Genomic DNA, 55,000 nt, shown 5'->3' with positions numbered 1-55,000 from the left:
GGGCTGATCGGGTTCCTTGGCGCGCGGGCGGGGCTTGCGGGTTTTCTGGGGGGCGGCGGCCATGGCAAGGCGGGCGGCACCCCGGTCGCCGATGCGGGAACCCTGCTGGGCGAGGAGGTGCCCGACCATGCGCAGGTCAGCCGCGCCGGGGCGATCCGCGTCGCCACGCTGTTCGGGGCGCTGTGGCTGGTGCCGGTGGCGGCGCTGTTCGGGGTGGCGGGTCCGGGCAACGTGTTCTCGCAGATCGCGGGGTTCTTCAGCGTCATGGCGGTGGTCACCTTTGGCGGCGCCTATGCGGTGCTGGCCTATGTCGCCCAGCAGGCGGTCGAGACCTATGGCTGGCTTGCCCCGGGCGAAATGCTGGACGGCCTGGGCATGGCCGAGACGACGCCGGGCCCGCTGATCATGGTCACGCAATTCGTGGGCTTCATGGGCGCGTTCCGCGATCCGGGCGCGATGCCGCCGCTGCTGGCGGGCACGCTGGGCGGGCTTCTGACGACCTGGGTGACCTTTGTGCCCTGCTTCCTGTGGATCTTCCTGGGCGCGCCCTTCATCGAGCGGTTGCGCGACAACCCTGCCCTGTCGGCGGCGCTGAGCGCGATCACGGCCGCCGCGGTCGGGGTGATCGGGAACCTGGCGGTCTGGTTCGGGCTGCATGTGCTGTTCGGGCAGGTGCAGGTGCTGCAGGCCTGGGGGCTGTCGCTGGACTGGCCCGTCTGGCGCACGCTGGATCCAGCGGCCTTGGCTCTGGTCGTGGCGGCGATGGTCGCGGTGTTCCGCTTCCGCCTGGGGCCGGTCGCGGTGCTGGCGGGCTGCGCCGGGGCGGGGCTGGCCCTGCGGCTGGCGGGGATCGCCTGAAGGCCGCAGCGCAATTCGTGACCTGCTTTTTCCCCTGAACGCCTCACCTTGCGGTCGCTGCATGATCGGCGACGCCACCCTGCCCCTGCGCGCAAGCGCGGTGCTGCCGCACCTTGCGGCATGGCTGGCGGGCGATCCGCTGACGGCCCTTATGGCGTGATCAGGTATTTTGCCCCGGTGGACTTGCGGACAAAGGCGGCGACGGTCTCCGGGTCCAGCACCCCCTCCAGCGGGATGCGCGCGGTATAATGGCTGGCGAAGGTCGTCGTTCTTTCCTCGACCACCCGCTCGCGCATCCGCGCGACCGTGGCGGGATCAAGGCGTTGCAGGGCGCGGAACAGCAGCCAGCCCCCCACGCTCCAGCTGAAGCCGAAGCCGCGCCGCAGGATCGTCGGGCCGGTGTCCAGCGCGCCATAGATATAGCCCTGCTTCGCCACGCCCGAGCCGTAAAGGCCGTAGCTGGCGGCATCGCGCGCCGCCACCGCCTCCATGGCGTTCAGGACGATGCTGGTCGTCTCGCCCCCGCCGATGGCGTCAAAGGACAGCGTGGCGCCGGTCGCGGCGATGGCCTCGGTCAGCTCGGCCCGGAAACCGGCGGCGCTGCTGTCCACCACATGCGCCGCGCCAAGGCCGCGCAGCAGGGCGACTTGTTCAGGGCTGCGCACGATGTTGACCAGGCCTACGCCGTCGGTCTGGCAGATCCGCACCAGCATCTGCCCCAGGTTGGATGCGGCAGGGGCATGGACGATGGCCTTGTGCCCCTCGGCCCGCATGGTCTCGACAAAGCCGAGGGCGGTCAGCGGGTTGACGAACAGTGCCGCCCCTTCCTCGGCCCCGGCGCCCTCGGGCAGGACCAGGCAATCCCCGGCCCCGATCAGGCGCAGGCGCGCAAACATCGCCCCGCCCAGCATCGCCACCCGCCTGCCGACCATCTGCTGCTGGTCGGGGCCCGCCGCGACCACGGTCCCCGCCCCTTCGTTGCCGATGGGCAGGGACTGGCCGATGCGGGATCGCAGGGCGGGCATGGCCGCATCGGGGATGCGCGCGGTCAGCGCGTCACCATCCCGCGCCAGGGTGGCCATGTCGGCGGGGCCGAACATCAGCCCCAGGTCGGACGGGTTGATGGGCGCGGCCTCAACCCGCACCAGCAGCTGCCCCGGGCCGGGTTCGGGCAGGCTGACGGGTTCCAGGTGCAGGCGCAGCGTGCCGTCCGCCTGCACGGTCGATCTCAGTTCCAGGCTGTCGCGGTCCATGTTTTCTCCGGTGCTGTCTGGCCATCTTTTCCGCCGGGATCAATTCCGCGGCGAATCCCCGTGGTGTTCGCGCATCCGCTCGATGTCGCCCAGGCTGCCCGGATGGGGCCTGTGGCGCAGCGCCCTGTTCCAGATCCAGGTCGCGGCCCACAGCCCGATGCCGATGGCCAGCAGCCAGGCGGCAATGCGGTACTGGTCCATCTGCGCCGCGCTGCGCGCCCAGGGCCCGGCCAGAAAGGCGCAGGTCGCGGCGCCGATCCAGGGCAGAAAGGCGGGCGCGCGGAAATGCTCGTGCCCGACCGGCTGACGCCGCAGCACGATCAGCGAGACGTTGACCACCGTGAACACGCACAACAGCAGCAGCGAGGTGGTGCCCCCCAGCAGGCTGACCGCCGGAAGATCGGACCGCGTGACCACGAACCAGATCAGCCCGAAGGCCAGCGCGGTGGTGAACAGGATCGCCACCCAGGGCGTGCGGCGGGTGTGGTGGACCAGCCCCAACCCGTGCGGCAGCACCCCCTGGCGGGCCAGGCCATAGATCAGGCGGCTGGCCATCAGCATGTTGATCAGCGCCGAATTGGCGACCGCGAACATGCCGATGAAGGGGAAAATCTTGTCGAAGGGCAGGTTCGGCGCGCCCGCGCGCACCACCTGCGTCAGGGCCGATCCCTTGTCGGGGTTCGACAGATCCCCCACCGGCACCAGCGCCACCGCGCAGATCGACACCAGCACATAGATCACCCCCGTGATCGCCAGCCCGGTCAGCATGATGCGCGGGAAGATGCGGACGGGATCCTTGACCTCCTCGGCCATGTTGACCGAATCCTCGAAGCCCACCATGGCAAAGAAGGCCAGCGCGGTCGCGGCGGTGAGCGACAGGAAGGCGCCCTTTTCCTCGGATGACCGGAAGACCATCACCTCGGAAAAATCGGCCCGGCCCTGGGCCATGGCGTAGAAGCCCACGAAGATGATCATCAGAAGGCCGGTCAGTTCCACGCAGGTCAGCACGACGTTCGCCTTGACGCTTTCGCCCACGCCGCGCAGGTTGACGGCCGCGACCAGCGCCATGAAGCCAAGCGCCAGGGCCAGGATGCCGGTGCTGCCCTTGGCCAGGCCCAGGCCGAAGCCGTCGTTCAGGAACCCCGCAAAGGCGTTCGATGCGGTCGAGGCCGAGGTGATCCCCGAACACATCACCGTGAATGCCACCAGGAAGGTCAGGAAGTGGATGCCGAAGGCGCGGTGCGCATAAAGCGCCGCCCCCGCCGCCTGCGGATAGCGCGTGACCAGTTCCAGGTAGGATATGGCGGTGATCGTGGCCACCAGGAAGGCGATCAGGAAGGGCGCCCAGGCGGCACCCCCCACCTCGGCCGCGACGGTGCCGGTCAGGGCATAGACGCCCGTGCCCAGGATGTCGCCGACGATGAACAAGAGCAGCAGCTTCGGACCCATGACGCGGTGCAGTTCGGGCTGGTGCGCCGCCCCGGCAGGATGTGCTTGTGACATGTCGCCCCCCTGAGGTGTCAGCGTCAAGACTGGCCCCCAAGTTGCAATCGGGCAAGAAAAATCACCGAGCGGTGTCGTGGGCGCCACAGCGGCGCGCGCAAAGGCGCTGGACGATCCCGCCCCGCGCCGCTAGGGTCGCGCCCGACACTATCCGTTGGGGCGTCCCGTCGCGGGGCTGAGAGGTGCAATGCGCGCCGACCCATCGAACCTGATCCGGGTCATGCCGGCGGAGGGAACGGATAGGCAGACGCGCCGCCCGTCGCCGCATCCCGTCTGCCGCCGCCGCCCCCCTGTCATGCCCCATGCCGAAGGAGGGGCAGATGACACCAACGGTCTTGACCATCGCGGGGTCGGACAGCGGCGGGGGCGCCGGGATCCAGGCGGACCTGAAGACCGTGTCGGCGCTCGGCTGCTATGGCGCCAGCGTCATCACGGCGGTGACGGCGCAGAACACCCGGGGCGTCGCCGCCGTCCACCTGATGCCGCCGGACCTGATCGGGGCGCAGATCGACGCGGTGCTGGACGACATCGCCGTCCACGCGATCAAGATCGGCATGGCGGGATCCCCCGCCGCCATCGCCGCCGTTGCCGCCGCGCTGCGCGATTGCCCGATCCCCGTGGTGCTGGACCCGGTGATGATCGCCAAGTCTGGCGACGTGCTGATGGGGGACGAGGCCATCCCCGCCCTGCTGCGCGAGTTGCTGCCCCTGGCCCATGTGCTGACGCCGAACCTGCCCGAGGCCGCCCGCCTGCTGGGCGTGCCCCCCGCCGACACCGAATCCGCGGCCCTTGCGCAAGGCCGGGCCCTGCGCGCCCTTGGCCCCGGCCATGTGCTGATGAAGGGCGGCCATGCCGCAGACGCGCAATGCACCGACCTGCTGGTGGGCCCCGACGGCACGGCGCGCTTTTCCTCGCCCCGCATCCGCACGCGCAACACCCATGGCACGGGATGCGCGCTGTCGGCGGCCATCGCGGCGGGGCTGGCGCAGGGGCTTGCGGTGGCCGATGCCGTGGGCCGCGCGCATGACTGGCTGCATGACGCGATCCGGGCCGCCGATGCGTTGCATGTGGGCGGCGGCAACGGCCCGGTGCATCATTTCCACGCCCTCTGGCCGCGCCGGGCCGAGGCTGCGGCATGAGCGTGACGATCCTCGGCGGCGGCGTGATGGGGCTTTGCATCGCCACCGAACTGAACGGGCGCGGCATCCCCGCCGCGATCCTTGGCGAAGCCCCCGGCCCCCGGGCCTGTTCCTGGTGGGCGGGCGGGATGCTCGCGCCCCATTGCGAAGGGGAAAGCGCCGATCCGGCGGTGACGCGCCACGGGCTGACCGCCGCCGACTGGTGGCAGGACCAGGGCGTCCCGGTCGCGCGCAACGGCACGCTGGTCGTCAGCCTGGCGCGCGACGCGGGCGCGCTGTCGCGCTTTGCCCGGCGCAGCGCGGGCCACCGGATGCTGGACGCCCCCGGCATTGCCGCGCTGGAGCCCGACCTAGCAGGCCGCTTCGCCCGCGCCCTGTTCTTCGCGGACGAGGCGCATCTGGCCCCCCGCCAGGCCCTGTCGATCCTGTCCGGATGCCTGGCCCGCACCGAAACCCCCACGGGCACCGTCATCGACTGCCGGGGCCTTTCGGCCCGCGACGCCCTGCGCGACCTGCGCGGCGTCCGGGGCGAGATGGCCGTGATCCGCTGCCCCGAGATCCGCCTCGCCCGCCCCGTCCGCCTGCTGCATCCCCGGATGCCGCTTTACGTCGTGCCGCGCGGCGACGGCGTCTTCATGCTGGGCGCCACGATGGTTGAAAGCGACCGGCGCGGCCCCCCCACCGCGCGCGCCGTGCTGGAACTGCTGTCGGCGGCCTTCGCCCTGCACCCCGCACTCGCCGAAGCCGAGGTGCTGGAACTGGGCGCCGACGCCCGCCCGGCATTCCCCGACAACCTGCCGCGCATCCGCCGCGTGGGGGGCGTCATCCACGCCAACGGCCTTTACCGCCACGGCTTCCTGCTGGCCCCCGCCGTCGCGCGCATGGTGGCCGACCACCTTCAACACCAGACTAGACCGGAGTTCATGGATGCGGATCACCCTTAACGGCACCCCGCGCGATACCGCCGCCGCCACGCTGGCCGAAGCCCTGGCCGAGGCCCGCCTGACCGGCCGCATCGCCACCGCGCTGAACGGCCGCTTCGTGCCCGCCGCGCTGCGCGAGACGACGCCCCTTGGCGACGGCGACGCCATCGAGGCGCTGGCCCCCATGCAGGGGGGCTGAACGATGCCGGTCTTCTATGGCACCGAGATCGACAGCCCGCTGATGCTGGGCACGGCGGGCTATCCCTCGCCCAGGATCCTTGCCGATGCCTTCGCCCGGTCGGGCGCGGGCATCGCCACCGTGTCCCTGCGCAGGGAAGCGGGCGGCGGGCAGGACTTCTGGGCGCTGGTCCGATCCCTTGGCGTGGCCCTTTTGCCCAACACCGCAGGCTGCCACGGCGCGCGCGAGGCCGTCACCACCGCGCAGATGGCGCGAGAGGTCTTCGGCACCGACTGGATCAAGCTGGAAGTGATCGGCCACGCCGACACGCTGCAACCCGATGTCTTCGGCCTGGTCGAGGCCGCGCGCATCCTGGCCGGCGACGGCTTCAAGGTCTTTCCCTATTGCACCGAGGATCTGGTGGTCTGCGAACGCCTGCTGGACGCGGGCTGCCAGGTGCTGATGCCCTGGGGCGCGCCTATCGGGTCGGGATTGGGGCTGAACAACCCGCACGGGTTGCGGGCGCTGCGGGCGGCCTTTCCCGACGTGGCCCTGGTCGTGGATGCGGGCATCGGCCTGCCCAGCCACGCGGCGGCGGCGATGGAGATGGGCTTTGACGCGGTCCTGATGAACAGCGCCGTGGCCCGCGCGGGCGATCCCGCCGCGATGGCGGGCGCGATGGCCGACGCCATCCGCGCCGGGCGCGCCGCATACCTGGCCGACCCGATGGAGCGGACCGACATGGCCATCCCCTCGACCCCCGTGATCGGGCGGGCCTTCCTGTGAGGCTGCCGCGTTTCTATCCGATCCTCGACAGCGCCGACTGGATTGCCCGCGCCCTGCCCTTGGGCGTGCGGCTGGTGCAGTTGCGCATCAAGGACCGGCCCGACGACGCCCTGCGGGTTGAAATCGCCCGCGCCCGCGACCTTTGCCGCCAGTTTGGGGCGACCCTTGTGGTGAACGATCACTGGCGGCTGGCGATCGACCTGGGCTGCGGCTTCGTGCATCTGGGGCAAGAGGATCTGGACCATGCCGACCTGCCCGCGATCCGCGCGGCGGGGCTGCGGCTTGGAATCTCGACCCATGACAAGGCGGAACTGGACCGGGCGCTGGCCTGCGCGCCCGATTACGTCGCGCTCGGCCCGGTCTGGCCGACGATCCTGAAGCCGATGAAATGGCGTGAGCAAGGCGTCGCAAGGCTGGCCGCCTGGAAGGCGCGCGTCGGGAACATCCCCCTCTGTGCCATCGGCGGGCTGACGCCGGACCGGGCGCGGCAGGCCCTTGCGGCGGGCGCGGACATGGCGGCGGCCGTGACCGACATCACCCTGAACCCCGACCCTGCGGCGCGCATTCGCGAATGGCTGGACATCACATGAGATATGCGCGCCAGACCGTCCTGCCCCAGATCGGCGAGGCGGGCCAGGCCCGACTTGCGGCGTCCCATGTGCTGGTGATCGGCGCGGGCGCCCTGGGGGTTCCCGTGCTGCAATACCTGACCGGCGCGGGGGTGGGCCGCATCACCCTGGCCGATCCCGACCGGGTCGAAGCCTCGAACCTGCACCGCCAGCCGATCTATGGCCGCCATCTGGGCGAACCCAAGGCCCTGGCCGCCGCCCTGGAGATGGGGGCGCTGAACCCCGACACCACCGTCACCCCGCTGGTCACGCGGCTGGACCCGGCCAATGCGCCCGAACTGGTGGCGGGGGCGGACCTGGTGCTGGACTGCGCCGACAGCTTTGCCGCGACCTATGCGCTGTCGGACGCCTGCCTTGCCGGGGGCCGCCCTCTGGTCGCAGCCTCGGTCCTGGGCAGCGAAGGCTTCGCGGGCGGCTTCTGCGGCGGCGCGCCGTCCTTTCGGGCGGTGTTCCCGGACCTGCCCGCGCAGGCGGGCACCTGTGCCACAGCGGGCGTGATGGGACCGATGGCGGGCCTGATCGGGGCCTTGCAGGCGCAGATGGCGATGGCGGTGCTGCTGGGGCTGCGGCCCCCGCCCCTGGGCCAGATGATCCGCTTCGACGGGCTGCGCCCGGCCAGCTTCCGCTTTAACGGCGCGCCTGAACCCGCGACCGGCCACCGCTTCATCGCCCCCAGCCAGATGCGCCCGGGCGACCTTGCGGTCGAGTTGCGCGGCCCGGACGAGGCCCCCATCCCCTTCGTGCCCCACGCCCTGCGCCAGCCGGACCGCCTGCGCCCGGCCGAAGGCCAGCGCGTCGTCCTGGCCTGCCGCTCGGGCCTGCGAGCCTGGGCCGCCGCCGACCGCCTGCGCCGCGACTGGCCGGGCGAGATTGCCCTGATCGCCCTTGGAGATCCCCCATGAAGCCCCTTGCCCTGGCCCTTGCGCTATCCGCCACCCCCGCCGCCGCGCAGGATCTGTCCCTGATGCTGGACTGGTTCGTGAACCCCGACCACGCGCCGATCATCGTCGCGCAGGAGATGGGCTTCTTTGCCGATGCCGGGCTGACGGTCGCGATCACCGCCCCCGCCGACCCCTCGGACCCGCCGCGAATGCTGGCCTCGGGGCAGGTGGATCTGGCCGTGGGATATCAGCCGCAACTGCATCTTCAGGTCCATGAAGGCCTGCCGCTGACCCGCATCGCCACCCTGGTCGCCACGCCGCTGAACTGCGTGACGGTCCTGGCCGACGGCCCGGTGCAATCCATCGCGGACCTGAAGGGCCGCACCGTCGGCTATTCGGTGCCGGGGATGGAAACCGCGCTGATGGGCGCGATGCTGGACCGGGCGGGCCTGTCGCTGGACGACGTGGACCTGGTCAACGTGGGCTGGTCGCTGTCGCCCGCGCTGATGACGGGCCAGGTCGATGCCACCCTTGGCGGCTTTCGCAACTTCGAGCTGACGCAGATGCGCCTGGAAGGCGCCGAGGGCCGCTGCCTGTTCGTCGAGGAACAGGGCATCCCCGCCTATGACGAACTGATCCTGCTGGCCAATCCCCGGACCATGGACTCTGATGCCACCGCCCGCTTCGTCGCCGCCATGGAACACGGCGCGCATTACATCCTCAACCACCCGGACGAGGCATGGGAACTGTTCCGCGACACCTACCCCGACCTGGACGACGAACTGAACCGCCAGGCCTGGACCGCGACCCTGCCGCGCTTCTCGCAAAGCCCGGGCGCGGTGGACCACGCCCGCTATGCGCGCTTTGAAACCTTTCTGCGCGATGCCGGGCTGACCGACAAGGTGCTGCCGGTCAGCGCCCTGGCGACGGATCCCGGCGCATGAGCCATGGCACCTGCTTTCCCTTGTGGCGGGCGGGCGCGCCGGATAGGGACGCCTATGTCCGCGTGCCGTTCCTGCGCGCGCTGGCCGATGGCAGCCTGCCGCGCCTGGTCGCTGGCCGTCGCCAAGGCCGCATCCCTGGCCGAGATGCGCGCCTGCTCGGCCACCGTCCACGCGCTGCTGGAAACGGAAACGCGGCTGCATGTGGAACTCTGCGCCCGGGCCGGGATCACCGGGGCGGACCTGACAGCCACCGTCGAGCCCCCGCAGAACCCGGCCCATACCCGCATGTGCTGGAGGCGGGATACAGCGGCGACTTCCTGGACCTGCTGGCGGCGCTGGCCCCCTGCGTCCTGGGCTATGGAGAGATCGGCGCGCGCCTGCTGTCCGAACCCCACGATCCGGCCTATGCCGAATGGATCGAAACCTATGGCGGGGCCGATTACCAGGCGCTGTGCCGCGACACCGCCGCCCTGATCGACGGCGCAGTGGCGGACAGGCTGGGGCCGCAGGCCCATGCCCTGCCCCGCTGGCAACAGTTGCAGGACCGCTTTCTCACCGCGACGCGCCTGGAGGCCGCCTTCTGGACGCTGGCCGGGTGATCCGCCTTGCCGTGATCTTCGTGCTGCTGTGGCAGGGTGCCGTCACGGCCTTGCAGATCCCGCGCTTTCTGCTGCCCGGGCCGCTGGCGGTCGCGCGGGCCGTGATCGACGGGCGGGCGGCGCTGGCCCGCGCGGCCCTGGTCACCGGGGCCGAGATCGGCGCGGGCTTTGCCATCGGCGCGTCCCTGGGCGTCCTGATGGCGCTGGCCATGGGCCTGCTGGCGCCGCTGCGCCGCGCGCTGATGCCGCTGATCACGCTCAGCCAGACGGTGCCGGTCTTTGCCTTCGCGCCGCTGCTGACGCTGTGGTTGGGCTATGGCGTCGCGCCCAAGATCGCCGTCGTGGCGCTGACGGTGTTCTTTCCGGTCGCCTCGGCCTTCGGGGACGGGTTGTCGCGCACGCCCCGGGTGTTTCGCGACCTGGCCGACAGCCTGGGCGCCACGCCCGTGCAGGCCATGCGGATCGTCCGCATCCCCGCCGCCCTGCCCGGCCTTGCCAGCGGGCTGAGGATCGCCGCCGTCCATGCCCCGGCGGCGGCCATCGCGGGCGAATGGGTGGGCGGATCGCGCGGCCTGGGCGCACTGATGATCCAGTCGGTCGGGCGCATGAAGATCGACGCGATGTTCGCGGCACTGGCCGCGACCGTCCTGGTAGCGGTCGCCTTCAAGGCCGCCGTGTCGCGGCTGGCCCTACGGCTGGACCGTCACGCCGCCGGTTCCCCCGCTCAGGCAAAGCGCAGCCGATAGGCCGAGGGCGTCTCGCCCGTCGCGACCCGAAACCGGCGTGAGAAGTACGGGGGGTCGTCGAAGCCGAGCCTGTGGCCGATCTCGGCGACGGGCAGGCGGGTGAAGGCCAGCAGGCGGCGGGCCTCGGTCATCAGGACGGTCTCGATGTGGCGGGTGGCGCCCTGGCCGGTGGCCATCCGGCAGATGCGGCTCAGATGCCCCGGCGTGATCGCCAGGGCCGAGGCATAGTCGGCCGCCCCCCAGCCGTCGCCCATGTGCTGCACGATCAGCCGCTCGAACGCCTCCATCCGGCGGCGCGGCAGGGGCGCGACCCTTTGCCCGCGCCGCGCCGCGATTTCCGCGACCGAGATCAGCAGGGCCTGCGACAGGCTGACCAGAAGGCTCGCGCGCAACGGGCCGGTGTCGCGGAAGGCGTGGTGGATCTGGCGCGCCAGCTCGGCGATGCGCCCCCCGGCCGGGTGGCGCAGCGGCCGCGACAACAGCCGCGCCAGATCGGCCGGGGCCGCCCCCGACAGGATGGCCAGCGGAAAGGACAAGACCAGCCCCTCGGCGCCCTGGGCGAAGGTGAAGCCGTGCACGGATTTCGCCGGAAGAAACAGGAACTCCCCGTCCGCCAGCGCCTCGTCCTGCCCGTCGATGCGCACCGCGGCGCAGCCCCGGTCCATGACAAAGACCTGCGCCATGTCGGTGTGGCGGTGGGGCGCGATGACCCAGGCGTGCCGGCCCGCGCGGTCGCGGATCGGCTCGCAATGCACCACGTCGGGAAAGGCGCCGGTTTCGCCGAACAGGCTGAACATGGGGATCTGCGAGGCGGTCGTCATGCCCGGAAAGTACCATCCGCGGCCCTGCCTGTCCATTCGCGCCCGGCCCGCGCGCGGCTAGAAGACCGCAAACAAGGGGAAGGAACGCGAACATGGACACCCAGGTCGTCATCATCGGCGGCGGGCCCTCGGGGCTGCTTTTGTCGCAACTGCTGAACCGGGCGGGGGTCGCCACGGTGATCCTGGAACGCGGCACGCGCGATCACGTGCTGTCGCGCATCCGGGCGGGCATCCTGGAATGGGGCAGCGTCGAGATGCTGCGCGAGGCGGGCGTGGGCGCGCGCATGGACGCGGAAGGGATCCCCCATGACGGCACGCTGATCACCGATGCGGACATGGTGGTCCATATCGACTTCAAGGCGCTGACCGGCAGGCGGGTGATGGTTTATGGCCAGACCGAGGTGACGCGCGATCTTTATGCCGCGCAGGACGCCATGGGCACGACCATCGTCCACGGCGTCGGCGACGTGCGCATCCTTGACCTGGACGGGCCGCAGGCAGCGGTCGAATACACGGTCGACGGCAAGCCGCACCGCCTGACCTGCGCCTATGTCGCGGGCTGCGACGGCTTTCACGGGGTGTCCCGCAAGACCATCCCCGAAGCCAGGCGGCAGGAGTTCGAGCGCGTCTATCCCTTCGGCTGGCTGGGCATCCTGTCGCGCACGCCGCCGGTGGCGGACGAGCTGATCTATGCCAACTCGCCCCACGGCTTCGCCTTGGCCTCCATGCGCAGCGAAAGCCTGGTGCGCTACTATGTGCAGGTGCCGCTGACCGACACGGTGGACGACTGGCCGGACGACCGCTTCTGGGCCGAGTTCCGCCGCCGCATCCCCTCCGAGGCCGCCGCCCGCCTGGTCACCGGCCCCTCCATCGAGAAGTCCATCGCCCCCCTGCGCAGCTTCGTCAGCGAACCCCTGCGGTGGGGCCGGCTGTTCCTGGTGGGCGACGCCGCCCATATCGTGCCGCCGACCGGGGCCAAGGGGCTGAACCTGGCGGTGTCGGATGTCTTCTACCTGCACGGCGCGCTGATCGACGCGCTGCGCGGGAACACGGCGGGCATCGACGCCTATTCGGCCCGGGCGCTGGCCCGCATCTGGAAGGCCATGCGCTTTTCCTGGCAGATGACCACCATGCTGCACCGCTTCGAGGGCGAGGACAGCTTCGCCGCCCAGATGCGCCGCGCCACCCTGGCCCATCTGGCCGCGTCCGAGGCCGCGCAGCGCGACCTGGCCGAGAACTACGTGGGCCTGCCCTACTGAGCGGCGGCCTCCAGCGCCGCCACCAGCGCCTGCGCCTCGGGCCGCAATTCGCCCCCCTCGCGCAGGCTGATGCCCACCGGCCCGCCCAGCAGCTCGTTGCGGATCGGCAGAACCACCAGCGCGCCCGCCTCGATCTCGGGGCGGACCACCCCTTCGGAAATGAACCACACGGCGTCCGACCGCGTCACCACCTCGCGCCCAAAGGCAAGGGAGACAGGAAAACGGCCAGAAACCGCCTCCCGCCCATTCCCGCCCCGGCACGCCATTCGCTTCCGCGCCAAGGCTTCGTCTGGACCGCTGCCGCGACAGGCGGCGCGAGTCTCCCTGCCTTTGCCGTCAACCCCCCCTTAGCCTTGAAGGAACTCGTGCCAGCGCCGGACCAGGTAGTTGTGTTCGGGCATGATCGTGCTCCAGACGGTGACCTTGGACAGGCGCTGCCGATAGCCGCCTCCGGCGCGGCGCTCGCCCTTTTGCACGATGATCGCCCCGGACTGGCCGGGCAGATCGGCGGCAGCCGGAAGGCCGCCATACCAATAGTCCCATTCGGGATCCGTCAGCGTGCCGCCAAGCCGCGACGGCACCGAGATATAGTATCCCTGCCGCGCCATGATCGCCCCCGGCACGCCGTCAAGCCACCAGTTCAGATAGCGATAGGCCCTGTCCAGGCGGTCGCCGTGAAGGGCGGCGGACAGGCACATGCCGGAATGCCAGCCCCGATATCCTTCGGTCGGGGCGGCATAGGTCAGCTCAAGGCCCAGGCTTCTCAGCCCGTAATAGGCGGGCGACCACAGCGAGGACAGGACGCAGCCGGACGTTGACAGCAGGCGGATCGAATCCTCGGCCGAATTCCAGAAGCGGGTGAAATGGCCGCTGCGCTTGCGCGCCATCAGGTGCCCGAACATCTCGTCGATTTCCTCGACCGTCAGATCGCCGGGGTCGCCGATCGTCATCAGCCCGGCGGCCTGGACGGCCAGCGCAAGCTCCACGGCGCTGGCGGCCGGATCCAGGCTCAGCGCGCAGCGGCCATGCCAGCGGCCGTCCAGAAGCCAGGCCCAGCTTTCCGGCTCGGCCGGGTGGCGGCGCAGCGCCAGGTCCGGGGCATAGGCGAAGCTGTCCATGTTGTACGAGGTCGGCAGCATCGAGATGGCCGGGGCGGGCGTGGCGGCAAGCGAACGGTCGGGCTGGACGAACAGCACGTCGGCGGGGCGTGTCCCGAAGCCCCGCGCGGGCCCCGCGAGGACATCCGACGACCGCACGGCGTCCCAATGCGCGATCCGGGCCGTGTCGATGGGCTGGATCGACCCTGCGGTCCAGAGCAGGTCGACCGAATGGAACCACTGGTCATAAACGTCATAGCTTTCGGGCGACAGCACGCCCCGGCTTTGGCAGGACAGCCCGTCCAGAACCTCGAAGGCGACCGGGAAATCCAGATCGGCATGGGCCTGCCGGCGCAGGGCCTCGGTCAGGGTGGCGGATGTGCCGATGACCCGCAGCGCCTCAGCCATCCTGGCCCCGATAGACGGGCGTCATGTAGGGGGTCATGTCGGGCGCCTCCAGCAGCGAAAGGACGCGCAGCCGCGCCAGCGCCAGCGCCTCGATGCGGGACAGGTGGTCATGCAGCACGGCCTGGGCCTGGCGGATCTGCCCCTGCCCCAGGTGCCGCAGGATCCGCGCATATTCCCGCAAGGCGGCCCCGTCGTCGATGATGGGAAAGCGGCGCCTGAACAGGCGCGCCACCAGAAGGGACAACTGGTTGCGCCGGATCGACCCCAGCAGGCGCGAATTGCGCAGGCCCCCGAACATATCCACGAACATCGCCTCCTCCAGCCGGTCGACCGCCGCGCCGCCGCAGGCGGGAAAGCTGTCGATGGCTACCTCGATATCCCGCAGAAGCCCGTCGAAGCCGCCCAAGCTGCGGTCCGCCGCGACCATGGCCAGGGCCTCGGGTTCCAGAAGACGGCGCATCTGCAGCGTGTCGCGCAGGTCGCGCGCGGTCAGCTGGCCGACGATCCAGTGCGACTTGCGGTTCTTTTCCACCAGCCGCCGATCCATCAGGCGCCACAGCACCTCGCGCGCGACGGTGCGGCTGACGTTGTAGTGATCGCCAAGCTCGGCTTCCTGGATGCGGAAGCTGCCGAAGGGCATGCAGCTTGTGACGGCATCGGCCACCTGGGAAAAGATCCGCTCCCACGACGCGGTGCGGTCCAGGTCGCCCGTGTCGGCCGTCAGGATTTCGTGCAGGCGCCGGGGCGACAGGCGCAGCGGCAGGTCCGACCGCCCGACGACATAGCCCTGGCCCGCCGCCGGCGTGACCAGGCCGTCCTGGGCCAACAGCGCCAGCGCCCGGCGCACGGGGGCGCGGCTGATCCCGAGTTGGCTGGAAATCGGCGCTTCCTTCAGCAGGGCGCCGGGGGGAAGCTGGTCCTGGCGGATCCGGGCCGCCAGCAGGTCGCGCACCGACGCATACAGAAAGGCACCGCCCGCGTCCCGGTCGCGGCCCGTCCCCCCTGCGCCGTCCGATGCCATGCCGTTCCCCCGAAGGCCCCCCCCTTGGCCTATCCTAACGGATATGTTCGCGCGCCACAGCCAAAAATGTGCATTGCATCCCAAAGACAGTTTGCTACCGTGATCCTGTCGCCGCCGAGTCTCAGAAGGCCGCAGAACCGGCCCGGACCGGCGTCCTCCGTGGCGCCAGCCACGGCAACCAACCGGGAGAGATGGCATGACACACGGCAAAGACAGGGGCAGCGCGGGGCTGACGCGCCGCGGCTTTCTGAAGACCTCGGCCGCGACGGCCGGGGTGGCGGCGGGATCGGGCGTCCTTGGCGCGCCGATGATCTGGGCGCAGACCATCAAGGACATCACCCTGAACCAGGTGGGCCCGTCCTATTCGGTGATCGCCGACATCGCGGAAAAGGCCAGCGCGGACCTGGGCTTCACCATTGTCCCGCAGACGGCGGACAGCACGTCGCTGATGACCAAGGTGGTCAGCCAGCCCGAGACCATCGACATCGCCGACCTGGAATTCTGGGCCATGCAGAAGGTCTGGCGGTCGGGCAAGCTGCAACCCGTGGAAATCGCGCGCATCGCCAACTGGTCGAAGATGACGCCCCTGATGAAGGACGGCAAGAACTTCGACGGGTCCGACCTGTCGCGCCAGGGCACCATGCCTCTGGAGGTGATGTATACCGGCGGCCCGGGCGACACGTCCTTCGCGGCAGGGGCCACCGACTACGCCACCACCATGCCCACGATCTACAACGCCGACACGGTGGGGATCCGGTCCGACCTGATCGGGCGGCCGGTCGAAAGCTGGGCCGAGCTGTTCAACCCCGAGTTCAAGGGCAAGACCGCGCTGGTGAACATCCCGCAGATCGGCATCATGGACGCCGCCATGGCGCTGGAGGCCATGGGCGAGATCACCTATGCCGACAAGGGCAACATGACCCGGGACGAGATCGACCACACCATCACCCGGCTGATCGAGCTGAAACGGGATGGCCAGTTCCGCGCCTTCTGGTCCACCTTCGACGAATCAGTGAACCTGATGGCCGCGGGCGAGGTGGTGATCCAGTCGATGTGGTCGCCCGCCGTCACCGCCGTGAAGTCGCGCGGCATCGAATGCGTGTATCAGGGCCTCAAGGAAGGCTATCGCGGATGGGGCCTCGGGATGGGCCTGATGGGCCATCTTGAGGGGATGAAGCTGGATGCGGCCTATGATTACCTGAACTGGTATCTGTCGGGCTGGCAGGGCGCCTTCATCGCGCGGCAGGGGTATTATTCGTCCGTGCCGGAAACTGCCAAGGCCAACCTGACGCTCAACGAAGTGGGCTACTGGTACGAAGGCAAGCCCGCGACCGAGGATATCCTGGACCCTTACGGCGCGGTGATGGACAAGGCGGGCGCGGTGCGCGACGGCGGATCGTTCGAACAGCGCATGGGCAACGTGGCCTGCTGGAACACGGTGATGGACGAGGAACGCTACATGGTCCAGCGCTGGAACGAGTTCATCTCGGCCTGATAGCGCGCTCGACCGCGCCTGACCACGGGGGGCGGCGCGCCCGCCCCTTTCCAGAACGGCATCCGGCCCAAGGAACCCCCCTCATGTCCGCGCAATCACCCGGCGGCGGGTCGCGCCTGACCCCCTATCTGCAGGTCGCGCCCCTGGCCCTCATCATGCTGGCCATGGTCGGCATTCCCATCGGCACGGTGGTGCTGCTCAGCTTCTGGGAATCGGACGGGATTTCCGTCTATCCCGCCTTCACCTGGCAGAACTACCGCGACGTGCTGTCCACGGGCGTCACGCTGACGCTGTTCGCCAACACGCTGAAATACGCGGCGATCGTGCTGGTGGCCACGGTGCTGATCGGCTTCACCTGTTCCTATTTCCTGGTCTTTCACGTCCGCAACCTGAAATGGCAGATCGGGCTGTTCCTTTTGTGCACGATCCCGTTCTGGACCTCGAACGTGATCCGCATGGTCAGCTGGATCCCCTTCCTGGGGCGAGAGGGGCTGTTCAACCGGATGCTGATGCAGTCGGGGCTGACCGACCGGCCGCTGGACATCCTGCTGTATTCCGATTTCGCGGTGGTGCTGACCTATATCCACCTGTTCACGCTGTTCATGATCGTGCCGATCTTCAACAGCATGGCCAAGATCAACCCCAACCTGATCGAGGCCGCGCGCGACGCGGGCGCCAGTTCCTGGCAGATCCTGACCGGCGTCATCATCCCCCTGTCCCGCACCGGGATCGCCCTGGGGTCGATCTTCGTGGTCACGCTGGTGATGGGCGATTTCTTCGTCGTCCGGGTGATGAGCGGGGGGCAAAGCGCATCGGTCGTGTCGGCCATGAAGAACCAGATCGACCAGTTGTTCTATCCCCAGGCCGCGGCCCTGGCGGTGCTGCTGGTTCTGGTGGTGGTGCTGATGGTCTCGGCCATCCTGCGGGTGGTGGACATCCGCGCGGAACTGGCGCGGTAGGGGGCGGTCATGTCGCAATCATCCACGCGCCGGGGAATGGGCTTCTACCTTCTGGCGGCGTTCTTCGGGCTGTTCGTGCTGTTTCTTTACGGGCCGATGCTGATGATCTTCATCCTCAGCTTCCAGGGACCGACGGGCGGGCTGACCTTCCCGATGCGAGGGGTCTCGACCCACTGGTTCAACGACCTCTGGACCTCCAGCCGCTATGGCGACCTGGGCGGGGCGTTCCGCCGCTCGCTGCTCCTTGGCGTCATGGCCATGGCGATCACAGCGGTTGTCTGCCTGTTCGCGGCCCTTGGCTTCCGCCGCCGGTTCTGGGGCGCGGGGCCGATCTTCTATCTGTCGATCATCAGCCTGATCGTGCCGGGGATCCTGCTGGGCCTCGGCATCAGCCAGCTGTTCCAGCTTCTGGGCCTGCGGCTGGCCTGGTGGCTGTCGGCGCTTGGCGCGCATCTGAGCTGGACCCTGCCCTTCGGCCTGCTGATCATGTTCGCCGTCCTGAACCGCTTTGATGGGTCGTGGGAGGAAGCGGCGCGGGACGCCGGCGCCCGGCCCTGGCAGGTGCTGGGCCTTGTCACCGTGCCGATCCTGTTTCCCGGCCTGATCGCGGTGGCCCTGTTCGGATTCACCCTGTCCTATGACGAGATGCCGCGGTCCCTGCTGACCGTGGGGGGCAGGAACACCCTGCCCATCGAGATTTCCAACATGACCACCAACGTCACCACGCCCGCGCTTTACGCCATCGGGACGGTGACATCCGCCGTCAGCTTCCTGGTGATCGCCCTGGCCTTCGTGGCCATCGCCGTCATCCAGAAACAGCGGTCGCGCGCCAGGGGAAGGACCGAATGACCGAACAAAGCCGCATCGACATCCGCCACGTGACCAAGCTTTACGGGCGGACCAAGGCCGTCAACAACGTCGATCTGACCATCGACGGCGGCGCCTATTGCTGCATGATCGGGCCGTCCGGCTGCGGCAAGACCACGCTTCTGCGCATGATCGCGGGGCACGAGACGCCGACTTCGGGGTCCATCCTGATCGGCGGGACGGACGTGACCACGGCCCGCACCGGCAGCCGGGGCACGGCGCTGATGTTCCAGAACTATGCCCTGTTCCCGCATCTGTCGCTGACCGACAACGTGGCCTTCAGCCTGCGCGTCAAGGGCGTGCGCGCCGACGACCGCCGCCAGGCCGCGCGGGACATGCTGGACCGGGTGCAGCTTCTGCATCTGGCCGACCGGGTGCCCTCCGAACTGTCGGGCGGTCAGCAGCAGCGCGTGGCGCTGGCCCGGGCGCTGATCAACAAGCCCCGGGTGCTGCTGCTGGACGAACCCTTGTCGGCCCTGGACGAATTCCTGCGGCTGAAGATGCGGGTGGAGCTGAAGCGGCTCCAGAACGACCTGGGCATCACCTTCATCCACGTCACCCATACCCAACCCGAGGCCATTGCCCTGGCCGACCAGGTGGTGGTGATGGACCACGGGCTGATCGAACAGGCGGCATCCCCGCGCGAAATCTACAACCGCCCGCACAGCCCCTATGTCGCGCGCTTCATGGGCGGGCAGAACGTGCTGGCGGGCCGGGTGGACCGCATCGACGGGACCACGGCGGTGGTCGCGGGGCGGAACGGGGTTTCCTATGACCTGACCGCCGCGCGGGGGGTGGAACCGGGCCAAAACCTGCGCTTTTCCGTGCGCCGCGACCGGATCGCGGTCCGGCCGGAGGCTGCGGCAAGGAACGGCCTGACCGGCAGGGTGGTCAACATCGAATACCAGGGCACCTATGTGAAGGTCGCGCTGGAGACGGGGTTGGGAGAGGAGTTCATGATCTACATGGACGATGAGGATTACTTCGCCCATCCCCACCGTGTCGGCGATACCGTCCACGCCGCCTGGGATGCGTCGATGAACCATCACCTGCCCGGCACGAACGATTCCACCGGCACCCCGCACGAGGATTAGATGAACCCCCGGGTCGAGATCATCGCCCTTGGCGGCACCATCGCCTGCGCCCCGGATGCGGGCGCTGCGGGCGTGGCCCCCGGCCTGACCGGCGCGGATCTGGTGGCGGCGGTGCCGCAACTGGACGCGCTGGCCCGGATCGGCGCGCGGAACCTGTCGAACCTGCCCTCGACCGAGATCGGCCTGCCGCTGGTCTTCGACCTGGCGGCCGCGATCCGCGCGCAGGAAGACGGGGGCGCGGCGGGCGTCGTGGTCACGCAGGGCACCGACACCATCGAGGAAACGGCCTTCGTCCTGAACCTGCTGCACCGGGGCCCCATGCCGGTGGTGGTGACGGGGGCGATGCGCAACCCCTTTCTGCCCGGGGCGGACGGCCCGGCCAACCTGTTGGCCGCCGTGGCCTGCGCGGCGGCGCCGCAATGCCGCGACCTGGGCGTGATCGTCGCCTTCGACGACGTGATCCATCCGGCCGCCTGGGTGCAGAAACGCGATACGGCATCGACCGGGGCCTTCTGGTCCCCCGCCCCCCTGGGCTGGATGGCCGAAGGGCGCCCCGCCCTTTACGCCCGCCCGCCGCGCGGGGCCACGTTCGATGTGCCGCAGGACACCGCGCTCCCCTTCGTGCCGATCCTGAAGCCCGGCCTGTCGGACCCGCCGCTGCTGGTGGATGCCTGCCTGGACGCGGGCGCGGCAGGGCTGGTGCTGGATCTGGCGGGCGGCGGGCATGTGCATTCGTCCTGGCTGGACCCGCTGGCGGCGGCGGCAAGACGCGTCCCGGTCGTGTTTTCCAGCCGCACGCGCGGCGGGCGCGTCCTGTCGCGCACCTATGGCCAGGTGGGCGGGGAAATCGACCTGCTGGACCGGGGCCTGCAGGGCAGCGGCGATCTGGACGCGCTGAAGGCGCGGCTGGTGCTGATGCTGGCGCTGATGACCGGCGCCCCGGACCGGCTCGGTGACTTCACCGACCTGTCCTGCCCCGATCCCGAAACCACCCCACCACGGAGACCATGATGACCAAGAAAATCTACTGCGCCTTCGGCACCGACATCGATTCCGTCGCGGGCTGGATCGGATCCTATGGCGGCGGCGACAGCCCGTCCGACATCCAGCGCGGCATCTTCGCGACCGAGGTCGGCATCCCCCGCCTTTTGCGCCTGTTCAGGAAATACGACCTGCGCACCAGCTTCTTCATTCCCGGTCATTCGCTGGAAACCTTCCCGGACCAGATGAAGATGATCGTGGACGCGGGCCACGAGGTCGGCGCGCATGGCTATCTGCACGAAAACCCCATCGCCATGACCCCGCAGCAGGAAGAAGACGTGCTGGTCAAGTCCATCGAGCTGATCGAGGGCCTGACCGGCCGCGCCCCCCGCGGCTATGTCGCCCCCTGGTGGGAGATGTCGAATTCCACCGCCGCGCTTCTGCAGAAATACGGCTTCAGCTATGACCATTCGCAGGGCTATCGCGACTTCCAGCCCTTCTATGCCCGGGTGGGCGACGAATGGAACACCATCGACTATACCAAGCAGGCGAAGGAGTGGATGCACCCGCTGAAGCATGGCCGAGAAATCGACCTCGTGGACATCGCCGCCAACTGGTATGTGGACGACCTGCCGCCGATGATGTTCATGAAGAAGGCCCCGAACAGCCACGGCTTCGTCAACCCCCGCCATATCGAGGACATGTGGCGCGACCAGTTCGACTGGGTTTACCGCGAAATGGACTACGGCGTCTTCGCCTTCACCATCCATCCCGACGTGGCGGGCCGTCCGCAGGTGCTGCTGATGCTGGAACGGCTGATCGAACACATCAACGGCCATGAGGGCGTGGAATGGGCCACGTTCGAGGACATCGCCGACGATTTCCGCAAGCGTTATCCCTTCGATTCGGGCAAGCGGCCCGAGGTGATCTGAGGAGGCATCATGTGCAGCGCCTGCGGCTTTCCCGCCGCGCCGGGACACTGGACGGATGCGGGCGCGCAGACGCCCGGTGACCGCCTGCGCCTGCGCTTTGCCCGGCTGGATGCGGTCAACCGCCTGCTGGCCCCTTACGGGCTGAAGGCCTGGGACGACGGCGCGACGCCGGGCCTGCAACTCTTCGCGCCGGGCGGGCAGCGGGAACTGGTGCCCGATCTGGCCGCGCTGTTGGACGCAGCCGGACGGATGGCGGGCCAGCCCATCGACCCGCTGTCCGACCGGGCCCTGGCCGATGGCTGAGCCCCGTTCGGACGGCCGCCTGCCGCTGACGATCCTGGGCGGCTTCCTGGGTGCGGGCAAAAGCACCTGGCTGCGCCACCAGCTGCACGACGGGCGCTTCGTCCGCCATCATGTGCTGGTGAACGAGGCCGCGGAAACCCCGGTGGACAATCTGCTGCTGGCCGGGGTGGGCCGGATCACCGTGCTGGCGGGGGGCTGTGCCTGCTGCACGGGTCTGCCCGCGCTGCTGGCCGCGCTGCGGGGCATCTGCGACGAGGCCAGCGGCAGGGACGCGGGCCGGGTCGCGGGCATCCTTCTGGAAACCAGCGGACTGGCCGATCCGGGCCGGATCGCGGCGGCCATTGCGGGCGATCCCGTCCTGACCCGCCGCCTGGCCGTGGCGCAGGTGCTGGTCCTGGTGGACAGCCTCCACGGTGCCAGCCAACTGACCACCGAACCCCTGGCCCGCGCGCAGATCGAGGCGGCGGATGCGCTGGTCCTGACCAAGCCGGTGCAGGCCGATCCCGAAACGCTGGCGCGGCTGGCACTGACGCTGCGCCAGATCAATCCCGCAGCCGCGCTGTCTGCGGCGGAACAGGGGGTGCCGGGGCCGCTGCCGCCGCAGGACGGGCTGCGCCCCTTAGACCTGCCGCCGCTGGCCGCCCGCGAACCGATCCTGCCCCATCGCCTTGAGGTCGGCAATGGCGGGTGGGTGGCGCTCTCCACCTGGTTGTCGGCGCTGATCCAGGCGCGGGGCGACGACATCGTGCGCATCAAGGGCGTGGTGCGCACGCCCGCCGGGCGGCTGCTGCTGCAATCGGTGCGCCGGGTGGTCCAGCCGCCCGAGATCCTGCCCGATGACAACACCGCCCTGGCCGGACCCCCGCCCGAGGAAGGCGTGATCGTGCTGATCGGCCGGTTCATGGACGCGGACCGGCTGGCCCGGTCCTGGCGCCGCTTCGGGGCCTGAGGGTCAGTCCATCGGCGCGCCCGCGCCCCGACTGGCCATGGGCGACAAGGCGCGGGGCAGGAAGCGGCCCCTGTCCTTCGTCCCCAAAATCTCGCCCTCCTGCATCACCACCTCGCCGCGCAGGATCGTCGCATGGGGCCAGCCCGTGACCTCATACCCCTCCCACGGGGTGTAATCCGCGCCGTGATGCATCAGCGACTGGCTGATCGTCACGCGGCGCGCGGGATCCCACAGCACGATGTCGGCGTCATAGCCCGGCGCGATGGACCCCTTGCCCGTCAGCCCATAGATCCGCGCGTGGTTGGTCGATGTCAGGGCCACGAACTGGTTTTCGGTGATGCGCCCCTTGACCACGCCTTCAGACCACAGGATCGGCATCCGCACCTCGACCCCCGGGATGCCGTTCGGCACCCATTTGAAGGCGGTGCGGGCCTTGGGGTTCTTCTTGCCCATCTCGCCCTCGAAATAGAAGGGGCAATGGTCCGACGAGAAGGTCTGGAACACCCCCGTCTGGATGCCGTTCCAGATCGCGTCCCAGCTTTCGCGGTCGCGCGGCGGGGGCGAGCAGACGTATTTGCTGCCCGTCTCGTCCATGTTCAGGCCCTTCAGATCCTCGGCCGTCAGCGAGACGTATTGGGTGCAGGTCTCGCCCATGATCCTCAGCCCGCGCGCCTGCGCCCAGCGGATCTGCTCCATCGCCTCGCGCCCCGAGACATGGACGATCATAATCGGCACGCCGGTCAGTTCGGCATGGCTGATGGCCCGGTGGGCGGCCTCTCGTTCGACCGACTGGGGGCGGGACACGGCGTGGTAATAGGGCGCGAGTTTGCCCGCCTTTTCCAGCTTCTCGGTCATGAAGCGGATGGCGTCATAGCCTTCGCAATGAACCATCACCAGCGCGCCCTGTTCGCCTGCGGCATCGAACACCTCCAGCAGTTCGCGGTCGTTCAGCACCAGGTCGTCATAGGTCATGAAGACCTTGAGCGAGGTATAGCCCGCAGCCACCAAAGCAGGCAGTTCCTGGCCCAGCACGGCGGGCGTCGGGTCGGTCAGGATCAGGTGGAAACCATAGTCGCAAAAGGACTGGCCCTCGGCCTCCTTGTGGTAATCCTCGACCGCCTTGCGCAGGGACGCGCCCCGGGATTGCAGGGCAAAGGGAATGACGGTGGTGTTGCCGCCCGCGATGGCGGACCTTGTGCCCGTCTCGAACCCGTCGGCCATGGCGGGGCCGCCAAAGGCGGGCTGCGCCAAGTGCACATGGCTGTCGATGCCCCCGGGCATGACGCGCAACCCGGTCGCGTCAATGTCCCGCCTGCCCTTGTCCAGGTCCAGCCCGACGGCCACGATCCTGCCGTCGCGGATGCCCACATCGGCGCGGGCGGTGTCGGCGGCGGTCACGACCGTGCCGCCCCGGATCACCAGGTCGAATTCCTGCATGTTGGTCCCCCCTTATACCATCACGTCGCCGCCATTGGGCGACAGCACCTGTCCGCAATAGAACGCCCCTCCGGTTTCCGAGGCAAGCAGCAGCGCGGTCGGCGCGATCTCATCGGGCTGGCCGAAGCGGCCGACGGGCAGTTCCGCGCCCAGAAGCATGCGGGTGTAATCATGCTGCGGATGGGCGAAGATGCGTTCGGTTTCGCCGATCTCGACGATCTTGCCGTGGCGCATCACCGCGACGTTATGGGCCAGCGACCGGACCGAGTTCAGGTCATGGGTGATGAACAGCGTGGCCAGCTGCATCTCGCGCTGCAACTTCCGGATCAGGTCGATGATCTGGGCGCGGACGCGGACGTCCAGCGCGGTGGTCGGTTCGTCGAAGACCACGAAATCGGGCCGCGTCGCCAAGCCCGCGCCATGCCCACGCGCTTCTGTTCGCCCGCCGTCAGCTCGTGGGGAAAGACCCCGGCCAGCCGCACGGGCAGGCGCACCAGCTCCAGCATCTCCTGCACACGCGTCTGACGGGCGGCGGCGCTGGTCATCGCGGGATCCAGCGCCAGGGGTTCCGCGATCACGCTGACGCGATCGGCAGAGGACATGCAGCGCCTTGCCCGCCATATCGCCACCGAGGAGGCGGCGCGGCAGGCGGGCGACCGTTCGACGCTGGTGCGGCTGACCGGGGAATTCCACCTGAAGCTGGCCGAGATCAGCGGCAATGTCTATCTGGTCCATATCCTGACGCAGCTTCAGGTGCTGACTTGCCTGGCGATCCTGGTCCATGCCGAATCCGAGACAGGCTGCCCCAGGGACGAACACAGCAGCATCGTCCGCGCCATTGCCGAGGGCGACGGGGACAAGGCCGCCGCCGAGATGATGCATCACCTGACCCACATCTCGGAAGAACTCCAGATCGACAATCCGAGGCCGGAACCCAGCCTGGAAAGCGCCCTGCGCTGGCTGGGTGCGGGGCCGGAAAGCCTGGTCTATACGTCCTGACCGTCGGCAAGCCGATGCGGGACACGGCTTTGTCGAAAGCGTCAACGGCAGGACGCGGGACGAGTTCTTGAGCAAGACGCTGTTTCGCAACCCAAGCACGCGATCTGATCGCGGCTTGGGTCACCGACTGCAACACCGCAAGGCCCCATTCAGCCCTTGGCTATCAGACCCCCGCAGGTTTCGCCCTGTACCTGACCACAGCATTGAACGGCGTAAACGACCGCCTGGCTCCGGTCGTGGCGGGATGAAAGTTCAGTGGCAGGTCAGCCGGCCTGTCCGCCGCCTACATCACCAGCGGTCGTGCGTTCTGCGCGTGCCGATGCGCCAGCCGGCGCCCCTGCCTGCCGCTCAGAAGCATGCGCGCGCCCTGGGAAAGCCCTGCCGGATCGCCGTCGCGCAGCTCGGGGAAGATGGTGAAGATCTCTTCCCGTGCCGCTGGTCCGACGGACTTGAGGGCCTGAGGCCCGGTATGGAGGCTTTCGCTTTCCGCGCCGTTCGAGATGACCACCTGGTGCTTGTCGAAAAGGATGTGGAAATACTCCACCCCGGCCCGCTCGTCGGCAATGTCGATGCCGTCCACCAGCAGCAACTGCTTGGCGGCGACCAGCACCTCGTCGGTGCCGAACATCCTTTGGGCAATCCTTGAACGCAGCAGGATGCGGTGCTGGGGCGAGACGAGCAGATCCCGGGAAGGCGTGTCGGCGCCCAGGGCACCGGCGCGGATGCGGATCGGGCGCAGGGCCTCGTTGGCGCGCAGCATGGCGGCGGACAGCCGTTTGGAACCGATCCAGCGGATCGGCTGCGGGCCGTCGTCCCGGGTCAGGACCAGGTCGCCCACGGAAAGATCCTCGACGGCCACCGGGCCACGGTCCGTTTCGATCAGGACGCCCCGCGTGAAGCAGGGCACCAGTTCCTCATAGGGCACCCCCATCGCGACAAAGCTTCCGTCGGTCTGAAACCCGCTGTCGCGGTTCGAAAGGATGTTCAGCGCCACGCCCGAAGGCGGCACGCCATCGGCGAAGGCATAGCCGACGACCGTATTTCCGGCCTTCACCGCCAGAATGCGGACGCTTTGCTCGACCCCCTCGCCATCGGTATAGCCCAGGGTCAGTTCGTATTCCGCTTCCAGCGCGGTGCCTGCAGGATAGGTCACGCCATTCAGGACCGCGGCTTCGCCCAGGGTCTGCGCGATGCCGTTGTCGCCCCATCCATCGCCATTGTCATCGTCTTCGAACACGCCATCGTCGTCGCTGACGATGATGGACGACAGTTCGTAGTCAGACGAGACGGTGACCTGATTGCCGACAAGCCCTGCGCCGCTGTCGGACGTGATGGCCCAGGAGCCTCCGCTGAACGACAAGTCCTGAAGGCTGACATAGGAGACTTTCCGCATTTTTTCCTGTCCTGTGATTAAGGGGATGATTCAAGCGGGCGAACGCCGTGATATGAGCGCCCACAGCCGCTGCGCGCGATCTGCCTTCCCGGGGCCGGAAGGAAATGCCGATGCAATCCTTCATGGGCCGGAAGGCTGATCTTCAACCTGCGATGGCCGGCAGACCACGCATCCTGACGAAAGAGGGAAGCAGGAAAAATTCGCGGCTCTGCCCGGCAGAAGGCGAAACATTCTGGATCGGCCGCGATGACGCAGGGCGCCGACAATGGTCAGTCATCAGAACAACCTCTTCGATTCTTTCGAGATGTCGCTTGCGCGACGCAGAAGGGTGCCCCTTCATAGGCGTGGGGATGCGACGTGTAAACAAGAGGTTGTGAAGATCGTCCTTTTATCCTGCCCTCCGGCTGATCCGAGCAGGACGGCAGGGGCCGTGCTTCGCCACGGCAGAATCCTTGTTCTCCGCAGAGTCCGCAGGCTTGCAGGGCCGGTGCCGGGCTGTCTCCCCTTCTTCAAAGGCAGCGTTCCGGCTCCGGCCGGTTGATGGTTGCGCGATCCTCGGTTGAGCCGGCCGGCCGCTCAGCCGCAGCGCCCGGGCCATCAGCGGCGCGGTGGAAAGGCGGGCAGATCGGCAGGGGGGCGCTGCCGATTGGCGGCCGGCTTCTCGGCCAAGGCGGCGCGTTCGCCGAAGAACCCGGCCAGGATCCTCACAGTCGCCCAGACGGGAAACCATTCCGGTTCTCCGGCCATTTCAGCGGTCCGTTAAAGGACCGCCCCGATCTTCCACGGCACGAATTCGTTGTCGCCATAGCCGAATTCCTCGGACTTCGACTTCTTGCCCGAGGCCGTGTCGAGAAGAAGGTCATAGATCCGCGCGCCCATCTCCTCCAGGCTGACGCCCTCGTCCACGACCACGCCGCAGTCGATGTCCATGTCCTCGGGCATCTGGCGGAACAGGGTGGAGTTCGAGGCGAGCTTGATCGAGGGCGCGGGCTTGGCCCCGAAGCAGGATCCGCGCCCCGTCGTGAAGGCGATCAGGTTGGCCCCTGCCGCGACCTGGCCTGTGGCCGCGACAGGGTCATAGCCGGGGCTGTCCATGTAGACGAAGCCGGTCCTGTCGATGCGTTCGGCATAGGCGAAGGCGCCGGCCAGCGGCGACAGCCCCCCTTTCGCGACCGCGCCCAGGGATTTTTCCAGGATCGTCGTCAGCCCGCCCTTCTTGTTCCCGGGCGAGGGGTTGTTATCAAGCGAGGCGTTGTTCTTTTCGGTATAGTCGCGCCACCAGTCGATCATGGCGTTGATCTTGGCGCCCGTCTCGGGGGAGCCGCGGGCGATCAGCAGATGCTCGGCCCCGAAGATCTCGGGCGTCTCGGACAGGATCGAGGTTCCCCCCGCCGCGACCAGCATGTCGGATGCCACGCCAAGCGCCGGGTTGGCCGTGATGCCGGAAAACCCGTCCGAGCCGCCGCATTGCATCCCCAGAACAAGCTTGGACACCGGCTGCACCGTGCGCCGGTCCCCCGAGGCGGCGGCGGCGATCGGCTCCAGCAGTTCCAGCGCGCGACGCACGGCCGAGGCGGAACCGCCCACCTCCTGGATGTTGAAGGTATGGAAACGCTCTCGCGTCCATTCGGTCGGCTTGTAGAGGGTCAGCTGGTTCACCTCGCAGCCAAGGCCCACGATCAGGACGCCGCCGAAATTCGGATGGTCGCGATAGCCCTTCAGCGTGCGGACCAGCGCGTCGAAGCCCTCGCCCTGGTTCGCCATGCCGCAGCCCTGGTCGTGGACGATGGGGGCAAAGCCGTCGATGCCCGGATATTTCGGCAAAAGCGTCCGGTTCGCCGCATCCGCGATGGCGCCGCAAACGGTCGATGAACAGTTCACCGAGGCCAGGATGCCGATGAAGTTCCGCGTGCCCGCGCGCCCGTCGGGCCGCAGATAGCCCTGAAAGGTCGTGCGGTCCGGCAGGGCGTGGATCGTGCCGGTATGGGTGGCGGCATGGGAATGCTGCTCGGCCATGCCGATATTGTGGACATGGACATGCTGGCCGGGGGCGATGTCCGCCTTGGCCTCGGCCATGATCTGGCCATACTTGACCACCGCCGCGCCCCTGGGCATCGGCACGACCGCGAACTTGTGGCCCAGCGGCACGTCGTCGGCCAGCGTGACGCCGCCATGCACCTCGCCCGCCGTCAGCGGACGCAGCGCGATGGCCACGGTATCGGTGGGGCTCAGGTGCATGGTGGCCGGGCGCGCGGCGGCGGGTTTGCCGATGACGGGGGGCGGGGCGGTGTCGGTCATGATGCGGCTCTTTGGACAATGGCCTGAAGGCGATCCATGGCGGGGCCGGAGGCACCGACCCAATCGATGAAGGCCTGGATCCGGCGCTCGGCCTTCTGGGCGTGGTTCTGCGCGATGTCGGCGACGCGGTGGTCCAGGAACGGGTTGCGGAAGCGGTCCAGGGTGGTTTGCAGATAGGCCGCGGCCTTGTCGGCGTGACCCCTGGCCGCGAAACCGGGCAGCACTTCCTGGCGATAGATCGCGTCCAGTTCCGCCCAGGGCTGGCCCTGCATCATCTGGCGGACGAAGCGGTCGGGCTGGCTGCCCTCGCGCCGCCAGATGTCGGCCAGGACGGTATGGCCCAGGTTGAGGATATGAAGCTTCAGACGCTCGATCTCCTCCAGGTCCGGGACCACTTGCACGGCGGGATGGATGCAGGGGGCGGCGACCCCCGGCCCGGCCTCGATCGCCCACAGCGCATAGGGTTCGGCCACCGCGCCCGCAGGCTCGATCGGTTCCGACACGATGCGGTCCACCAGCGAATTGACCCAGGTGCAGGCATCCAGCCAATCGCGCAGGTCGGGGGATGCCCCGTTCGCGGCGGCGATCTCCAGCACGCGGGCCTTCAGCACGCGGCCGTTTTCCGGGACCAGTTCCATCGGAAAGATCGACAGCGGCCCGGCGCCGGCGGCCTGCCGCGCGGCAAGAAGGTGGAACAGCTTGGCCGGATAGCTCATCGCCTGCGTGGGGACCGGCCCGGTATCGGCGGGGGACGGCAGATATCCCCGGTCGCCCGTGTTGGACAGGATCGCCTTCGCCTCATGCGTGACGATGCGCGACAGGTCATCCCAGTCGGTGGCGGTGGACAGGGTGCGCCTGACCGAGGTCACGCGGCGCTCCTCGTCCACGGTCCGGCCGTCCAGGATCCCCCGGATCCGCACCGGATAGCCTTCGGGGGCGGCAAGCGCGCCCAAGCGTCCGGCGCGGGCCGGATCGCCCGAGGAGTGGACGACGGTGACGGCAACCGGCGTTTCCGCCTCGGCGAAGAAAAGGTCGGCATGGGCCTGAAGAAAGCGGCTGGTGCCGAACTGGACGACCGGGGTCTCAGACACGGATGATCGCCTTCACAAGGGTGCCGCGGTCATTCGCCCAGAGGGGCAGGTTCGTCACCGCATCCTCGAAGCTTGTTTCATGCGTGGCAAGCGCATCGACCGGCACCCGGCCGTCGCGGATGCAGGCCATTACATGTTCGAAATCCGACTTCAGCGCGTTGCGGCTGGCGAAAAGCGTGGTTTCGCGCTTGTGGAACTCGGGATCGGCAAAGGCCAGGTCGCCCTTCACCACGGACAGCAGCACATAGGCCCCGCCATGGCCCACCCAGGCCAGCCCGGCATTCATCGCATGGATGTTGCCGGTGGCGTCGAACACCGTGTCATAGGCGCCGGGCGCTTCCTGGCCCACAAGCTCGACGGTGGCATCGGGAAGAACCGTCTTCGCCAGCGCCAGCCGGTCGGCCGAGGTGTCGCGCAGCGTGACCCGCGCCCCGTCGATCGCGGCAAACAGCGCGGCGCCCAGGCCGATCGGACCCGCGCCCACCACCAGCGCCGTGCTGCCGGGGCGGATGCGGGCGCGAGAGACGCCATGCGCGCCGATGGCCAGGAACTCGACCATGGCGGCGGCCTTCTCGGACAGGCCTTCCGCCGGGTAGAGGTTGCCTTCCGGCACCACGATCTCCTCGCACATGCCGCCGTCGGCATGGACGCCCAGCACGGCGATGTTCTCGCAGCAGTTCGGCTTTGCGTTGGCGCAGGCGCGGCAGGTGCCGCAGGTCAGGTAGGGGTTGATGACGACAAGATCGCCTTCCCCGATGCGCCCGTCGGCCGAGGCTTCCAGCGCCCGCCCGGACAGCTCGTGCCCCATGACGCGCGGATAGTTAAGGAAGGGCTGCTGCCCGCCATAGATGTGATAGTCGGTCCCGCAAATCCCGACATGGCCGATCCGCACCCGGACATGCCCCGGCTTCGCCTCGGGGCGCGGACGCGTGGTCAGGTGCAAGGTGCCGGGCTCCACGCAAAGAAGCGCCTTCATCGCAGTCATCGTCATTCCTTCGGGAAAGCTGGTGATTTGGTTCTTTATGCAATAAATACACATTAACCGACATGGCTGCAACGGGAGAGCGGCATGGCCCGCGACAATCGGCTGTTCAAAGGGCTGTGCAACCGGCTTCTGGGGATGCTGGAGGCGCTTGAGCCGGGCACCACGCTGGGGTCGGAGGCCGACCTGGCGCGCAGGCTGGACGCCAGCCGGACAACGGTGCGGGCGGTGCTGGCGCATCTGGCCGAAAAGGGGCTTCTGACCTGGGAAGGGCGGGAAAAGCGGCTGCTGCGCGCGCCCGGCCCGTCGGACTATTTCGACGAGGACGAGACCAGGGCCCTGCAGGCGCAGGTCGAGGAGATGTTCCTGGCCTGGGTGCTGCAAGGCGACATCCCGCCGGGCACGATCCTGAACGAAAGCGACCTGGCGCGGCGCTTCGGAATGCCGCTGGGCGCGGTGCGGGAATTCCTGATCCGCTTCGAGCCCTTCGGCCTGATCACCAAGCAGCCCAACCGCCACTGGATCCTGAAGGGCTTCACCCGCGACTTCGCCGAGGAGATGTTCGAGGTCCGCCAGATCTTCGAGGCCCGCGCGCTGGACCGCCTTCTGGCGGACAAGACCCTGCGCGCGGATTTTGAAGGCATGATCCCCGCGCATGAAGCGGTGGTGGCGGGCGACGAGGCGGCGGCGCTGGCCTTTCCGCGGCTGGACGCGGCCTTTCATGCCCTGATCTGCCGCGGCGCCCGCAACCGCTTCATCGCCGATTTCAGCCGCACCATCGCGATCATCGTCCATTACCATTACCTGTGGAACAAGCAGGACGAGATGCGGCGAAACCGCGCCGCCGCCGCCGAGCATCTGGCGATCATCCGCGCGGTCCTGGCCGGGGACGGGGCGGCAGCACGGGCCGCGCTGTCCACACATCTTGCGACGGCGCATCGCACGCTGATCGCCTCGGTCCGCTGGGCGGACTGAGGGGCGCTGGCGTCAAAATCTGAAAACGGGGCGTTGACTCTTTCCTTCCGATGCGAGACTTGCTTGGTCCAACCACAGGACCAAACGCCAGGGGGAGGGGCGCCGGTGGCAGGAACGTCAGCCGTCGAGGACATCCGGAAAGTGCTCCGCAAGGAGATCGTCGAGCGCTATGCCCCCGGCGATGCCCTGCCGAACGAGAGAGAGCTTGCCGAGCGTTTCGGGGTGGCGCGCAACACCATCCGCGAGACGATGATCCACCTGGAGGCCTTCGGCCTGATCGAGAAGACCAAGCGCGGGGCAAAGGTCCGGCAGCCGGATTTCGACGCGGTGTTCGAGGTCTTTTCGCAGCATTTCGACACGTCGCCCCAGGCCATGGGCGATGTCCTGAACTTCCGGCGCATCGTCGAGACGGGCGCCGCGGCCTTTGCCGTGGGCGGCGTGGACGACGCGATCCTGAAGCGGATGGAAGACGCCAACCGTTCCCTGGCCTCGGCGCTTACCGTCTCGGAGGCGGCGGGCCATGACTACGAATTCCACCTGTGCCTTGTCGCGGCCTCGCGGAACGCGGTTTTGCTGAGCCTTTATCAGGTCATGGCGGTGACGATCCGCTATTACCTGGAAATCGGGAAAACCCGCCGCCTCGACACCGAAACGGCCTGCGCGCAGCACGAGCGCATCATCGAGGCCCTGAGGGCGCGCGACGGCGCGCGGCTTGCAGGCGCGCTGAATGCGCATTTCGACCATTCCGGCTCGGTCCTCGCCGCACAGGCGGGCGACCGGACCGGCGCAGCATCCTGATCAACATCCGGGAGGAACCATGAAGATCACTGCCCTTGCCCTGACCACGGCGCTTGCGCTTGCCGCGCAGCCCCTGCTTGCCCAGGAGGTGACCGTGAAGGTCGCCTACGAGAACAATCCGGGCGAACCGGCCGACCTGGTGATGAACCGCTGGGCCGAACTGGTGGACAAGGCCTCGGACGGCGAGGTCAAGCTGGAGCTTTACCCGTCCTCGCAGCTTGGCGCGAAACAGGACGTGATCGAACAGGGCCTGATGGGGGTGAACGTCATCACCATCGCCGATGTCGCCTTCCTGACCGACTACGATCCTGACCTGGGTATCCTGTTCGGCCCGTACCTGACCGACAGCCCGGAGGCGCTTTTCCGGATCTACGAATCCGACTGGTTCAAGCAGAAGGAAGCCGAGCTTCGCGAGAAGGGCGTCCATATCGTCATCTCCAACTATCTCTACGGGACGCGCCAGCTTCTTGCCAACCGCAAGGTCGAGAAACCCGCCGACCTGGAAGGGCTGAAGATCCGCGTTCCGAACAACCCCATGCAGATCCGCGCGATCGAGGTGATGGGCGGCACGCCGACGCCGATGCCGCTGGGCGATGTCTATCCGGCGCTGACGCAGGGCGTGATCGACGGCGTGGAAAACCCGCTGCCGGTGCTTTACGGCCAAAAGCTGCATGAACAGGCCAAGCACCTGTCGATGATCGGCTATCTGACCAACACCTCGCTCTGGCTGGGGGGCGAGGCGTTCTTCTCGACCCTCGATCCCGAGGTGGTCGAGATGCTGCACGAGACCGGCTATCAGGCGGGCCTCTACAGCCAGGAACTCGCCGCCGCGACCGACCAGAAGATCCTGGAAGACATGAAGGCCCAGGGGGTTGAGATCACCTATCCCGACCTTGCGCCCTTCAAGGAAAAGGCCATGGCCTTCTATGACATGTTCCCCGAATGGTCCGACGGCCTTTACCAGCAGATCCAGGCGCAACTGGCCCAGTGATCCCGCATCGCCCGCCGCCTTTCGGGGCGGCGGGCCTTTCTTCAACAGGATTTGTGACCAATGAAGCTTGTCGCGACACTCGCCTCCGCCATCGGCGGCGTGCTTATTGCCATTCTTGTGGGCGTCACGGCGCTTGCGGTGTTCATGCGCTATGTCATGGGTGCGCCGTTCCAGTGGACCGAGGAGATTTCCGGCTTCCTGATGATCTGGATCATCATGCTGGGCGCGATCTCCTGCGAGTGGCGGCGCCAGCACCTGACCATCGATTTCGCCGTGGGCGCCCTTCCGTCCGGACCCCGCCGCGCGATCGAGATCGTCGTGGGCCTTGCCTCGGCGGGGGTGCTGGTCTGGATGGCCTGGCTGGGCTGGCAGCTTGGCCAGAGCGCGGCCTTCAAGCGGACGCAGATCCTGCGGATTTCCTGGTTCTGGCTTGACCTCGCCGTTGTCGTGGGCGCCGGGCTGACGGCTCTTGTCGTTCTCTGGCGGCTGGTCGCGCCAGGGTCCGCCGAGCCTGTCGAAGAAGAAACACGTCACTGACGCTTTGGAGATTTGGAATGACGTGGTTCATCATCATCCCGATCATGCTGGCGCTGTTCATGCTGAACATGCGCATCTACCTTGCGATGTTTGTGGGGATCCTCATCTATTTCATCGGCTTTTCCGACGTGCCGCTTGCCATCGCGGTGCAGCGGTTCATGTCCCCCGCTGAAAACCCGTCGCTTCTGGCGATCCCGTTCTTTGTCCTGCTGGGCACGCTTCTGGGATCCGCGGGCGTCGCCATCCGCCTGCTGCGGCTTGCGGACCTTCTGGTCGGGCGGCTGACGGGCGGCCTGGGGCATACCAACGTCATGCTCTCGACCCTGATGGGCGGCATCTCGGCCTCGAACCTCGCCGATGCGGCGATGATGTGCCGGATGGTCGTCCCGGAAATGGAACGGCAGGGCTACAAGCGGTCCGTCGCGGCCGCGATCACCGCCTGTTCCTCGCTGATCACGCCGATCATCCCGCCGGGGATCGCGCTGATCGTCTATGGCCTGGTGGCGGATGTCTCGATCGGCTCGATGTTCGCGGCGGGGATCCTGCCGGGGCTGCTGTGCTGCGTGCTGCTGCTGTTCACCGTCTGGATCGTGGCCAAGAAGAACGGCTACAAGCCCTCGCGCGAGGCCTGGCCAAGCTGGGGCGAGACGGGCCGGACCTTCGCCGGCGCCTGGCCCGCGCTGCTGCTGGTCGTGGTGATCGTGGGCGGCATCCGCTTTGCGATCTTCACGCCGACCGAGGCCGGGGCCATCGCGACCATCGTCACCCTGATCATCGGCATCTTCGTTTATCGCGAGATGAGGATATCGGACGTGACCTCGGCCTTTACCGAGACCGCCCGGCAGACCGCGGCGATCCTGCTGGTCATCATGACCAGTTCGGCCCTGGCCTGGATCTTCTCGCTGGAGCGGGCGGGGATCGGCATGGCGGAGTTCATCACCTCCATCACGACGAACCCTTATGTCTTCCTGCTGCTTGTGAACATCCTGCTTCTGGGGCTTGGCATGTTCATCGAGGGCACCGCGATCATGATCATCCTTGTGCCGCTGCTCAAGCCGGTGGTGCTGCAACTGGGGATCGACCCGGTTCACTTCGGGCTCATCATGATCCTGAACCTGTCCATCGGCACCCTGACACCGCCGGTCGGAACGGTTCTTCTGCTGGTCTGCAACCTGTCGCGCGTCTCGATCCCCGCCTTCATGCGCGACGGCTGGCCCTTCCTTCTGGCGATCCTTGTTGCGCTGCTTCTTGTCACCTACGTGCCATGGTTCTCGCTGGCGCTGGTCTAGGAGCGTCTGACCAACCGCTGCTCATGTGCTGAGAGGCCATGAGCAAGCCCCTTGTATCCGATGATCCGTGGGAACCTGCGCCATGGCGCGCCTGCATGGAGGATGTGGATCATCGGACCTCCCGCGGCCTCGGCCGCGCCTTGTTCCAGAGCCTGGCCAGCCCCGACATGTCAGGCCGCATCAAGCACGCCGGACATGGCTCTCAACCGAAGACCGAGATCGAGGTGCCGGCCTGCTGCAGCAGGCTGCCGAACTTTGCCTCGAACTCCTCGGGGCTGTGTTCGTCAAGCGATCCGGCCAGATGGATGGCTCCGATCGGGTGGCTTGCCGTGTCGAGAATGGCGACGCCCATCGCGATCTCATGGCGCAGGATTTGACCCGTCACCAGCGCGTGGCCGCAATGCCTGGCTCTTTCGACCCCTTTCATCACCTGCTCCAGACTGGTCATTGTTTCAGGCGTGAACGGGGTCCGGTCCGAGCGGCCGAAGATGTCGGCGATCTGCTGGTCGGGCAAATGCGCCAGCACTGCAAGCCCGCCTGCCGTACAATACACTGGCACCGTGTTGCCGGTCAGGGTGGCCGTAAAGATTTCATGCTTGGACGGCATGCGAAGCGCATAGATCAGGCGGGTATCATCCCATAGCGACAAGTCCACGCGTTCGCGTGTCCGCCGCCGCAGTTCCAGCAAAATGGGGGTGGCCCGCTGCATGACCGGGTCAAGCCGCAGGCAGGAATAGGCCATGGTCAAGATCCGCTTTCCCGGCAGATAGCCGCGATCCTCGTCGTCTCGCACAATCATGCCGAGGGCCAGCAGCGTATGAACCATGCGTTGCGCTGCGCTGCGCTCGACCCCGGAAAGCTTCGCGATCTCGCTCAGGCTCAGCGGCTTGGATGCCAGTTCAAAGGCGGAAAGAACGGCGACCGTCCGGGCGGCGGCACGCACGAAGAGGGGATCATCGCCAAATTCGTCAGCTTCGGCGGGGTCAAATGTCGAAACTCCGTTCAGATCGCGAAACATTGGCCGTGTTCCTGTTCCTGCTTCGAAAACCATTGACAGGAGAGGCAAGGCTGGTCTTTCCTGTTTGATACAAGAGTATCGCTAGACGATACATTCTAATCGGTGGAAGCCGAAATAACAACGGTGAATGATGATGCGCGCGGCCTTTGCGGGATTTCTGCACGAGAGCAACAGCTTCGCGGCTGCGCCGGCGGATATGCGGGCTTTCCAGCAGGGCGGGGGCTATATCCCGATGACCCGTGGCGGCGCGCTGCGCGAGACGATCCGCGGAGTGAACCTGGGCATGGCCGGAGCTTTCAGCTTTGCCGACAGCGCGGGTTGGGACGTCGTGCCGGTCCTCTGGGCCGGCGCCATTCCCTCGGCCCCGGTGACGCGCGATGCCTATGAGGCAATCACGGCAGAAATTCTTGCAGGCATCGCGGCGGCAGGTCGGCTGGACGCCATCTATCTGGATCTGCATGGCGCCATGGTGGCGCAGCACCTCGATGACGGGGAAGGCGAGCTTCTGGCCCGGATCCGGCAACTGCATCCCGATACCCCCATTGCCTGCTCTCTGGATCTGCACGGCAACATCACGCCCCGGATGTTCGACCTGTCCGACATCATGGTGGGCTTTCGCACCTATCCCCATGTGGACATGGCCGATACAGGGTATCGCGCTGCCGCGGCGCTTGACCGCATGGTGCGGTCGGGTTCGCGTTGGGCCAAGGCCATGCGGTCTGTCGATTTCCTCATCCCGATCAGCTGGCAATATACCGGGATGGAGCCAGCGCGCGGGCTTTATGCCATGACGCGTGATCTTCCCGCCGGGGTCGAGACGGCATCGCTGTTCATGGGCTTTCCGGCGGCCGACTTTCCGGGCTGCGGCCCGGCGGCATTTGCCTATGGGCCCGATGCCCTTGCCGCCGAAGCCTGGGCGCAAGCGATGGCCGATGCCTTGCTGGCCCAGGAGGGCGCCTTTGCCGGCCAGGCGCTTGCACCGGACGATGCCGTGCGCGAGGCGATGCGCCTTTCACAGGGTGCGACAAAGCCTGTGATCATCGCCGACACGCAGGACAATCCGGGCGCGGGCGGCTCCTCGGACACCACGGGCATGTTGCGCGCGCTGGTCGCCTGCGGGGCCGAACGCGCAGCCATCGGCAATTTTCACGACCCGCAGGCTGCCCGCGTCGCGCATCAGGCAGGGATCGGGGCGGAAATTGCGGTTTCGCTGGGCGGCCGGTCGGGGATTGCGGACGACGCACCCTTTACCGCGACAGCCGTTGTCGCAGCCCTGTCGGACGGCGCCGTTCATGCGACCGGCCCCTATTATGGCGGCACGATGATCAAGATGGGGCCGTCCGCCGCGCTTCGGATCGGCGGAACCCAGGTCGTCGTCACCAGCAACATCGCGCAGATGGCCGACCGGAACTTCTATCGAAGCCTTGGTATCCAGCCCGAGGCGCAGGCGATCCTCGTCAACAAGAGTTCGGTCCATTTTCGCGCCGATTTCGAACCCATCGCGCAAGAGATCCTGGTCGCCGTGTCGCCCGGCGCCATGCCGCTCTGCCCCTCGTCGCTGCCCTGGACGCGGCTGCGCCCGGACATGCGGATCAAGCCTTTGGGGCCGACCTTCACCGAACAACAAGCAAAAGCCTGACAACAGAGAGAACCCACAGATGAACCATCCCGTGACGCTTTCCCTGAGAACCGGCCTTCTGGCCTCGGCCCTGGCGCTGGCTGCCGGCGGTGCGCTGGCGCAGACCACGGTGAATGCCGTGATGCATTCCGACCTGCGCGTGCTGGACCCGGTCATCACCACCGCCCATATCACCCGGGATCATGCCTACATGATCTATGACGTGCTGATCGCACAGGATGCCCAGGGCGAGATGCAGCCGCAGATGGCCGATTTCACCGTTTCGGACGATGGGCTCACCTATACGTTCACCCTTCGCGAAGGCCTGACGTTCCATGATGGTGCGCCGGTCACAGCCGCGGACGTTGTGGCCTCGTTGACCCGGTGGGGCAAGCGCGATACCGGTGGGCAGTTGCTGATGGATGTGACCGCATCGCTGACCGCGCAGGATGACCGGACCGTGGTCTGGACCCTGTCGGAACCGTTCAGCGCGTTTCTTGCAACCGTGGGCAAGCCTTCGGCCGTGCCGCCCTTCATCATGCCCGCGCGCATCGCCGCAACTCCGCCCGACCAGGCGATCGAAGAACATATCGGCTCTGGCCCCTTCCGCTTCGTTTCCGAGGAATTTCAGCCGGGTGTTGGCGTCACCTATGAAAAATTTGCGGAATACATCCCCCGCGACGAGCCGGCTTCCGGCTATGCCGGCGGCAAGGTGGTCAATGTCGATCGCGTTCGCTGGATGACAATGGCGGACAGCATGACGGCGGTGAACGCGTTGCAATCGGGGGATATCGACCTGATCGAATCCATGCCGGTGGACCTGATCCCGCTGACCGAAGGCGATGATGCCGTCCTGGTCGAACTGCGCTCGCCCTTCGGATTTCAGACGATGGGCCGGATGAACTTCAAGCACCCGCCCTTTGACAACCCCCAGATCCGCCGCGCGGCGATGATGGCCATGTCGCAGGAACCCGTTCTGGCGGCGCTGATGGGCGATCCGCAATACTACAAGACCTGCGGCGCGATCTTCGGCTGCGGCACACCTTATGAGAACACGACGGGAACCGAGACGCTGACGGCGGGCGGCGATCCCGAAGGCGCGCGCGCCTTGTTGGAGGAAGCGGGCTACGATGGCACGCCCGTTGTCCTGATGCAGCCAACCGACGGGCCGACGCTGCGTGCCCAGCCGGTCGTAGCTGCCGAACAGTTGCGCGCAGCGGGCTTTACAGTGGACATGCAACCGATGGACTGGCAGACGCTGGTCACGCGTCGCGCGTCGCAGGCAGCCCCGGCGGATGGTGGCTGGAACATGTTCTTCACCAACTGGGAAATCTCGGAAATCGCAAACCCTGTCATCAATGTGATGCTGAACGGGCGCGGCGATCAGGCATGGTTCGGCTGGCCTGACGATCCGAAAATCGAGGAGTTGAAGCAGCAATACATCGCTGCCAAGACGCCGGAGGAACAGAAGGCCGCAGCCGAAGCGATCCAGGCACATGCCATGGAGACCGTCAGCTATGTGCCCCTTGGCGAATACCAGTTCCCGCAGGCGCGGCGCACGGTGCTGACCGATATGCTGCCCACGCCGGTGCCGGTCTTCTGGAACCTGACGAAGACCGAGGAGTGATCCCCCCGGCCGGTGCGTCAGTGTCTGCCGCCCGGCCACCTGCCATCCCAGCCTGCACCCGACTGCGGGCTTCGTGAGGCCATGCCATGACAAGCTATCTGATCAGGCGGATCCTGTCCGTCATCCCTGTCCTGTTCCTTGTGTCGATCTTCGTCTTCCTGCTGCTGCGTCTGACGCCGGGCGATCCGGCGGCGATCATCGCAGGCGACAACGCCACGCCCGAAACGCTGGCTCGCATCCGCGAAGCCATGGGCCTGAACGAACCCTTGCTGACGCAATACGTCAAATGGATGGGCGGCATCCTGCAAGGCGACTTCGGCCGCTCGCTGATCTCGGGCGTTCCGGTTCTGGACATGGTCGCGGGCCGGATCGGGCCATCGATCTCGCTGGCGGTGATGACCATCGTCATCACGATCCTTGTGGCGATCCCGATGGGCGTCATCGCGGCCTGGAAGCATCGCAGCTGGGTCGATCACCTGGTCATGTCCTTCTCGGTCCTGGGATTTTCGGTTCCCGTCTTTCTGGTCGGCTATGTCCTGCTTCTGGTCTTTTCCGTGAAGCTGGCCTGGCTGCCGCCGCAGGGCTATCGCCCTTTGACGGATGGGCTTGGTCCGTTCCTTGAACGCGCGATCCTGCCGTCGCTGACCCTTGCCTCGATCTACATCGCGCTGATCGCGAGGATGACGCGGGCTGCGATGCTTGATGTGCTGAACGAGGACTATATCCGCACTGCCCGCGCCAAGGGGGTGGGCGAGCGCCGACTGCTGTTCGTCCACGCGCTGAAGAACGCAGCCGTGCCCATCGTGACCATCGTCGGCGCGGGCTTCGCGCTGCTGATTTCCGGCGTGGTCGTGACCGAGACGATCTTCAACATTCCGGGCATCGGCCGCCTGACTGTGGATGCGGTGCTGGCGCGCGACTATCCGGTCATTCAGGCGCTGATCCTGCTGACGGCCACGCTTTATGTCGCGGTCAACCTGCTGATCGACCTCTCCTATCCGCTCTTCGACCCGAGGATCCGCTATTGATGGTCATCGAACGTCCCGCCGCCGAAAAGCCGCTGTCGTTGCGACTGCTGTCGCAGCTTTCCCCCGCCTCGACCGGCATCGCCCCGTTCATCGCCACCATCCTGTTGCTGGCGGTGATCCTGCTGACGGTCTTTTCGCCCTGGATCGCGACACATGACCCCTTGGCGATGGACCCCCTGAAGCGGCTGCAATCGGCCTCGGGCGAACATCTGCTTGGCACCGACGCCTATGGACGCGACCTCTTCTCGCGCATGATCCTGGGTGGGCGCACATCGCTGGTCATCGGCATTGCAGCGGCGGCGACGGCACTGATCCTAGGTGTGCTGATCGGTCTGATCGCCGGCTATTTCCGAACCGCCGACGCGATCATCATGCGGGCCATGGACGCGCTGATGGCCATGCCCTCGATCCTGATCGCCATTGCCCTGGTGGCGCTGAACGGACCATCCATCGGATCGGTGATCATGGCCATCACCGTTCCCGAGGTTCCGCGCGTGGTTCGTCTTGTCCGTTCGGTCGTCCTGACCGTGCGCGAGGAACCCTATGTCGAGGCTGCGCTCGCGCTTGGCTCCTCGACACCGAAGATCCTGTTCCAGCACCTGCTGCCCAACACCATGGCGCCGATGATCGTCCAGGGAACGTATATCATCGCCTCTGCCATCCTGACCGAGGCGCTGCTGTCCTTCCTGGGTGCGGGCATCAGCACCGAGATCCCGACATGGGGCAACATCATGGCCGAGGGACGACAGTATTTCCGCCTGAACCCCGGCATCATCCTGTGGCCCGGTGTCCTGCTGACCATCTGCGTGCTGTCGATCAACCTGATCGGCGATGCGGCGCGCGACGGACTGGATCCCCGCATGAAGAAACGCGAGGCCTGACATGACCCTCAGAAGCAGAGACTTTTCCGACGCTCCGGTGGTTCTGGAAATCAGTGACCTTGTGGTGCGCGTCTCGGACCGCGACCTGCCGCCGGTGCTGAAGGGCGTCAGCTTCGACATTCGCCGGGGCGAAACCGTTTGTCTTGTGGGCGAAAGCGGATCAGGCAAGTCCGTCACCTCGCTGGCCACGATGGGTTTGCTGCCCAGGAATGCGCTGCATGTCGAAGGCGGGCGCATTGCCCTGAACGGGCAGAACCTGCTGGATGTGTCGTCCGCCCAGATGAAGCAGCGCCGCGCCACCGACCTCGCGATGATCTTCCAGGAGCCGATGACCGCCCTGAACCCGGTTCTGAAGGTCGGTCCGCAGATCACCGAGGTTCTGGATCTGCATACGAAGCTGGGCCGGGCCGAAAAGAAGGCCAAGGTTCTGGACATCATGCGCCAGGTCCACCTGCCTGACGTTGAACGTATCTACGACAGTTTTCCCCATCAGCTTTCAGGCGGGCAGCGCCAGCGGATCATGATCGCCATGGCGCTGATCCTTGAGCCCGCCCTGCTGATCGCGGACGAACCCACGACCGCCCTGGACGTGACCACGCAGCAGCAGATCCTGTCGCTGATCGCGGAAATGCAGCAGCGTCACGGAACGGCGGTGCTGTTCATTACCCATGACATGGGCGTCGTGGCGGAAATCGCCGACCGCGTCTGTGTCATGCGCCAGGGAGAGATCGTGGAAACCGGCCCGATCCGGCAGGTGCTGGAAACGCCGCGTCACGATTATGCCAGCAAGCTGCTGGACGCGGTGCCGAGCCTGGTGCCGCGCCCGTCGCGCCAGGCGCCCCCCGCGACTCCGGTCCTCGCCGCACAGAACCTGGGCAAGACCTATCGCAGCGGATCCTTTTTGGGCAAGAAGACCGAGGTCCGGGCCTCGCACGGGGTCACCTTCGATCTGTCCCCCGGCCGGACCCTGGGCATCGTCGGCGAAAGCGGCTCGGGCAAGACAACGGTTGCGCGTTCCATCATGCGGCTGATCGAACCGACCGACGGACGGATTCTGCTGGACGGAGACGACATTGCCCACCTCACCTCCTCGCAGATGAAGCCCAAGCGGCGAAAGCTGCAGGTCGTGTTTCAGGATCCCTACCGCTCGCTGAACCCGCGCTGGACCATTGCCCGGTCCTTGACCGAGGGACCGCTGAACTATGGCGTTCCCTACGACACGGCGATTGCCGAGGCCAAGCGGTTGTTGAAGATCATCTCGCTGCCCGAGGATGCGCTGCGGCGCTATCCGCACCAGTTCTCGGGCGGGCAGCGGCAGCGGATCGCCATCGCCCGCGCGGTCATGCTGAAGCCCGAGGTGCTGGTCGCGGACGAGGCCGTGTCGGCCTTGGACGTGTCGGTCCAGGCGCAGGTGCTGGATCTTCTGGACGAACTCCAGCGCCAGACCGGAATTGCGATCATCTTCATCACCCATGACCTGCGCGTCGCCGCCCAGATCTGTGACGAGGTTCTGGTCATGCAGCGCGGCGCGGTCGTTGAGCAGGGATCGGCAGAACGCGTCCTGCATGATCCGCAGCACGAATACACCCGCGCGCTGATCGGGGCCGCGCCGGGACGCTTTTGGGATTTTGCGGCGCGCAAGCCGCTTGTCGCCTGATCGAAAGAGGAAAGACATGGCATTGATCGACTTCATCCGCGACCGCGCGCCCGAGCTGCGCGCCGTTTTCGAGGATCTTCACCGCCACCCCGAGATCGGCTTCCAGGAACGCCGCACTGCCGGCATCGTCGAAGGGCTGCTGCGCCAATGGGGCCTGGACGAGGTTCACACCGCCATCGGCGAGACAGGCGTCGTCGGCATCCTGCATGGCAAGGGTCAGGGCAACCGCCGCATCGGCCTGCGCGCCGACATGGACGCGCTGCCCATCGAGGAGATCACCGGGCTGGACTATGCCTCGCAGACGCCGGGCACGATGCACGCCTGCGGTCATGACGGGCACACCACGATGCTTCTGGGCGCGGCGCAATATCTGGCCGCGACGCGCGATTTCGACGGCACAGCCGTCTTCATCTTCCAACCGGCCGAGGAAGGACTGGGCGGTGCCCGCAAGATGATCGCGGAAGGGCTGTTCCAGCGTTTCCCCGTGGACGAGGTCTATGGGATGCACAACCAGCCGATGTCCCAACTGGGTCGCGCGCGCATCCGCACGGGCGCGATGATGGCGGGGGCATCGTTCTTCGACATCACCATTCGCGGCCGCGGCAGCCATGCCGCGCAGCCCCATCGTTCGCGCGATGCGCTGGTGATCGGCGCGGACCTGATCGGGCAGTTGCAGACCATCGTCGCGCGCAATGTCGATCCGGTGAAATCCTGCGTGTTGTCCTGCACGCAGTTCCATACCGGCTCCGCCTACAACATCGTGCCGGAAACCGCGACGATCACCGGCACGGTGCGCTATTTCGACAAGGACGTGATGGATCTTGTTGCCGCCCGGATGCAGGAACTGTGTGACGGACTGGCGCTTGGGCACGGCATCACCATCGACCTGGACATCCGCAACGTCTTTGACGTGCTGGTGAACGCGCCCGAACAGACCGATGCCTATGTCGCCGCCGCGGCCGATGTTCTTGGGGCCGACAACATCGACACCGATTGCCCCCAGTTCATGGGTTCCGAAGATTTCGCCGACATGTCTGCCGCCGTGCCGGGCGCCTATATCAACGTCATGCACGGTGGACAGGGGGCATTGCACAACCCTGCCTTCACCCTCGACCCCGAGGTGCTGCCCATCGGCTCGTCGATCTATGCCCGCATCGTGGAGCGCCGGATGCCGCTGAACCGAGAGGCCGCGTGATGTCCTTCATGGAATTGCCCTTCGATCCGGACGACATGATCGCGCGCCTGCGCCCGTGGATCGAAACCGAAAGCCCGACCTTCGATGCAGCGGCCCTGGCGCGCATGGTCGATGTCGCCGCCTATGACTGCGCCGCCGCAGGCGCCAGCCTCGAAGTCATTCCTGGCCGGATGGGTTGCGGCCCGTCGCTGCGGGTCAAGTTCCCTCATCCCGAACAGGGCAAGCCAGGCATCCTCGTGTCCGGCCATCTGGACACGGTGCATCCCGTCGGCACGCTGGCCTCGAACCCCTTTCGTCGCGAAGATGGCAAGGTCTATGGCCCGGGCATCCAGGACATGAAGGGTGGCAACTTCGTCGCCTTGGAGGCGATGCGCCAGATCATGCGCGCAGGACTCCGCACACCCTTGCCCGTTACCTTTCTGCTGACCCCGGACGAGGAGATCGGCACCCCCGCCACCCGCGACCTGATCGAGCAGGAAGCGCGGCTCAACAAGTATGTCGTGGTTCCCGAACCGGCCCTGGCCGACGGTTCCTGCGTGATCGGCCGCTATGCCATTGCGCGCTTCAACCTGGAAACGCGCGGTGTGCCGTCCCACGCGGGTTGGCGGCTGAAGGAGGGACGTTCGGCCATCGCGATGATGGCCCGCAAGGTGGCCGAGATCGAGGCCATGACAACCGATGACTGCACCTTCTCGGTTGGCGTGATCCATGCCGGGCAATGGGTGAACTGCGTGTCCTCGTCCTGCCTGGCCGAGGTGCTGTCGATGGCCAAGACCGACGAGGATCTGGAAAAGGGCGTCGCGGCCATGCTCGGGCTGTCGGGCACCGAAAACGACGTGAAGCTGATCGTGACGCGCGGCGTGACCCGGCCGGTCTGGAAACCGGGCCAGCCGCAGGACATGGCGCTTTACGACATCGCCGCAAGCATTGCGGATCGCGTCGGCTTCACGCTTGGCCACAAGCCCTCGGGCGGAGGCTCGGACGGGAACTTCACCGGCGCACTTGGCATCCCGACCATCGATTCGACGGGTGTTCGCGGCGAAGGGTTGCATACCTTGAACGAACACATCTTCGAAGACAGCCTGATCGAGCGCGCCCGCCTTCACGCCGGCCTGTTCATGGAGTTGACCTGAGCCGATGCCGGAGGCCACCCATCTGCTGCCGGGGCTTCACGCCCCGGTCAGCATCCGCATAGACCCTTGGGGCATCGCCCATATCCGCGCCGAAAACCGCGACGACCTGTTCTTCGCGCAGGGCTGGAACGCCGCACGCGACCGGCTGTGGCAGATCGACATTGCCCGCAAGCGCGGCTTGGGCCTTCTGGCGGGCGACTTCGGACCGGGTTACCTGGAGCAGGATCGCGCCGCACGGCTGCTTCTGTATCGCGGCGACATGGCGGCGGAATGGGCCGCCTACGCCCCCGACGCCCGCGAGATCTGCACCGCCTTCACGCGGGGCATCAACGCCCATGTCGATGGCGTCCTGTCGGGCGACTTGCCCTTGCCGCCCGAGTTTGCGTTGCTAGCTCATCGCCCCTCGCATTGGAACCCGGAGGATGTGGTCCGCATCCGAAGCCATTCCTTGACGCGCAACGCGACATCGGAACTGTTGCGGGCGCAAGTCATGGCGGCAGCGGGGCCGGTCCTGGGCGCCCGCCTGGACGGGCTTCGACAAAAGCTTTCCCCGGCCGTCATCCCGATTGTCCCCGACGAACTTGACTTGTCGATCCTGTCGGAACGGGTGTTGCGCGACTTTCTGCTGGGGGTCAGTCCCGCCAGCTTCACGCCCGAGCGGCTGACCGCCACGCTGGATCAGGCCCATCTATGGGCGCAGCCGACCCCGCTGGGCGATATAGACCGGATCGCGGCGGGCGAGGGGTCGAACAACTGGGCGATCTCGGGCGACCGCACCGCCAGCGGCCGTCCGATCCTTTGCCTTGATCCGCACCGCACCCATACCCTGCCCTCGATCCGCTATGTCGTCCACCTGACCATGCCGGGTTTGGACGTGATCGGCGCGGGTGAGCCGACGATGCCGGGCATCGCCATGGGCCACAATGGACACGCGGCCTTCGGTTTGACCATCTTCGGCCACGATCAGGAAGACATCCTGTGTTATCGCCTGCGTCCGGACGATCCGGACCTGTATTGGCATCAGGGCGCGTGGCGGCGGATGCAGCAGATCGAAGAAACGCTGCCCGTCAGGGGTCACCCCGATCAGCCAGCGGTGCTGCGATTCACCTGCCACGGCCCGGTCCTGCATGTCACGGACAACCATGCCTTCTCGTTGCGCACGGTCTGGACGCTGCCGGGCACCGCGCCCTACATGGCCAGCCTGTCGGTGATGCGGGCTCGATCACCTGCGGCGTATGTGGATGCGTTGAAAGGATGGGGCTGCCCCTCGGTCAACCACGTTTATGCCGACACTAAGGGACACATCGTCTGGAAGCCTTCGGGCGCCTGGCCGCACCGTGCGGATGCAGCCTCCGGCCTGGTGCCGGGATGGGGTGACGGCAGCAACGAATGGCACGGGCTGCACGATCCTGCCGACAACCCGGTGGAGATTGATCCGCCTTGCGGCTTCATTGCCACGGCGAATGCCATGAACCTGCCCCTTGACTGGAGCGGGGCATCACCCGGCTTTGAATGGCTGGACAGTAGTCGCCATGATTTCCTGAATGCCCGGCTTGCCGAAAACGACCGCGTGACCCTGGCCGATTGCGCCGCATTTCAGACAAGCTGCCATTCCCGCACCGCTTTGCGTCTGGTGGCTTGGCTGGCGCGGCAAGGCTTGCCTCCTCATGTGGCTGCCCTGCTGAGCGGCTTTAATGGTGACTTGTCACCGGAAAGCGGTGCGGCTGCCTTTCTGGAAATCCTGCTGTCGCGCCATCTGGGCGCCGCCATCGCGCGTGCCGAGGGCGCGGCGGACGCTGTCCTGCCCTTGCTGGCGCCTTGTGATCCCGCCGCCCTTCTGGACTGGCTCGAGAGGCATGAGACCGGATTTCCTGGCTTGGATAAGGTCATCGAGGACGCTTGGCAGGATTGCGTGGCCTTGATGGGAAAGGATCCTGCAGCCTGGTCCTGGGGTGCGATCCACCAACTGACATTGCGCCATCCGCTGCATCGGCTTGCGCCCGCAGACTGGTCGATGCCGCCGGTGCCCCTTGGCGGTTCGTCGGCTTCGCCCAACCATGCCGGATACCGTGCATCCGATCTGGACGTGATCATGGGACCGTCGGTCCGCATGATGATCGATGTCGGTGACTGGGATCAAAGCCTTTTCATCAATACCCCTGGCCAGTCCGGCCTGCCTGCAAGTTCGCATTATGCGGATTTGCAGGGGGACTGGGCGCAGGGGCGATACCACCCGCTGCTATATTCCCAAACGGCGATTTCGGAACGGAGCTGCACGATCCTGCACATGTCACCGGCTGCCGACAGCGACACGTCGCCCGATGCAATCGGAAGCCATCAGGACGCATCTTCGGGGTCGCTATGACCTGGTGCCTTATGTGCAACGTGCCGATGACTTCAGCCGTCGTGCCGAAAGCTGCACTTGCCGTGCGGCAAGAGCGGCCCTTGCGACCTGCCAAGACCATGATGACCATCTGGAACTCGCCGCAACCCACCGCGTCAACCTATGGGAAAGCCGTTCAAGGGCATTTCAAGACTTGGTGTCCAGCAGAGGGCGTATCACCTCAAAATCCGTCATGGTCAGCATTCACATTTGCCGCGCCTAGCTGTCGACCCTTTCCTGAAGGGCAGCAATTCTCGCAAGAATGTCTTTGAACGATGGTGGTGCCTCGTCAAACATCATGGGTGCCATTGCCCTGTAATCTGCTCGCAAGTCCTTGATCCGTTCCTGGTCCGGAAGCAGCCGCAACGTGCCCGGTCGAGCCGTGTCATAGCTGGCCCTGGACCTGCCCGGGTTTCGTTCCGGTCTTCTGAGAGCAATGCTCGCCAAGAAGAAGGGTGGATATGGGACTTTCGACGCTCGGAAAATGGATCCGGGTGATTTCCAAAGAGGGCCGGGTTCCCGAACGGGATGCTGATCTTCTTCGGGAGGAGAGGGAGGTGCTAAGAAAGGCAGCTCAATTCTTCGCGGCTCAAAAGCCGTGAGATCCTAGTTCATTGCCAGCTGTGGCGGCTGTCCGCCACCTGCGAGAGCATGAAGCACACGACAGGAGCGATCCTCAGGCAATCGGTGAGTCTTGAGGGTGGAAGGAGTTCCTCTCCAAGCCACCCGACAGAACAACGGCCGGAGTTTCCTCCGGCCGTCTGGTGGGTCTAGGCTTCTTCCTCCTGGAACGCCTCTTCCCGGGTTTTTCGGAAGGAGGGCAGGATCATCAGCCCCAGCAGGATCACGGTGGCAATCAGCATGACCAGACTGATGGGGCGCTCGATGAAGATCGAGGGGTCGCCCTGTTCGATCAGCAGCGTGCGGCGCAGGTTCGATTCCAAGAGCGGACCCAGCACGAAGCCCAGCAGCAGCGGCCCCGGTTCGCATTTCGCCTTGCGGAAGACATAGCCCAGCAGGCCGAAGCCCGCCGCCAGCATCACGTCGAAGATGCGGTTGTTCATCGAATAGACGCCGATGCAGCAGAACAGCAGGATCGCCGGATAAAGCAGCCGGTAGGGCACCGTCAGCAGCTTCATCCACAGCCCGATCATCGGCAGGTTGATGACCACCAGCAGCAGGTTGCCGATCCACATGGAGGCGACAAGGCCCCAGAAGATCTCGGGCTGGTTGGTCAGCACGGTCGGTCCCGGCGTGATGCCGTGGATCATGAAGGCGGACAGCATCATCGCCATCATGTTGTTGGACGGGATGCCCAGCGTCAGCAGCGGGATGAACGAGGACTGCGCGGCGGCGTTGTTGGCGGCCTCGGGGGCGGCCACGCCCTCGACCACGCCGGTGCCGAACCTTTCGGGGTGCTTCGAGACTTTCTTTTCCAGCGAATAGGCGCTGAAGGAGGCAAGCGTCGCGCCCCCGCCCGGCAGCAGACCCAGAAGCGTGCCAAGCCCCGTGCCGCGCAGGACAGCGCCCCAGGAATTGCGAAAATCCTCGCGCGTGGGCCATAGGCGCGACAAGGGGGCAAGCTTCACGCCCTCGGACCCGCTGCGTTCCAGGTTGGTGATGATCTCGGCAAAGCCGAAGATGCCAATGGCGATGACGATGAAGTCGATGCCGTCGAACAGTTCGATGGCACCAAAGGTCAGCCGCTCCGCACCGGTCGCCTGATCAGTGCCCACCATCCCCAGCAGAAGGCCGATCAGGATCATGCCGATCGCCTTCAGGACCGGACCGCTGGCCAGGATCGTCGCGGCAAGAAGACCGAAGACCATCAGCGAGACATATTCGGCCGGTCCGAAGGACAGCGCGAAGGTGGACAGCGTCGGTCCCGCGATGGCAATGGCGAAGGTCGCCACGGTGCCCGCGAAGAACGACCCGAGTGCTGCGACGGCAAGCGCCGCCCCTGCCCGGCCCTGCCGTGCCATCTGGTAGCCGTCGAGCGTCGTCACGACGGCAGATGCCTCGCCAGGCAGGTTCACCAGCACGGCGGTGGTCGAGCCGCCATATTGCGCGCCGTAATAGATGCCGGCCAGCATGATGATCCCGGCGAGCGGCGGCAGGAAGAAGGTGATGGGCAGCAGGACGGCGATGATTGCAGTCGGACCGATGCCGGGCAGCACGCCGATCAGCGTTCCCAGCAGGGCGCCCAGCAGGCAGAAGGCCAGGTTCGCGGGCGTGATCGCCTCGCTGAAACCAAGCATAAGCAGGTCAAAGAATGTCATCCGATCCTCCCCAGACGACGACGGTTGTCAGAAGGGCCACGGTTCTCAGAAGGGCCACAGGGGGACTTGCACGCCCAACCCATAGACGAAGACCAGGGCGCCGAACAATGTCAGGCCGGCCGCCAGCGGCAGGATCTGGCGCCACTTGCCGCCCGGATCGGCAAGCGAACCCGCGATGATCAGCCACAGCGAGGCCAGCACGAAGCCCCCATGCGTCGCGGCATAGGCAAAGCCCACGATGGCGATGGTGATCACCAGCAAGGGCCGCAGGCGGATGGCCTCGATGGCATGGGCCGGGCGTCTCAGGGCGTGTCGGTCATGGCTCAAATGCCCAGATCACGATAGGCGTTGGCGACCTCCTCGATCGCCAATACATAGCCTGCGCGGCGCAACGAGCCGAGTTCCGGTTGCGCCGCCAGCCGCGCGGCGATGCGGCGATAGGCAGCGCGGATCATCTCCTCCAAGCCAGACCGAACGAGGTCCAGTTCCGACCCGGATTCTGCCAGGTCGGCACGAATGTGGGCAGGGACAGATTGAGCGCAAGCATTTTCGATCAAGTCTGCAACGTGCGAAAAGCGTCGTTGCGTGATCCGTCGCTCCATCAAACCAAACGGCATGTGAGTCAGGTTCTTGACCCATTCGAAATAGCTGACGATCACGCCGCCAGCGTTCGCGCAAAGATCGGGAATGACGGTGATGCCGCGATCTTGCAGAATACCGTCAGCCTCGAAGTCGATCGGCCCATTTGCTGCCTCGACAACGATGCGGGCCTTGAGCAAAGGCGCATTCGCGGCGGTGATGACATTTTCCAAAGCTGCGGGAATCAGGATATTGCAATCAGTGCAAAGATCGTCCAAAGACGATGTCCTGACCTCTGCGCCATTGAACTCGGCCATCCGGCCACCCCGCGCAAGGTGCTCGCGCAGAGCCATAACATCGATGCCGGCGTCGTTGAACAAAGACACATCGCGCTCGATGATGCCAGTGATGAGGCTACCGTATTCTGTTGCAAGAACCTGCGCGGCATGGGCGCCGACATTGCCAAAACCCTGGATGACAATCCGCTTTCCCGACAGCGCGCCTGCTCCATCGGCCGCTTCACAGTGCTCGGCCAGGACATAGGCCACACCCCTGCCGGTCGCCTCGGTCCGGCCCGCAATGCCGCCGCGCGACAGCGGTTTGCCCGTTACGCACGCGGCGGCGTTCAACGTTTCAAGCGGCGAGATGCGGCGATACTCATCCGCCATCCAGGCCATCTCGCGTTCACCTGTCCCCATATCCGGCGCGGGCACGTTTCGGCCTGGGCTGATCAAACCGCGTCGTGCCAGTTCCTGGGTAAAGCGGCGGGTGATCTTTTCCAGCTCCAGTTCGCTCCACTCGCGAGGATCGATGCAGAGTGCCCCCTTCGAGCCGCCGAACGGCACGCCAACCAGAGAGCATTTCAAGGTCATGAGCGCGGCCAAGGCTTCGACTTCTTCACCGTTGGCATCGGGTGCATAGCGGATGCCGCCTTTGACTGGTTCGATCTGTTCGGAATGAACCGCGCGCCAGCCCGTGAAACTGATCAATTCGCCGCGCAGCCGAACGCCAAAGGTGACGCGATAGATCGAGTTCGTGGCCTTGATCCGCTCTGGCAGGCCCTTCGACAGGGACATATGCGCGAAGGCACCATCAAAATGCGCGCCGACGCTGTCCAGAAACGAGGTAACCGGCATGTCTTTCATGATGTCCTCACACCTTCCCGGTCATCTCCGGCACCAGCTGGAACAGATCCCCCACCAGGCCATAGTCGGCGATCTGGAAGATCGGCGCCTCCTCGTCCTTGTTGATGGCGACGATGACCTTTGAGTCCTTCATGCCCGCCAGGTGCTGGATGGCGCCCGAGATGCCCACCGCCACGTAAAGCTCGGGCGCGACCACCTTGCCGGTCTGGCCCACCTGCCAGTCGTTCGGGGCGTATCCGCTGTCAACGGCGGCGCGCGAGGCGCCCACGGCGGCGCCCAGCTTGTCGGCCAGCGCCTCGATCAGGGCGAACTGCTCCTTCGAGCCGAGCGCCCGGCCGCCCGAGACCACCCGCCTGGCGCTGGTCAGTTCGGGACGGTCCGAGGCCGCGACCTCGTCGCCCAGCCACTGCGACAGGGCGGGATCGGCGGCCGGTGTGGCCTCCGCGACCGGCGCGCTGCCGCCCGGGCCCGCCGCCTCGAAGCTGGCGGTGCGGATCGTCAGCACCTTGCGGGCGTCGCGCGAGCGCACCGTCTGGATGGCGTTGCCGGCATAAACCGGGCGCTCGAAGGTCGCGGCGTCGATCACCTTCGAGACCTCGGGGATCACCATCACGTCGAGCATCGCGGCCACGCGCGGCATCACGTTCTTGGCGTCGGTGGTGGCGGGGGCCGCGATGTGCTCGTACTCGCCCGCGAGGGACGCCAGCAGCGCCGCGGTGGGCTCGGCCAGGCGGTGGCCGTAGCGGGCGTCCTCGGCCACCAGCACCTTTGCCACGCCGGCGATGCTCGCGGCCTCGGCGGCGGCGTCACGCGCGCTTGCCCCCGCACACAGCACCGTCACCTCGCCCAGCGGCGCCACGGCCTTGACCGCCTTGGCCGTGGCGTCCCGGTTCAGAACGCCGTTCGTGACTTCCCCCAGAAGAAGAACCGCCATCAGATCACCCCCGCTTCTTTCAGCTTCGTCACCAGCTCATCGACCGAGCCCACCTTGATGCCCGCGCTGCGGCCCTCGGGCTCGCGCACGCCTACCACCTCCAGCCGCGGGCTCACGTCCACGCCCAGGTCGGCGGCCGTCTTCTCCTCCAAGGGCTTCTTCTTGGCCTTCATGATGTTGGGCAGCGAAGCATAGCGCGGCTCGTTCAGGCGCAGGTCGGCGGTGACGATCGCGGGCAGCCTGACCTCGATGGTCTGCAACCCGCCGTCCACCTCGCGCGTGACGCGCGCCACCTCGCCCTCGACCTCCAGCTTGGAGGCGAAGGTCGCCTGGCCCCAGCCCAGGAGCGCCGCCAGCATCTGGCCGGTGGCGTTCATGTCGTTGTCGATGGCCTGCTTGCCCGCGATCACCAGCCGGGGCTGTTCCTGATCGACCACGGCTTTCAGGATCTTGGCCACCGCCAGCGGCTCGATGTCCTGGTGCACGTCGTCGGCCGCCACCACAAGGATCGCCCGGTCCGCGCCCATCGCCAGGGCCGTCCTCAGCGTCTCGGCCGCCTGACGCACGCCCACGCTGACCACGATCACCTCGGACGCCGCCCCCCGCTCCTTCAGCCGGATCGCCTCCTCCACCGCGATCTCGTCAAAGGGGTTCATCGACATCTTCACATTCGACAGGTCAACCCCCGACCCGTCTGCGCGAACCCGCGCCTTCACGTTGTAGTCAATCACCCGCTTCACGGGCACGAGGATCTTCATGGGTCAGGGTCCTCAGCTAAAGGCCTGAAGGCCGGTGATCGCGCGGCCCAGGATCAGGGCGTGGACATCGTGGGTGCCTTCATAGGTGTTGACGGTTTCCAGGTTCACCATGTGGCGGATCACCTGGAATTCCTCGGAAATGCCGTTGCCGCCATGCATGTCGCGGGCCACCCGTGCGATCGCCAGGGCCTTGCCGCAATTGTTGCGCTTGACGACCGAGATCATCTCGGGCGCGGCATTGGCGTCGTCCAGCAGCCGCCCGACCTGGAGGGAGGCCTGAAGGCCCAGGCTGATCTCGGTCAGCATGTCCGCCAGCTTCAGCTGGAAAAGCTGCGTATTCGCCAGGGGCCGCCCGAACTGCTTGCGGTCGAGGCCGTATTGCCGCGCGGCGTGGAAGCAGAATTCCGCCGCCCCCAGCACGCCCCAGCTGATGCCATAGCGGGCGCGGTTGAGGCAACCGAACGGACCCTTCAGCCCCTCGACATGGGGCAGCAGCGCGTCATCGCCCACCTCGACATCCTGCATCACGATCTCGCCGGTGATCGAGGCGCGCAGGGACAGCTTGCCCGCGATCTTCGGCGCCGAAAGGCCCTTGGTGCCCTTCTCCAGCACGAAGCCGCGGATCTTGCCGCCATGGGCCTCGGATTTCGCCCAGACCACGAAGACATCGGCAATGGGGCTGTTCGAGATCCAGGTTTTCGCGCCGTTCAGCACATAGCCGTTCGCGGTCTTGCGGGCGGTGGTCTTCATGCCCGCGGGGTCCGATCCCGCATCGGGTTCGGTCAGGCCGAAGCAGCCGATGAACTCGCCGCTCGCAAGCTTCGGCAGGTATTTCCGCCGCTGCTCCTCGGACCCATAGGCATAGATCGGATACATCACCAGGCTGGACTGCACCGACATCATGCTGCGATAGCCCGAATCGACCCGCTCGACCTCGCGCGCGATCAGGCCATAGGACACATAGCCCGCGCCAAGCCCGCCGTATTCCGCAGGCACCGTCACGCCCAGAAGGCCCATCTCGCCCATCTCGCGGAAGATCGCGGGATCGGTCTCCTCATCGGCAAAGGCGCGGATCACGCGGGGCTGCAGCCGGTCCTGGGCATAGGCGCGGGCCGCGTCGCGCAGCATCCGTTCGTCCTCGGTCAACTGCTCGTCCAGGCGGAAGGCATCCTCCCAGTCGAAGCGGCCCAGGTCGGGCGCGTCCTTGGCCTTCAGCAGGGGCTTGTCAAGCATGTCGGTCACTCCTTGGGAATGGGGTTCGGGTGTCAGCGCGTCGGCACCGGGGCTTCGCTGCGATAGTCGTAGAAGCCCCGGCCCGTCTTGCGGCCCAGCCAGCCGGCCTCGACATAT

The 55,000-nt window shown here is 66.8% G+C and carries 53 protein-coding genes, 2 pseudogenes and 1 riboswitch (1 of these 56 cut by a window edge); of the genes and pseudogenes, 35 read left to right on the top strand and 20 right to left on the bottom strand.

Annotated elements, in window-relative coordinates; genetic code table 11:
• A protein-coding gene (gene chrA / locus JX613_RS11850; protein ID WP_207101672.1) for a chromate efflux transporter crosses the window boundary here: on the top strand, positions 1-858 show its 3' portion. 510 nt of this gene lie to the left of the window's left edge; the window shows 858 of its 1,368 coding nt (coding positions 511-1,368); its start codon lies beyond the left edge, outside the window; it ends in the stop codon at positions 856-858.
• 149 nt (positions 859-1,007) lie between these two features.
• Here chrA and JX613_RS11845 read toward each other — a convergent pair whose 3' ends face one another.
• The gene (locus JX613_RS11845; protein WP_237168529.1) at positions 1,008-2,111 is read right to left on the bottom strand and encodes a zinc-binding dehydrogenase; all 1,104 of its coding nucleotides are present in this window, start codon (positions 2,109-2,111) and stop codon (positions 1,008-1,010) included.
• A 39-nt stretch (positions 2,112-2,150) separates the two neighbouring features.
• Positions 2,151-3,614: an APC family permease gene (locus JX613_RS11840; protein ID WP_237168528.1), complete on the bottom strand. Its 1,464-nt coding sequence runs from the start codon at positions 3,612-3,614 to the stop codon at positions 2,151-2,153.
• A 145-nt stretch (positions 3,615-3,759) separates the two neighbouring features.
• A riboswitch (TPP riboswitch) is annotated at positions 3,760-3,866 on the top strand.
• A gap of 68 nt (positions 3,867-3,934) precedes the next feature.
• Here JX613_RS11840 and thiD point away from each other — a divergent pair.
• The 10 genes and pseudogenes from thiD to JX613_RS11795 all read left to right on the top strand — a co-directional run bounded on the left by thiD (position 3,935) and on the right by JX613_RS11795 (position 10,439).
• On the top strand, positions 3,935-4,753 hold the full coding sequence (thiD, locus tag JX613_RS11835) for a bifunctional hydroxymethylpyrimidine kinase/phosphomethylpyrimidine kinase (RefSeq protein ID WP_207101671.1): 819 nt from the start codon (positions 3,935-3,937) through the stop codon (positions 4,751-4,753).
• On the top strand, positions 4,750-5,697 hold the full coding sequence (locus JX613_RS11830) for an FAD-dependent oxidoreductase (protein ID WP_207101670.1): 948 nt from the start codon (positions 4,750-4,752) through the stop codon (positions 5,695-5,697). The genes thiD and JX613_RS11830 overlap by 4 nt, the downstream gene beginning before the upstream one ends.
• Positions 5,681-5,875 carry a sulfur carrier protein ThiS gene (gene thiS / locus JX613_RS11825; RefSeq protein WP_207101669.1) on the top strand — a complete coding sequence of 65 codons (195 nt, stop codon included), beginning with the start codon at positions 5,681-5,683 and terminating at the stop codon, positions 5,873-5,875. Before JX613_RS11830 ends, thiS begins: the two co-directional genes overlap by 17 nt.
• A 3-nt stretch (positions 5,876-5,878) precedes the next feature.
• A complete protein-coding gene (locus tag JX613_RS11820) occupies positions 5,879-6,640 on the top strand; it encodes a thiazole synthase (protein WP_207101668.1) in 762 nt (253 codons plus the stop codon).
• A complete protein-coding gene (locus JX613_RS11815; RefSeq protein ID WP_207101667.1) occupies positions 6,637-7,230 on the top strand; it encodes a thiamine phosphate synthase in 594 nt (197 codons plus the stop codon). The genes JX613_RS11820 and JX613_RS11815 overlap by 4 nt, the downstream gene beginning before the upstream one ends.
• Positions 7,227-8,171 carry a HesA/MoeB/ThiF family protein gene (locus tag JX613_RS11810; RefSeq protein WP_237168527.1) on the top strand — a complete coding sequence of 315 codons (945 nt, stop codon included), beginning with the start codon at positions 7,227-7,229 and terminating at the stop codon, positions 8,169-8,171. The genes JX613_RS11815 and JX613_RS11810 overlap by 4 nt, the downstream gene beginning before the upstream one ends.
• Positions 8,168-9,094, top strand: a complete 927-nt coding sequence (locus JX613_RS11805; RefSeq protein ID WP_207101665.1) for an ABC transporter substrate-binding protein — start codon at positions 8,168-8,170, stop codon at positions 9,092-9,094. Before JX613_RS11810 ends, JX613_RS11805 begins: the two co-directional genes overlap by 4 nt.
• Positions 9,095-9,097: 3 nt before the next feature.
• Positions 9,098-9,325, top strand: a pseudogene (locus JX613_RS20305) (hypothetical protein); the annotation flags it as partial.
• Between the two features lie 56 nt (positions 9,326-9,381).
• Positions 9,382-9,693, top strand: coding sequence for a thiaminase II/PqqC family protein (locus JX613_RS20300; RefSeq protein ID WP_336512301.1), 312 nt, complete (start codon positions 9,382-9,384; stop codon positions 9,691-9,693).
• Complete coding sequence (locus tag JX613_RS11795) at positions 9,690-10,439, top strand: ABC transporter permease (RefSeq protein WP_336512300.1); 750 nt, start codon at positions 9,690-9,692, stop codon at positions 10,437-10,439. The genes JX613_RS20300 and JX613_RS11795 overlap by 4 nt, the downstream gene beginning before the upstream one ends.
• Here JX613_RS11795 and JX613_RS11790 read toward each other — a convergent pair.
• A complete protein-coding gene (locus JX613_RS11790; RefSeq protein WP_207101664.1) occupies positions 10,418-11,260 on the bottom strand; it encodes a helix-turn-helix domain-containing protein in 843 nt (280 codons plus the stop codon). The two genes, JX613_RS11795 and JX613_RS11790, sit on opposite strands and share 22 nt — an antisense overlap.
• Positions 11,261-11,352: 92 nt before the next feature.
• On the opposite strand from JX613_RS11790, the gene pobA reads away from it, so the two are divergent.
• Positions 11,353-12,519 carry a 4-hydroxybenzoate 3-monooxygenase gene (gene pobA, locus JX613_RS11785; RefSeq protein ID WP_207101663.1) on the top strand — a complete coding sequence of 389 codons (1,167 nt, stop codon included), beginning with the start codon at positions 11,353-11,355 and terminating at the stop codon, positions 12,517-12,519.
• On the opposite strand, the gene JX613_RS11780 is transcribed toward pobA, so the two are convergent.
• The 3 genes from JX613_RS11780 to JX613_RS11770 form a co-directional block, all read right to left on the bottom strand.
• Entirely contained in the window at positions 12,513-12,707 is a 195-nt protein-coding gene (locus JX613_RS11780) for a LysR substrate-binding domain-containing protein (protein WP_207101662.1), read from the bottom strand. The two genes, pobA and JX613_RS11780, sit on opposite strands and share 7 nt — an antisense overlap.
• A gap of 159 nt (positions 12,708-12,866) precedes the next feature.
• Positions 12,867-14,024 carry an ABC transporter substrate-binding protein gene (locus JX613_RS11775; RefSeq protein ID WP_207101661.1) on the bottom strand — a complete coding sequence of 386 codons (1,158 nt, stop codon included), beginning with the start codon at positions 14,022-14,024 and terminating at the stop codon, positions 12,867-12,869.
• The gene (locus tag JX613_RS11770; RefSeq protein ID WP_207101660.1) at positions 14,017-15,045 is read right to left on the bottom strand and encodes a GntR family transcriptional regulator; all 1,029 of its coding nucleotides are present in this window, start codon (positions 15,043-15,045) and stop codon (positions 14,017-14,019) included. The genes JX613_RS11775 and JX613_RS11770 overlap by 8 nt, the downstream gene beginning before the upstream one ends.
• A gap of 196 nt (positions 15,046-15,241) precedes the next feature.
• On the opposite strand from JX613_RS11770, the gene JX613_RS11765 reads away from it, so the two are divergent.
• The 8 genes from JX613_RS11765 to JX613_RS11730 all read left to right on the top strand — a co-directional run bounded on the left by JX613_RS11765 (position 15,242) and on the right by JX613_RS11730 (position 22,625).
• Positions 15,242-16,540, top strand: a complete 1,299-nt coding sequence (locus JX613_RS11765; protein WP_207101659.1) for an ABC transporter substrate-binding protein — start codon at positions 15,242-15,244, stop codon at positions 16,538-16,540.
• Between the two features lie 83 nt (positions 16,541-16,623).
• Positions 16,624-17,499 carry an ABC transporter permease gene (locus JX613_RS11760; RefSeq protein WP_207101658.1) on the top strand — a complete coding sequence of 292 codons (876 nt, stop codon included), beginning with the start codon at positions 16,624-16,626 and terminating at the stop codon, positions 17,497-17,499.
• Positions 17,500-17,508: 9 nt separating this feature from the next.
• A complete protein-coding gene (locus JX613_RS11755) occupies positions 17,509-18,348 on the top strand; it encodes an ABC transporter permease (RefSeq protein ID WP_207101657.1) in 840 nt (279 codons plus the stop codon).
• Entirely contained in the window at positions 18,345-19,460 is a 1,116-nt protein-coding gene (locus tag JX613_RS11750) for an ABC transporter ATP-binding protein (protein WP_207101656.1), read from the top strand. Before JX613_RS11755 ends, JX613_RS11750 begins: the two co-directional genes overlap by 4 nt.
• Positions 19,461-20,471: an asparaginase gene (locus JX613_RS11745; protein ID WP_207101655.1), complete on the top strand. Its 1,011-nt coding sequence runs from the start codon at positions 19,461-19,463 to the stop codon at positions 20,469-20,471. It abuts the gene before it with no gap.
• Positions 20,471-21,373 carry a polysaccharide deacetylase family protein gene (locus JX613_RS11740; RefSeq protein ID WP_207101654.1) on the top strand — a complete coding sequence of 301 codons (903 nt, stop codon included), beginning with the start codon at positions 20,471-20,473 and terminating at the stop codon, positions 21,371-21,373. The genes JX613_RS11745 and JX613_RS11740 overlap by 1 nt, the downstream gene beginning before the upstream one ends.
• Before the next feature lie 9 nt (positions 21,374-21,382).
• The gene (locus JX613_RS11735; RefSeq protein WP_207101653.1) at positions 21,383-21,676 is read left to right on the top strand and encodes a hypothetical protein; all 294 of its coding nucleotides are present in this window, start codon (positions 21,383-21,385) and stop codon (positions 21,674-21,676) included.
• Complete coding sequence (locus tag JX613_RS11730) at positions 21,669-22,625, top strand: CobW family GTP-binding protein (protein ID WP_207101652.1); 957 nt, start codon at positions 21,669-21,671, stop codon at positions 22,623-22,625. The genes JX613_RS11735 and JX613_RS11730 overlap by 8 nt, the downstream gene beginning before the upstream one ends.
• A gap of 3 nt (positions 22,626-22,628) precedes the next feature.
• Here JX613_RS11730 and hydA read toward each other — a convergent pair whose 3' ends face one another.
• The 3 genes from hydA to JX613_RS11715 are packed head-to-tail and all read right to left on the bottom strand — an operon-like array spanning position 22,629 to position 24,664.
• Positions 22,629-24,062 (bottom strand): dihydropyrimidinase, encoded by a 1,434-nt coding sequence (gene hydA / locus JX613_RS11725; protein ID WP_207101651.1) that lies wholly within the window; start codon positions 24,060-24,062, stop codon positions 22,629-22,631.
• Between the two features lie 12 nt (positions 24,063-24,074).
• Positions 24,075-24,473 carry a hypothetical protein gene (locus JX613_RS11720; RefSeq protein WP_207101650.1) on the bottom strand — a complete coding sequence of 133 codons (399 nt, stop codon included), beginning with the start codon at positions 24,471-24,473 and terminating at the stop codon, positions 24,075-24,077.
• Complete coding sequence (locus tag JX613_RS11715) at positions 24,389-24,664, bottom strand: hypothetical protein (RefSeq protein WP_207101649.1); 276 nt, start codon at positions 24,662-24,664, stop codon at positions 24,389-24,391. The genes JX613_RS11720 and JX613_RS11715 overlap by 85 nt, the downstream gene beginning before the upstream one ends.
• Between JX613_RS11715 and JX613_RS11710 the strand changes: the two genes are divergently transcribed.
• The gene (locus JX613_RS11710; protein ID WP_237168526.1) at positions 24,663-25,061 is read left to right on the top strand and encodes an FCD domain-containing protein; all 399 of its coding nucleotides are present in this window, start codon (positions 24,663-24,665) and stop codon (positions 25,059-25,061) included. The two genes, JX613_RS11715 and JX613_RS11710, sit on opposite strands and share 2 nt — an antisense overlap.
• A 101-nt stretch (positions 25,062-25,162) precedes the next feature.
• Positions 25,163-25,309, top strand: a pseudogene (locus JX613_RS20400) (integrase core domain-containing protein); the annotation flags it as partial.
• Positions 25,310-25,344: 35 nt separating this feature from the next.
• On the opposite strand, the gene JX613_RS11700 reads toward JX613_RS20400, so the two are convergent.
• The 4 genes from JX613_RS11700 to JX613_RS11685 form a co-directional block, all read right to left on the bottom strand.
• The gene (locus tag JX613_RS11700) at positions 25,345-26,454 is read right to left on the bottom strand and encodes a Hint domain-containing protein (protein ID WP_207101648.1); all 1,110 of its coding nucleotides are present in this window, start codon (positions 26,452-26,454) and stop codon (positions 25,345-25,347) included.
• Between the two features lie 759 nt (positions 26,455-27,213).
• Positions 27,214-28,752, bottom strand: a complete 1,539-nt coding sequence (locus JX613_RS11695) for a UxaA family hydrolase (RefSeq protein ID WP_207101647.1) — start codon at positions 28,750-28,752, stop codon at positions 27,214-27,216.
• Positions 28,749-29,843 carry a mannitol dehydrogenase family protein gene (locus JX613_RS20295; protein ID WP_207101646.1) on the bottom strand — a complete coding sequence of 365 codons (1,095 nt, stop codon included), beginning with the start codon at positions 29,841-29,843 and terminating at the stop codon, positions 28,749-28,751. The genes JX613_RS11695 and JX613_RS20295 overlap by 4 nt, the downstream gene beginning before the upstream one ends.
• Positions 29,836-30,828, bottom strand: coding sequence for an alcohol dehydrogenase catalytic domain-containing protein (locus tag JX613_RS11685; protein WP_207101683.1), 993 nt, complete (start codon positions 30,826-30,828; stop codon positions 29,836-29,838). Before JX613_RS11685 ends, JX613_RS20295 begins: the two co-directional genes overlap by 8 nt.
• 84 nt (positions 30,829-30,912) lie before the next feature.
• Between JX613_RS11685 and JX613_RS11680 the strand changes: the two genes are divergently transcribed.
• From JX613_RS11680 to JX613_RS11660, 5 genes are all read left to right on the top strand, one after another.
• The gene (locus tag JX613_RS11680; RefSeq protein ID WP_207101645.1) at positions 30,913-31,800 is read left to right on the top strand and encodes a GntR family transcriptional regulator; all 888 of its coding nucleotides are present in this window, start codon (positions 30,913-30,915) and stop codon (positions 31,798-31,800) included.
• Between the two features lie 105 nt (positions 31,801-31,905).
• Positions 31,906-32,598: an FCD domain-containing protein gene (locus JX613_RS11675; protein ID WP_207101644.1), complete on the top strand. Its 693-nt coding sequence runs from the start codon at positions 31,906-31,908 to the stop codon at positions 32,596-32,598.
• A gap of 19 nt (positions 32,599-32,617) precedes the next feature.
• The gene (locus JX613_RS11670; RefSeq protein ID WP_207101643.1) at positions 32,618-33,589 is read left to right on the top strand and encodes a C4-dicarboxylate TRAP transporter substrate-binding protein; all 972 of its coding nucleotides are present in this window, start codon (positions 32,618-32,620) and stop codon (positions 33,587-33,589) included.
• A gap of 60 nt (positions 33,590-33,649) precedes the next feature.
• Entirely contained in the window at positions 33,650-34,126 is a 477-nt protein-coding gene (locus tag JX613_RS11665) for a TRAP transporter small permease (RefSeq protein ID WP_207101642.1), read from the top strand.
• A 17-nt stretch (positions 34,127-34,143) separates the two neighbouring features.
• A complete protein-coding gene (locus tag JX613_RS11660) occupies positions 34,144-35,415 on the top strand; it encodes a TRAP transporter large permease (protein WP_207101641.1) in 1,272 nt (423 codons plus the stop codon).
• 202 nt (positions 35,416-35,617) lie between these two features.
• Here the strand turns inward: JX613_RS11660 and JX613_RS11655 are convergent, their stop codons facing one another.
• Positions 35,618-36,433: an IclR family transcriptional regulator gene (locus tag JX613_RS11655; protein WP_207101640.1), complete on the bottom strand. Its 816-nt coding sequence runs from the start codon at positions 36,431-36,433 to the stop codon at positions 35,618-35,620.
• Between the two features lie 127 nt (positions 36,434-36,560).
• On the opposite strand from JX613_RS11655, the gene JX613_RS11650 reads away from it, so the two are divergent.
• The 8 genes from JX613_RS11650 to JX613_RS11615 all read left to right on the top strand — a co-directional run bounded on the left by JX613_RS11650 (position 36,561) and on the right by JX613_RS11615 (position 47,937).
• Positions 36,561-38,072, top strand: coding sequence for a M81 family metallopeptidase (locus JX613_RS11650; protein ID WP_237168523.1), 1,512 nt, complete (start codon positions 36,561-36,563; stop codon positions 38,070-38,072).
• A gap of 19 nt (positions 38,073-38,091) precedes the next feature.
• Complete coding sequence (locus JX613_RS11645) at positions 38,092-39,678, top strand: ABC transporter substrate-binding protein (protein ID WP_207101639.1); 1,587 nt, start codon at positions 38,092-38,094, stop codon at positions 39,676-39,678.
• An 86-nt stretch (positions 39,679-39,764) separates the two neighbouring features.
• A complete protein-coding gene (locus JX613_RS11640) occupies positions 39,765-40,706 on the top strand; it encodes an ABC transporter permease (RefSeq protein ID WP_207101638.1) in 942 nt (313 codons plus the stop codon).
• Positions 40,706-41,587, top strand: a complete 882-nt coding sequence (locus JX613_RS11635; RefSeq protein WP_207101637.1) for an ABC transporter permease — start codon at positions 40,706-40,708, stop codon at positions 41,585-41,587. The genes JX613_RS11640 and JX613_RS11635 overlap by 1 nt, the downstream gene beginning before the upstream one ends.
• A 1-nt stretch (position 41,588) precedes the next feature.
• The gene (locus JX613_RS11630; protein WP_207101636.1) at positions 41,589-43,244 is read left to right on the top strand and encodes an ABC transporter ATP-binding protein; all 1,656 of its coding nucleotides are present in this window, start codon (positions 41,589-41,591) and stop codon (positions 43,242-43,244) included.
• 16 nt (positions 43,245-43,260) lie between these two features.
• Positions 43,261-44,439, top strand: coding sequence for a M20 aminoacylase family protein (locus JX613_RS11625; RefSeq protein ID WP_207101635.1), 1,179 nt, complete (start codon positions 43,261-43,263; stop codon positions 44,437-44,439).
• 8 nt (positions 44,440-44,447) lie between these two features.
• A complete protein-coding gene (locus tag JX613_RS11620) occupies positions 44,448-45,572 on the top strand; it encodes a M20/M25/M40 family metallo-hydrolase (protein WP_237168521.1) in 1,125 nt (374 codons plus the stop codon).
• A 4-nt stretch (positions 45,573-45,576) separates the two neighbouring features.
• The gene (locus tag JX613_RS11615; protein WP_207101633.1) at positions 45,577-47,937 is read left to right on the top strand and encodes a penicillin acylase family protein; all 2,361 of its coding nucleotides are present in this window, start codon (positions 45,577-45,579) and stop codon (positions 47,935-47,937) included.
• A 788-nt stretch (positions 47,938-48,725) separates the two neighbouring features.
• Here JX613_RS11615 and JX613_RS11610 read toward each other — a convergent pair.
• The 6 genes from JX613_RS11610 to JX613_RS11585 are packed head-to-tail and all read right to left on the bottom strand — an operon-like array spanning position 48,726 to position 54,883.
• A complete protein-coding gene (locus tag JX613_RS11610) occupies positions 48,726-50,234 on the bottom strand; it encodes a tripartite tricarboxylate transporter permease (RefSeq protein ID WP_207101632.1) in 1,509 nt (502 codons plus the stop codon).
• Between the two features lie 45 nt (positions 50,235-50,279).
• The gene (locus tag JX613_RS11605) at positions 50,280-50,561 is read right to left on the bottom strand and encodes a tripartite tricarboxylate transporter TctB family protein (protein ID WP_207101631.1); all 282 of its coding nucleotides are present in this window, start codon (positions 50,559-50,561) and stop codon (positions 50,280-50,282) included.
• Positions 50,558-51,958, bottom strand: coding sequence for a Glu/Leu/Phe/Val family dehydrogenase (locus JX613_RS11600; protein WP_207101630.1), 1,401 nt, complete (start codon positions 51,956-51,958; stop codon positions 50,558-50,560). Before JX613_RS11600 ends, JX613_RS11605 begins: the two co-directional genes overlap by 4 nt.
• A 7-nt stretch (positions 51,959-51,965) precedes the next feature.
• The gene (locus JX613_RS11595) at positions 51,966-52,892 is read right to left on the bottom strand and encodes an electron transfer flavoprotein subunit alpha/FixB family protein (protein WP_207101629.1); all 927 of its coding nucleotides are present in this window, start codon (positions 52,890-52,892) and stop codon (positions 51,966-51,968) included.
• Positions 52,892-53,650: an electron transfer flavoprotein subunit beta/FixA family protein gene (locus JX613_RS11590; RefSeq protein WP_207101628.1), complete on the bottom strand. Its 759-nt coding sequence runs from the start codon at positions 53,648-53,650 to the stop codon at positions 52,892-52,894. The genes JX613_RS11595 and JX613_RS11590 overlap by 1 nt, the downstream gene beginning before the upstream one ends.
• A gap of 12 nt (positions 53,651-53,662) precedes the next feature.
• Positions 53,663-54,883, bottom strand: a complete 1,221-nt coding sequence (locus tag JX613_RS11585) for an acyl-CoA dehydrogenase (RefSeq protein WP_207101627.1) — start codon at positions 54,881-54,883, stop codon at positions 53,663-53,665.
• Positions 54,884-55,000: the final 117 nt, after the last annotated feature.

Origin of the sequence: Paracoccus shandongensis, from assembly GCF_017315735.1 — a bacterium.
GTDB classification, from domain to species: Bacteria; Pseudomonadota; Alphaproteobacteria; order Rhodobacterales; family Rhodobacteraceae; genus Paracoccus; species Paracoccus shandongensis.
This window is presented reverse-complemented; position numbering and strand designations above follow the sequence as displayed.

What these genes read in the sequence shown, in the direction of transcription:
- JX613_RS11845 (WP_237168529.1), bottom strand. Translation starts at nt 2,111, where the DNA reads ATGGACCGCGACAGCCTGGAACTGAGATCGACCGTGCAGGCGGACGGC.
- JX613_RS11840 (WP_237168528.1), bottom strand. Translation starts at nt 3,614, where the DNA reads ATGTCACAAGCACATCCTGCCGGGGCGGCGCACCAGCCCGAACTGCAC.
- thiD (WP_207101671.1), top strand. Translation starts at nt 3,935, where the DNA reads ATGACACCAACGGTCTTGACCATCGCGGGGTCGGACAGCGGCGGGGGC.
- JX613_RS11830 (WP_207101670.1), top strand. Translation starts at nt 4,750, where the DNA reads ATGAGCGTGACGATCCTCGGCGGCGGCGTGATGGGGCTTTGCATCGCC.
- thiS (WP_207101669.1), top strand. Translation starts at nt 5,681, where the DNA reads ATGCGGATCACCCTTAACGGCACCCCGCGCGATACCGCCGCCGCCACG.
- JX613_RS11820 (WP_207101668.1), top strand. Translation starts at nt 5,879, where the DNA reads ATGCCGGTCTTCTATGGCACCGAGATCGACAGCCCGCTGATGCTGGGC.
- JX613_RS11810 (WP_237168527.1), top strand. Translation starts at nt 7,227, where the DNA reads ATGAGATATGCGCGCCAGACCGTCCTGCCCCAGATCGGCGAGGCGGGC.
- JX613_RS11805 (WP_207101665.1), top strand. Translation starts at nt 8,168, where the DNA reads ATGAAGCCCCTTGCCCTGGCCCTTGCGCTATCCGCCACCCCCGCCGCC.
- JX613_RS11790 (WP_207101664.1), bottom strand. Translation starts at nt 11,260, where the DNA reads ATGACGACCGCCTCGCAGATCCCCATGTTCAGCCTGTTCGGCGAAACC.
- pobA (WP_207101663.1), top strand. Translation starts at nt 11,353, where the DNA reads ATGGACACCCAGGTCGTCATCATCGGCGGCGGGCCCTCGGGGCTGCTT.
- JX613_RS11775 (WP_207101661.1), bottom strand. Translation starts at nt 14,024, where the DNA reads ATGGCTGAGGCGCTGCGGGTCATCGGCACATCCGCCACCCTGACCGAG.
- JX613_RS11770 (WP_207101660.1), bottom strand. Translation starts at nt 15,045, where the DNA reads ATGGCATCGGACGGCGCAGGGGGGACGGGCCGCGACCGGGACGCGGGC.
- JX613_RS11765 (WP_207101659.1), top strand. Translation starts at nt 15,242, where the DNA reads ATGACACACGGCAAAGACAGGGGCAGCGCGGGGCTGACGCGCCGCGGC.
- JX613_RS11760 (WP_207101658.1), top strand. Translation starts at nt 16,624, where the DNA reads ATGTCCGCGCAATCACCCGGCGGCGGGTCGCGCCTGACCCCCTATCTG.
- JX613_RS11755 (WP_207101657.1), top strand. Translation starts at nt 17,509, where the DNA reads ATGTCGCAATCATCCACGCGCCGGGGAATGGGCTTCTACCTTCTGGCG.
- JX613_RS11750 (WP_207101656.1), top strand. Translation starts at nt 18,345, where the DNA reads ATGACCGAACAAAGCCGCATCGACATCCGCCACGTGACCAAGCTTTAC.
- JX613_RS11745 (WP_207101655.1), top strand. Translation starts at nt 19,461, where the DNA reads ATGAACCCCCGGGTCGAGATCATCGCCCTTGGCGGCACCATCGCCTGC.
- JX613_RS11740 (WP_207101654.1), top strand. Translation starts at nt 20,471, where the DNA reads ATGACCAAGAAAATCTACTGCGCCTTCGGCACCGACATCGATTCCGTC.
- JX613_RS11735 (WP_207101653.1), top strand. Translation starts at nt 21,383, where the DNA reads ATGTGCAGCGCCTGCGGCTTTCCCGCCGCGCCGGGACACTGGACGGAT.
- JX613_RS11730 (WP_207101652.1), top strand. Translation starts at nt 21,669, where the DNA reads ATGGCTGAGCCCCGTTCGGACGGCCGCCTGCCGCTGACGATCCTGGGC.
- hydA (WP_207101651.1), bottom strand. Translation starts at nt 24,062, where the DNA reads ATGCAGGAATTCGACCTGGTGATCCGGGGCGGCACGGTCGTGACCGCC.
- JX613_RS11710 (WP_237168526.1), top strand. Translation starts at nt 24,663, where the DNA reads ATGCAGCGCCTTGCCCGCCATATCGCCACCGAGGAGGCGGCGCGGCAG.
- JX613_RS11715 (WP_207101649.1), bottom strand. Translation starts at nt 24,664, where the DNA reads ATGTCCTCTGCCGATCGCGTCAGCGTGATCGCGGAACCCCTGGCGCTG.
- JX613_RS11700 (WP_207101648.1), bottom strand. Translation starts at nt 26,454, where the DNA reads ATGCGGAAAGTCTCCTATGTCAGCCTTCAGGACTTGTCGTTCAGCGGA.
- JX613_RS11695 (WP_207101647.1), bottom strand. Translation starts at nt 28,752, where the DNA reads ATGACCGACACCGCCCCGCCCCCCGTCATCGGCAAACCCGCCGCCGCG.
- JX613_RS11685 (WP_207101683.1), bottom strand. Translation starts at nt 30,828, where the DNA reads ATGACTGCGATGAAGGCGCTTCTTTGCGTGGAGCCCGGCACCTTGCAC.
- JX613_RS11680 (WP_207101645.1), top strand. Translation starts at nt 30,913, where the DNA reads ATGGCCCGCGACAATCGGCTGTTCAAAGGGCTGTGCAACCGGCTTCTG.
- JX613_RS11670 (WP_207101643.1), top strand. Translation starts at nt 32,618, where the DNA reads ATGAAGATCACTGCCCTTGCCCTGACCACGGCGCTTGCGCTTGCCGCG.
- JX613_RS11665 (WP_207101642.1), top strand. Translation starts at nt 33,650, where the DNA reads ATGAAGCTTGTCGCGACACTCGCCTCCGCCATCGGCGGCGTGCTTATT.
- JX613_RS11660 (WP_207101641.1), top strand. Translation starts at nt 34,144, where the DNA reads ATGACGTGGTTCATCATCATCCCGATCATGCTGGCGCTGTTCATGCTG.
- JX613_RS11655 (WP_207101640.1), bottom strand. Translation starts at nt 36,433, where the DNA reads ATGTTTCGCGATCTGAACGGAGTTTCGACATTTGACCCCGCCGAAGCT.
- JX613_RS11650 (WP_237168523.1), top strand. Translation starts at nt 36,561, where the DNA reads ATGATGATGCGCGCGGCCTTTGCGGGATTTCTGCACGAGAGCAACAGC.
- JX613_RS11645 (WP_207101639.1), top strand. Translation starts at nt 38,092, where the DNA reads ATGAACCATCCCGTGACGCTTTCCCTGAGAACCGGCCTTCTGGCCTCG.
- JX613_RS11640 (WP_207101638.1), top strand. Translation starts at nt 39,765, where the DNA reads ATGACAAGCTATCTGATCAGGCGGATCCTGTCCGTCATCCCTGTCCTG.
- JX613_RS11635 (WP_207101637.1), top strand. Translation starts at nt 40,706, where the DNA reads ATGGTCATCGAACGTCCCGCCGCCGAAAAGCCGCTGTCGTTGCGACTG.
- JX613_RS11630 (WP_207101636.1), top strand. Translation starts at nt 41,589, where the DNA reads ATGACCCTCAGAAGCAGAGACTTTTCCGACGCTCCGGTGGTTCTGGAA.
- JX613_RS11625 (WP_207101635.1), top strand. Translation starts at nt 43,261, where the DNA reads ATGGCATTGATCGACTTCATCCGCGACCGCGCGCCCGAGCTGCGCGCC.
- JX613_RS11620 (WP_237168521.1), top strand. Translation starts at nt 44,448, where the DNA reads ATGGAATTGCCCTTCGATCCGGACGACATGATCGCGCGCCTGCGCCCG.
- JX613_RS11615 (WP_207101633.1), top strand. Translation starts at nt 45,577, where the DNA reads ATGCCGGAGGCCACCCATCTGCTGCCGGGGCTTCACGCCCCGGTCAGC.
- JX613_RS11610 (WP_207101632.1), bottom strand. Translation starts at nt 50,234, where the DNA reads ATGACATTCTTTGACCTGCTTATGCTTGGTTTCAGCGAGGCGATCACG.
- JX613_RS11600 (WP_207101630.1), bottom strand. Translation starts at nt 51,958, where the DNA reads ATGAAAGACATGCCGGTTACCTCGTTTCTGGACAGCGTCGGCGCGCAT.
- JX613_RS11595 (WP_207101629.1), bottom strand. Translation starts at nt 52,892, where the DNA reads ATGGCGGTTCTTCTTCTGGGGGAAGTCACGAACGGCGTTCTGAACCGG.
- JX613_RS11590 (WP_207101628.1), bottom strand. Translation starts at nt 53,650, where the DNA reads ATGAAGATCCTCGTGCCCGTGAAGCGGGTGATTGACTACAACGTGAAG.
- JX613_RS11585 (WP_207101627.1), bottom strand. Translation starts at nt 54,883, where the DNA reads ATGCTTGACAAGCCCCTGCTGAAGGCCAAGGACGCGCCCGACCTGGGC.